This window comes from Grimontia celer, assembly GCF_900055185.1.
In the GTDB taxonomy this organism is placed as follows: domain Bacteria; phylum Pseudomonadota; class Gammaproteobacteria; order Enterobacterales; family Vibrionaceae; genus Enterovibrio; species Enterovibrio celer.
In genome coordinates, this window is record NZ_FIZX01000011.1 from 1 (window position 1) to 47,214 (window position 47,214).

Here is a 47,214-nt window from a genome sequence, read left to right on the forward strand (position 1 = left end):
AACATCGATAAATCTTTTGTCTATCAATCACGAGTGCCCACACAGATTGCATAGGTCAAATTGTTAAAGAACGTTGACTTGAAGAAGCGTCGCTTCTCACCGTCAGGGCTGCGAATTTTACGCTGCCAGGCGATGAAGTCAAGAAGAAATTTTGAGATTTTTCAACGTTGCTTTCGCAACCCTCAAAACACCTTGTTGACTCACCTCTTCACCGCACTTTTCAATGCTTTGATGATGAGGTTTTCGCGTTTCGACTTGGTAGGCATTTCCTTGTTGGGAGCCGCTTGCCGTGTCGATGGGGCGCATTATAGGGAGGTCTCGAATTCTGGCAAGCGATTTTTGCGAAAAAAGTCACAAAAACCGGCTAACCGTTCACTAATCCAGCAGATTGGTGAATTTAGACACAGAAACAGGAAGGATTAGGTTTTGCTCTATACCATTTCTATCAATCCACGTTGCTTGGTACTCTAAAACTACTGCGAACGGAACCTCCTCGCCAGACTCATTTTCGTACTCAATAGGTGTTGCCTGAGTTACTTCAACGACAAAAGGTGCAGTATCACCTAAATGACAAGATTGGATATCTTCAAAGGTCTTATCTTTGCAAGCACCGTCAATTGTGTTGACCGTATGAATCAATGCAATCTGATTCTCTAGTAATTGTTTCGCTTCCACAAACATAAGTGCGTTTGCCTTTTCAACTTCGAGGTAGCTATATAGCTTTAACGTTCCAACACCTGACAAAACGACAACCAATATAGCGATAAGCGTCTCGACAAGAGAAAAGCCTTTATCAGAAGTCATGGATACTTCCTTTAACAAGCTTAGGCGCCCCCCCTGAGCTTGGGTTTTCCGAGTCCCCATTATACTTGGGTTTAAAAGAACCTCTGACACGAGATACTGAATCTGGTACATCTAAAAGATACTGACCAGCACTTTCAAAAGAACCATGAAAGTAAAAAGGTAGTTTTCCCCATTTAGAAGCGTCATCCTCATAGAGATGTTTTAACTCATCACACAAAGACTTCATTGCGCCGTCATTACACATAATATGGTTGGTTCCGTCAGTCTTTTTATACGCCCCCCAAGAGTGCGCAACATTGGATTCACTATGACCAATCGAAAACTGCAAAATTGATCCATTAAACGTGAATGCTGTTTTTGCACCAACAACACCGTTTTTGACAACAATTAGTGCCGGTTTGTTAGCATCTCCGCCACCAGACAATCCTTGAAGGTAACAGTCTCCTTCAACCCAAACAGAATTGGCATCGTTGCTTTCCAATAATGTTTTAATATCCGCACCACATTCTGAAACTTTGTCTTTGTCCGTCTGTGCAGACCCGGTCACCAATACTTTATCGAACGTTTTTTTAACATTTTCCCATTCAGCTCTTGGGACATCAAAAAACTCTTCGAATACATTGATGTTCTCCTGACCATGTAAAATGTCCAACTCAAAGTTATTTGTTATTGGGTTCGAGTTTTCGGGGATGTATGTACTAAACGAGTCACCACACTTTTCTTTTTCGCCCTGCAAATCAGAAGTGAACTTTGCCGCACCTACATCTATTGTCACATCACCACCGGCAATAATTGCAATGCACTCGTAAGTATCTACACCACCAACTGCTCCAATCTTGTTACCTTTCGCCGGAGCCCAATCGTTACCTCCCTCTACAACCAAGCTACCTGATGTCTTAAACGCCGCAGCTGTTGCACCTCCAGCCTGTATGACAATTTTGGAAGATGCATAGCCTACTGAAGAAGAAAGTAGCCAAGGACTTTCAGAACCAATAACAGTAATTAAACTGCCACTAGAGCCTTCGCATTCATCAAATTCTGAGTCTGAAAAATCTGCATCATTAGGATTTAATTCATTTTGCTCAAACACCGCAATCGCACAGTCCAACCCTGCTTTTGCACTAGCTCTCTGCTTTGCATCCAAAATCTGGTTTTGCGTCTTCTTAACGTCGGCCAGCCCGGAGTTCGCAACCGAAACCGCGAACAAAGCAACAATGAGCAAAATGCCGCTGACTACAGCGAGGGTTGCCATTCCTTTTTGACTGTTCATGCTTGTTAGCCATCCACATTAGGGACTGTCACCGTGAAATTCACAGTGTCTGAGATTGAACTGTCACTTTTCAGTGACGCTGTAATAGTGACTTCAACTGTTTGGGCTTTATTGGTGGAGCCAACACTTTGCAGGAGAGAACGCTTGAAACTTAGAGATTCTATGGATAGGCGATCAAACGTCATATCTTTCCAATGGGAGCTGTCACAACTCCAATTTCCCAACCCTCTCCAATTTTCATAAATTTCAATAACATTATCCCCATTTGCATCTGTACCTTTACGATATCCTTTTGCATCATCTTTACCATAAGTAGAAGCACCAGCTCGTTTATCGTGGTTATATAGAAAGCGAATGCAACTACCTTCTGTCTCAGTTGCACCATCACTGATGAGAATTGATGAGAAATCCCCTAGCTTTCCCTCTGCTCGGAAAGGATTTACAGAAGTACAGTCATAGCAAAACCCTGCACGTGCTATCTCATTTTTCATCGTGTCTGCGATGATGTTTAATTGGGTTCTAAGAAAATCGTTTTGAAGTTGCTTGGTCCCAAATTCGGTATTAATGGTAAAAAGCGCCAAAGATGATGCGATGACAATTAAGCTGACGGTCATTCCCACCATCATTTCTACCAGTGTATAACCGCGGGCACGTCTCATGATGGACACGATTCCCAACCGGTCACAGCGGTATTGCTACACCCTTTCAACCCAACATACCTACGGATCATAATCCCTGATTCTTTGCCTGTTTCTTCTCCATGCGCTAGCTTCACCGTTTTGTCATTTGAAGGCATGCCGGATATAGGAGAGAAATAGAAAAGTTTTGCTGGATCTGTGAGTGCAGGCTCTTGAACATTAACCATCGCCCCTTTCTCCAAAATGACCTTCTGCAGACCTTCACTATCAGAACAGCTGAAGTTTGCAACTTCGGATTTTTCACTGAGCCCAATACAGCCGTTATCCGTTTCACTTGAAGGCACATAATGCACATAGATATTGCGATGGCGTCGCAGGGATTCCGATTGTCCAACTTCCAGGACCGAAAGTAATTGGGATGCCTTATTTTCTACAACAGCCGCTTTATGAGAAGACACATAGGTTGGCACAGCTACCGCTGTGACGACTGCCAATACAGACACCGTCGTTATCATTTCAATTAAGCTAAATCCGCGCTGTAGATTCCAATATCTCACAACAAATTCCTTTAGCGTCTGCTGTACCTTGTTTCCATACTATCAACGGCGATACCGTAGGTCTCTGGAATTAAAACGAATTTTACGTATAGCGAACCAAAAAATGACGCTGAGAACTAAGACATTACATTTAGGTATGACGTTGCTCGAAATCTTGATAGCAATTGCGATTATCGGTGCCATTGCAACGATTGCTGTACCAGCGGTAGGGGAATACCTAATCAAATCAGAACGTAGCCGAGTCCAAGTGGATTTGTACCAATTACAGACACATGCGGAGCAAACATTTACCGCAACAGGTAGCTACCCAACTGATACAACCCTTGTTTGTACAAAGTGCCAAGTCTCAGATGAATACAATTTTTCTATCACCACAGGCGGCTCAGGTAGTGATGTGTATAAAATCAAAGCCACTCCAAAGACGACTTCAAGACAAGACAAAGATACTGACTGCCACACCATGGTTATCAATGCCGCTTCAGAGCAGTACAACTTCAAAAAAGATGGAAGTACCATAGCTAACAACGGTGATTGCTGGACATAAAAAAACCGGCGGATTCGCCGGTTTTTCGTTTTTCTCTGACTGACTGTTAGCTGGTCAGATCGTCAAAGAATTTCTTCACGCCATCGAAGAAGCCTTCTGATTTAGGCTTGTGCTTTTTCGCGGCACTGCCCCCCAGAGATTCTTCGAATTCGCGCAGCAGCTCTTTCTGTTTGCTGCTGAGGTTAACTGGAGTTTCTACTACCAGTTTACAGATCAGGTCGCCTAGGCCACCGCCACGCACTGACTGTACACCTTTACCGCGCATTCGGAACATGCGGCCAGTTTGGGTTTCAGTTGGTACTTTTAGGCTTACACGACCGTCCAGCGTTGGCACTTCTACTTCACCGCCCAATGCTGCCATCGTAAAGCTAACTGGCACTTCACAGTACAAGTTGTTGCCATCACGGGTGAAGATGTGGTGGTCACGTACATGTACCTGTACGTAAAGATCGCCTGCTGGCGCACCAAATTCACCGGCTTCGCCTTCACCTGTCAGACGGATACGGTCGCCTGTGTCTACACCTGCTGGGATTTTAACGCTGAGGGTCTTGGTTTTCTGAACACGGCCCTGGCCATGGCAGCTGTCACAAGGGTCTTTGATAATCTTGCCGCGACCATGACAGGTTGGACAGGTTTGCTGTACCGCAAAGAAACCCTGACGCATTTGTACCTGACCGGCACCATGACAGGTTCCACATGTTTGTGGAGATGAACCTGGTTTAGCACCACTGCCACCACACGGATCACAGCTTACGTAAGTTGGAACATCAATCTCTTTGGTCACACCACGGACTGCTTCTTCCAGAGAAAGCTCCATGTTGTAGCGAAGGTCTGCACCACGCTGGGCACGTGAATGACCGCCACGACGACCACCACCAAAGATGTCGCCAAACACGTCACCAAAGATATCGCTGAAGTCTGCGCCGCCACCGAAGCCGCCACCACCGCCCATTCCACCTTGTTCAAAGGCTGCATGGCCGTATTGGTCATAAGCTGCGCGTTTTTGATCGTCTGTGAGGATTTCGTACGCCAGCTTCACTTCTTTAAATTTCTCGGCTGCCGTTTCATCACCTGGGTTTTTGTCCGGGTGATACTTCATCGCAAGACGCTTGTACGCCTTTTTGATGTCACGCTCACTGGCGTCGCGGCTTACGCCAAGCACTTCATAAAAATCACGATTTGACATGTTTTGCTTGTCACCTGCTTCTATACCGGGCAAAAAAGTTAGCCCCGTATCATACAACTACGGGCGAAGGAGAAAATCCTCCTGCGCCCGTGCGAAATAAAACGGTTAAATCTTTCGATTCAGGTTTTGCCGCTTTTCAGTCACAAAACCTGTTTCAAGATGTTGCCCGGTCTTATTTTTTGTCGTCTTTTACTTCTTCAAACTCAGCATCAACAACATCGTCGTCTTGCTTAGTTTGCTCTGCACCGGCGTCTTGAGCTTGCGAAGCTTGTGCTTGCTGCTGAGCCACTTCCATCAGCTTCTGAGATGCTGCAATCAGTGCCTGCACTTTTGCGTCGATAGCTTCTTTATCTTCGCCTTTACGTGCTTCTTCCAGCTCGCTGATTGCCGCTTCGATCTTCTCTTTCTCGTCAGCTGGCAGTGCGTCGCCCGCTTCTTCGATTTGCTTGCGAGTGCCGTGAACCATTTGGTCAGCTTGGTTGCGCGCAGTCGCCAGTTCTTCGAACTTCTTGTCGGCTTCTTTGTTCGCTTCCGCTTCCTGAACCATTTTATCGATTTCGTCGTCGCTCAGACCGCCAGATGCCTGGATAGTGATCTTCTGCTCTTTACCTGTGCTCTTGTCTTTTGCAGACACGTGCAGGATACCGTCAGCATCCAGGTCGAAGATTACTTCGATTTGTGGCATGCCACGTGGTGCTGCGTTGATGCCTTCCAGGTTGAACTGACCCAGAGACTTGTTGTACGTCGCCTGCTTACGCTCACCTTGCAGTACGTGAATCGTTACTGCACTTTGGTTGTCTTCAGCAGTAGAGAACACTTGGTTCGCCTTAGTAGGGATGGTGGTGTTCTTCTCGATGAGCTTAGTCATCACGCCGCCCATGGTTTCGATACCCAGAGACAGTGGCGTTACGTCCAGCAGCAGAACGTCCTTCACGTCACCTGCCAGTACACCGCCCTGAACCGCTGCACCTACTGCAACTGCTTCATCAGGGTTCACGTCTTTACGTGCTTCTTTACCAAAGAATTCAGCAACTTTCGCTTGAACCATTGGCATACGAGTCTGACCACCAACCAAGATTACGTCGTTAATGTCGTTAACAGACAGGTCTGCGTCAGCCAGTGCTACTTTCAGTGGTTCCAGTGAACGTTGAACCAGATCTTCTACGAGTGATTCCAGTTTCGCACGGGTCACTTTAACGTTCATGTGCTTAGGACCTGTCGCATCTGCAGTGATGTATGGCAGGTTTACGTCAGTTTGCTGCGCAGAAGACAGTTCAATCTTTGCTTTCTCAGCTGCTTCTTTCAGACGCTGCATTGCCAGTGGATCTTTACGCAGGTCGATGCCTTGGTCTTTTTTGAACTCGTCAACCAAGTAGTTGATCATGCGGTTGTCGAAGTCTTCACCACCCAAGTGGGTGTCACCATTGGTTGCCAGTACTTCGAACGTCTTCTCGCCATCAACTTCGTCAATCTCGATGATAGAGATATCGAAAGTACCACCACCCAGGTCGTAAACTGCGATAGTGCGGTCACCACCTTGCTTGTCCAGGCCGTAAGCCAGCGCAGCAGCAGTTGGTTCGTTGATGATACGTTTAACTTCCAGACCCGCGATGCGGCCAGCGTCTTTAGTCGCTTGGCGTTGTGCGTCGTTGAAGTACGCAGGTACTGTGATAACTGCGCCAGTGACTTCCTCACCGAGGAAATCTTCTGCAGTTTTCTTCATTTTCTTCAGAACTTCAGCTGAGACCTGAGGAGCTGCCATTTTCTGGCCTTTAGCTTCTACCCATGCATCGCCGTTGTCAGCCTTAACGATTTTATAAGGCATGATTTCAATATCACGCTGAACTTCTTCGTCTTCGAAGCGACGACCGATCAGTCGTTTGATTGCAAACAGCGTGTTTTCTGGGTTGGTCACTGCCTGGCGTTTTGCTGGCTGACCTACCAGAGTTTCACCGTCCTGGGTGTACGCGATGATTGATGGCGTTGTGCGATCGCCCTCTGCGTTTTCGATTACGCGTGGCTTGTCACCGTCCAGTACTGCTACACATGAGTTGGTAGTACCCAAGTCGATACCAATGATCTTACCCATTTGGTTTTCTCCGAAAATTCGTCTTACGTCTATGTTGCGTTAACCCATATATGGGGGTCGCGGTTTAGGGTTCAACCCTGCACAAGAAAAATTTTTAAATTTTCTTTTTGATGCACCTTAAATAAGGGCGACTTATTGGCTTTCAAGGCCTGAAATGAAAAAAACCCGCAAAAAGCGGGTTTTTCCTTAAATTCGGTCTTATGCCTGCTCGTTCACGTTACCAGCAGCGGCTTTTGAAACCATTACCATGGCTGGGCGAACAACACGACCATTCAGTTCATAGCCTTTCTGCATCACGAACATCACGGTATTTGGCTCGTGATCTGCGCTTTCCTGGATAGACATTGCCTGATGGAATTCTGGGTTGAACGCTTCGCCGTGTGGGTTCAGCTCTTTCAGGCCGAATTTTTCCACTGCATCTTTCATGGTCTTCAGCGTTAGCTCTACGCCTTCGATCATCGGCTTGAGGGCATCATTTTCTTTATCCGCCATCTCTACCGCGCGTTCCATGTTGTCGATAACAGGAAGCAGTTCGTTCGCGAAACGCTCCAGAGCAAATTTACGCGCTTTGTCGATTTCCTGCTCGGTACGACGACGCATATTTTCAATATCTGCGCGAGCGCGCAGTACGCTGTCTTGTTGCTCTTTCACTGTCGCTTCACTTGCTTCAAGTGCAGCTTCAAGCTCAGTGATCCGGCTAATCATTGCATCAGTTTCAGCATCAAGGGCATTTTCTTCAGCCTGTGCTTCCACTGCTTCGTTTTGCAATTCTTCTTCCTGGATCTTGTTTTCTTCTTTGCTCATGCTCTCTCCGACACAATACACTGTGTTGAACCCCAAAAATCTCAAGGATTGGGGCATCAATCTCGACGGTTTTGCTTATTATGGGGATGAATGGTCACGTTTCAAGGTGTCTCTTGCCGCAATGCACGACAAGTGTAGGGCAATCACTTATACTCAAGCCACTAAACTGTGCAGGATCAATAAGATGTCAAAGCGTTTTAACACTATAGCTTTGGTAGGAAAACCGCGAAATCCAGAAGCGGTAGCAACCCATGAAAGCCTGTATCACTGGCTGACCCAACAGGGTTATCGCACATTAGTCGACAATCGTCTCGATAATTACCTCGATATTCCCGCGGATGATTTCCATGATTTGCTCTCATTGGGCGCAAAAGCCGATTTGGCTATTGTGATTGGTGGTGATGGCAACATGCTGGGCGCAGCCCGTGTTCTTTCACGTTTTGATATTTCAGTTATTGGTGTCAACCGTGGCAATCTCGGCTTTTTGACCGATCTCGATCCCGATGAATACGAAGACGCTCTAATATCAGTATTATCTGGTGAATACATCGAAGATCATCGCTTCCTGCTTGAAGCAGAAGTGCACCGTCATGGGCAGGTAAAAAGTCACAATGCGGCGCTTAACGAAGCAGTGCTTCACCCGGGGCAAGTTGCCCACATGATCGAATTTGAAGTCTATATCGACGACAACTTCGCCTTTTCTCAGCGTTCTGACGGCATCATCATTTCGACACCAACAGGTTCGACTGCTTACAGTCTTTCCGGTGGCGGCCCTATACTGTCGCCGAGCATTGATGCGATTTCACTCGTTCCTATGTTCCCGCATACGCTGTCGAGCCGTCCTTTGGTCGTCGACGCTAAGCGCCATATTAAGCTTGTAGTTTCACCGGATAACGGCAGCACCTTGGAAGTCAGTTGTGACAGTCAGGTCTCTTTGCCTGTTAATCCTGGTGATGAAGTACACATCTATAGAAGCCCTTCACTGTTGAAACTTATCCATCCTAAAAATTACAGCTACTACAAAACGTTGCGAACTAAATTGGGCTGGTCGAGCAAACTCTTCTAGTAACGCAGGCTCAGAACATTGTTCATGAAAAGAGTGGCTTAGGCCGCTCTTTTTATCTTCATCGCTCTCATTGTTCGTTTTTTAACCCGCTTCACAATTTCAGCTCGAATTCATACCTGATCATCTTTACTGTATACAAACACAGTATATACTGTATATAACAACAGGTGATTATAAGCACAGGTATAAGGTCATGCTGGCACACATCACAATCCAAAACTTTGCCATTGTTAAAGCACTCGAACTCGATTTCCAACAAGGAATGACGACCATTACCGGCGAAACAGGCGCAGGTAAATCCATTGCTATTGATGCTCTTGGATTGTGTCTGGGCGATCGCGCGGATGCCTCTATGGTTCGTCCCGGAGAGGAAAAAGCCGAAATCGTGGTGCTATTCCAATTACAGAACAATCCTGCCGCGAGACGCTGGCTGGAAGACAATGAATTGGTCGATGGTGATGAATGCATTCTGCGACGTGTGATCACCAAAGAAGGCCGTTCGCGCGCCTTTATTAATGGCAGCCCTGTTCCAGCCTCCCAGCAAAAAGCATTGGGGCAGCACCTTATTAACATACATGGTCAGCACGCCCATCAGCTTTTGATGAAGAACGATTATCAACTGACGTTGCTCGACCAATATGCTGGTCACCAAAACCTGCTCGCTACAATGCGCCAACGCTATCAAGACTGGCGTGCTGCTCGAAACGAGCTCAAACAGTTAGAAAAGAACAAAGAAGCGTTCGAAGCGCAACGCCAGCTATTGGAATATCAGGTTAATGAGCTCAATGAATTAGCGTTAGGTGAAACTGAATATCCAGAACTGGAAGCGGAGCATAAGCGTCTCTCCAACTGTGGCGACATTGCGATTTGTAGCCAAAGCGTCCTGCAGGCATTAAGTGAAGATGATGAAAACAATGCGATGCAGTTGCTGCAGTTTGCCCAGCAAAAACTTGCCGAGTTAGCCGCAATGGACAGCCGTTTTAACGATCTAACACAGATGCTGGACGAAGCTTGTATTCAAGTTCAGGAAACCAGCCATGAGATCTCAAGCTATATGGACAGTTTGGATATGGATCCTGCGCGACTGAGCTATCTGGATGAGCGCATGGCGACCATAATGCGTCTTTCCCGTAAACATCAGGTTTCTCCTGAAGCGCTGTTCACCTCCCATCAGTCTCTGGTGAATGAGCTTGAAAACCTCAATGATAGCGATAACCAGATTGAACAGCTTGCCGCTCAAGTCGAACTGAAGCACCAAGCATGTCTAGCAGCTGCGGAAAAACTCAGTAAGAGTCGTAAGCGTTACGCCAAAGAGCTGGATAAACTGATTTCTGCCAGCATGCATGAACTCAGCATGCAAAACGGAAAGTTCCGTATTGCACTGGACAGCCAGCCAGAAAGTCATTTGTCACCGCTGGGCTTCGACAGTATCGAGCTTTTGGTTTCCACCAACCCAGGCCAGCCAATGCAAGCGTTGGGGCGCGTGGCATCCGGTGGTGAGCTTTCCCGTATCTCTCTTGCGATTCAGGTTATTACTGCGCAGAAAGTCGATACCCCAAGCCTTATTTTCGATGAAGTGGATGTAGGTATCAGTGGTCCAACGGCTGCCATAGTAGGTAAACTGCTTCGCAGGCTAGGTGAATCAACCCAAGTGATGTGTGTAACGCACTTGCCGCAAGTTGCTGGCTGTGGTCATCAGCAAATGTTCGTGGCTAAAGCCAGCGACAAAGGAAAAACCACTACCAGCATGATCCCGCTGGATAACCAGTCCCGCGTTCAGGAATTGGCGCGACTGTTGGGTGGTAGCGAAATTACTGAGCACACACTCGCAAACGCCAAAGAGCTATTGATTGCCGCGTAAGAGAAAGAAACTTTTCCCTAATAGCACGGTCGAACAAGCAAGTTGAGACAAGAGTTTTTTACTTCTCTCACTTGCTTGTTTATCATCGTCCCCTATTTTGGAAATGAAGTAAGAAGTCATGCGTTGGAAACACATCGTTGCGGCATCCCTTGTTCTGGCTAGCCTCTCAGGCTGTTCTTGGGTTAACAAGCTGGTTTATCGCATAGATATTAATCAGGGAAATTACATCGACCAAACCGCGGTCGAAGAGCTCAAATTTGGCATGACCAAAGAGCAGGTTAAGTTCTTACTTGGTCCACCTATGCTGGTAGAGTCTGGCTATCCGAATACTTGGTATTTTGTTCAATACCTGAAGCCTGGGCATGATGCTCCAGAGCAAAAAGAACTGATCCTTTCTTTTGATAACAGTGGTCAGTTGGTGGGTATGAAAGGTGACTACCAGCCGGGCTCTGGCTTTTTCGAAGCCGTTCGTTAAACCAAAAGCTTAAACGCCAGAATCAAAAAACCCGCTAACAGCGGGTTTTTTTATTGGTTTGTACGATGCCAATACGAAAGCGCTATTTCAGCATTTTTTCCAACTGTTCTTTATTGGTATGGCGGATATCTTTACCTTTCACAAAGTAAATGATGTATTCGCAGATGTTCTGGCATCTGTCACCCACTCGCTCAATCGCACGAGCAGACCACATCACTTTGAGGACATTAGGAATAGAGCGCGGATCTTCCATCATGTAGGTCATCAACTGACGTATTATCGCTTCGTATTCTTTATCCAAATGGTCATCGCTGTGGTAAACCTTCATTGCCGCATCAACATCCATTCGCGCAAAAGCATCCAACACATCATGCAGCATACGTGCAGCTTTGTGGCCCAGATTTTCCAGTGACACTAAAAACGGTTGTTGATGATTGGAAAAGTTATCTAGCGCCATCTTCGCAATACTGTCCGCGACATCACCAATACGCTCAAGGTCGGTAATGGTTTTGATGATAGCTATCACCAAGCGTAAATCACCCGCTGTAGGTTGGCGTTTTGCAATAATTCGCGTGCAGGCTTCATCGATAGCAACTTCCATTGAGTTGACCTTATGGTCTTCGCGGATCACCTGTTTTGCCAGCTCTACATCCTGATAATGCATCGCACGCAAAGCGTCAGTCAGCTGTCGCTCTACCAATCCACCCATCGCGAGCACATGGGTGCGGATAGCTTCCAGTTCAGCATTAAACTGACCTGAAATATGGCGACTGATATTTTGGTTGTCCATCATTTGCGTGCAATTCCTTAGGGTCTGTTGACCTTTGGTGGTTGAATTTTGTTCTAGCAAAAAGCGTTTTAGGCGCGGCGAGGTGTTTGCCGCCTAGTGATTCTAAGCAAATACACCTTAACAAAGCATAAAACGCTTTTGGCACGGGGCGCGAAGTCGAACCCACAGGGCAGCGTTTGTGGGGACTTTCTTCTGCGTTATCGGCTTCTCATGTAAGCCAGCTACACATCAAAGCCTCTGCCTTGTATAAAGCCCCACAAACTGCTGCAAAAACCATCACCAAAGGCCAACAGACCCTAACCGTATCGGCCAGTAATATAGTCTTCAGTTTGCTTGTTTTTCGGTGTGGTAAACAGCGTATCTGTATCGGCGTATTCTACCAGTTTACCTAGGTTGATAAAGGCAGTTTGATCAGACACACGTGCAGCCTGCTGCATGTTGTGCGTCACGATAACGACCGTGTAGCGACGCTTGAGATCGTTGATTAGCTCCTCAATCGTGAGTGTCGAAATCGGATCCAGTGCCGACGTCGGTTCATCAAGCAATAAGACTTCAGGTTCAATAGCGATAGCGCGGGCAATCACCAAACGCTGTTGCTGGCCGCCAGACAAACCAAACGCGTTATCGTGAAGGCGATCTTTCACCTCATCCCATAACGCTGCTGCTCGAAGCGAACGTTCAACTGCGTCGTCTAACGTGCGAACGTTTTTCACACCTTGAAGTCGCAGGCCATAGATAACGTTTTCATAGATAGATTTGGGGAAAGGGTTCGGACGCTGGAACACCATGCCTACCTGTCGGCGCAATGCTGGTACGTCGATTTTTTCATCATAAACATTGGTGCCATGGAGGAGAATTTCACCATCAACCTTACAGCCATCCACCAAGTCATTCATGCGGTTGATGCAGCGCAATAAAGTGGATTTACCACAACCAGATGGACCGATAAATGCCGTCACCTTGCCTTTGGGAATGCGCATATTGATATCGAACAATGCCTGAGTATTGCCGTAATACAGATTCAAATTTCGGATAACCAGCGCCGTCTGATCATCAGGAAGTGATGACAAATCGACTGGGCCTGGTAATCCAATGTTCGCATTGATAGATATCATTTCGTTGCGATGTCCTCTTAACGCTTAAATTTCTTGTTCCAGCGCGCGGTACTTTTCACGCAGGTGGTTACGAATGGTGATAGCCGCCAAGTTCAGGCTGACAATGACAGTCACCAACAGCAAAGATGTGGCATAAACCAGTGGTCTTGCCGCTTCAATATTCGGGCTTTGGAAGCCGACATCGTAAACATGGTAACCAAGGTGCATGAACTTTCTGTCTAGATGCAGAAAAGGAAAATTACCATCCAGTGGCAAGCTCGGCGCCACCTTGACGACCCCCACCAGCATCAACGGCGCCACTTCTCCTGCTGCCCGCGCAATTGCAAGTATCAATCCCGTCATAATAGCAGGGCTCGCCATTGGCAAAACAATACGCCAGAGGGTTTCTGCCTGTGTTGCACCCAAAGCCATCGAACCATGACGGACTGAGGTAGGAATGCGTGTCAGACCCTCTTCGGTTGACACAATCACCACTGGCAATGTCAGGATTGCTAAGGTGAGCGAAGACCATAAGATGCCCGGTGTACCGAATGTCGGATTCGGCAAAGTTTCCGAATAAAACAACGAGTCGATACTGCCGCCCACGAAATAAACAAAAAAGCCCAGACCAAATACGCCATATACGATAGAAGGCACGCCCGCCAGATTCACCACCGCAATGCGGATAATACGCGTGAAAGCATTCTTCCCTGCATATTCATGAAGGTAGACAGCAGCCAGAACGCCAAGTGGAGTCACCATGATGGACATCAGCAGAACCATCAACACGGTGCCAAAGATAGCAGGAAAAACACCACCTTCAGAGTTGGCTTCACGGGGGTTGTCAGTGACAAAGCTAGCTATCTGTCCTGCCCAGTGCGCGACCTTCTCTGGCCAGCTCATGTCATTGGGATACCATAGCCCCAACACATCATTCAACGCGATACGGACGTTGTCGCCATAGCGGTCTTTAACAATAAGGCTATCCAAAGAGAAATCCGCACGACGCTGCAAAAGCACTTCTTCAAGTGATTGGTAACGCAACTCCAAGGTGCCGATGGCATCCTGTATTTTTGCAGGAACCGTTTTTCCTTCACTCAGATAGGACGCTCTCTCTGTTTTCAAAGCTTTGAGCTGATAGTTAACTTTTTCAATTTCTCGCTGCTCGATTGATGCAATCTCAGCACGTCGCATCTCAGCTTGGATAATCTTCTGTTGGAAAAACTCGTGGCTAAGTGCGGAAGTGGTGACCTTTCCATTATCCAAATAGCCCTTCGGAATACCGAAGAATGCACCATTTTTAGTGCGTTCAATGACTGCGAGGTCAGGATTAGCAACCTGAGATAGAATATTTTGTTCCAGCACCGAAATGAAATCATGCGCTTCACGCTCACGATTCGCCACTTTAATAAGCAGCCTCTGATGCTCTTCAAGCTGCTTGTCTTTGAGCTCAACACCAGCTTCTTTCAATTGACGGGAATGAATAGACTCCACGCCGTAGATTTGTCCAAAAGCAGTTTCCTCACCATGCGGCGTTTCAATTCTGAATTCATAAACAGGCGCTGGCCAGAAATACGCCAAGCCTTTCCAGCCGATCAGAAGCATGACACCAAGCACTGCCACCAGACAAAGACTCACCATGCCGCCTGTCATCCACACCCATGGAGAGCTGCTGTTTAATCGCTTAAACATGAGCAAGCTCCAAGCAGGATTGTTGAGTGGCTAAAGCATTACAACGCACGGTATTTCTCTCGTAGCTGTTGGCGAACAAATTCCGCCACGGTGTTAAACAGGAACGTAAATGAAAACAGAATAAAGGCTGTCAGGAACAACACACGATAATGGGAACTGCCTACTTCAGACTCTGGCATTTCCACCGCAATGTTAGCCGACAAGGTTCGAAGCCCTTCAAATGGGTTCCATTCCATTAATGGCGTGTTACCTGTTGCCATCAATACAATCATGGTCTCACCCACAGCGCGACCAAGTCCCATCATCACCGCAGAGAAAATACCGGGGCTTGCAGTCAGTAGAACAACACGAGTCAGCGTCTGCCAATGAGTCGCACCTAGCGCCAATGACCCATTCGTCAGGTGACTGGGCACCGAGAAAATCGCGTCTTCCGCAATGGTAAAGATGGTTGGGATTACAGCAAATCCCATCGCCAGACCTACTACGATGGCATTGCGCTGATCGAAGTTCACTCCCAGCACATCAGTGACAAACACTCGGCTGTCACCGCCCATAAAGGCACTTTCTACCCAAGGGCCAAGTTGGAAAGCTAGATACCCCAGCACCAAAATGAGTGGCACCAGCACAAACAAGTGCCCACCCGGAGGCAGCATTTTACGGATTGAACGTGGTAACGCAGTCCAAACAAAAGCGGTCAGTAGGAAGGAAACCGGCATAGCTACGAAAATCAAAAACACGGCAGGTAAGTGCGTTTCAACTATCGGAGCCAACCATAAACCAGCAAGGAACCCCAGAATGACGGTCGGTAAGGCTTCCATGATTTCGATGGTTGGTTTCACCACCTTACGTAGGCCTGATGGCATGAAATAGGCGGTGTAAATGGCACCACCAACGGCCAACGGAATAGCAAAAAGCAGCGCATACGCGGCTACTTTAACGGTACCAAAAACGACGGGAACAACACTGAGTTTCCCCTCGAAAGATTCGCTACCAGAGGTGGACTGCCAAACGAAATCTGGTTCGCCATACCCTTCATACCAAATGCGGTTCCAAAGCGAACGAACGTTGACATCAGGATGCTGATTGTCAACACGCAGCAGTGTGAGTGTATTGCCTTTTTCCACCAGCAAACGATCTGCGCGTGGCGAGAAGCCAAGCGTATCAATTTGACCGGCAATAGCGGGCAACTCAAAGTTGTCCCTTGTTTCACTTGGTGCATGCCACAATGTTAAGGCGCCACTCGGTGTCAGATTGGCGAAAACATTACGATGCGGCTCAACGGCGAGATATCCATCCTTAGTGTCAAACTCACGTACCATGGTCAGAGACCGCTCACCAGACTTCACCACGTCAAACCATTGCGTTAGTCTGCCATCGTCCAGGCGAACCATCAGCGAATGCCCACCCGCAAGCAAAGACATCGATTCCGGCATCGCGCCGGTTATGAGTTCAATGTCCACTGACTCGCGCAAATCGATTCTCCGATCTGACACCGAATAGACATTGAGCTCATTACCAACCATCTCAAATAACTTTTGCCCACGAGGCGCGATCAGTACGCTGGCTTCCGTACTCGTCGGTACCGCCGCATGTAGGATTTCATCGCCATCGCGCTCAATGACAATGTTTAGCCAATCCCCCGCAATCCCTGCAATAACGCGATCATTCTGGCGCTGAGCAAAAGAAAGGCTAGAAACGGGCAAGCCATTGCTCAGTTTTACCGTATCAAGGCGCTGTATATCTGGCGTGAAGGTTCTTTTCCCGTCGGCATAATGGGACAAAAAGCGCAGGCGCTGGAAGCTGACCGTACCATCTTCGAGTCCGTAAGCACTCACTCCTGCGTAGGGGTGAGCGGCATAGAAACTGGTTGGTGACGCCGCAAGCTGCTCTCTGACCACCATTTTCCCTTTTCCACTCAGAGAGAAAACAGAGAGGTATCCCTCTTCGGAATAACGGAACCCAAGTTGGTTGTTGTCATCCATCCCAAGTTGGACAGCAGGGCTCTCAAAGCCAAGGTCGAAGGTGCCATCGAGCTCTACAGATGGGCTTTTAAACAGGGGAAGAACCACATAAGCGAGGTAGAAAAAGATCAACAGCAATGCCAACAAAACAGCGATGCCACCTCCCGTCACGGAAAGGCGCGCAAGTCTGTCTTTGAAACGCCGCCGGGTATCTCCCTGTGTCAGCGCATGTGTGGCGTTTGCCATTGGTACCTCATTTTTTGGTTAAGCGGCTCATAATATTTCTTTTTGATGACATAAATGTGACAGCCAGAAATTCTGGACAAGTTAAGCCCATGAAATAAAAGTGTAATAAAACATGTTTAGCCTCCAGTAACGTTGATGTGAGGCACAGTTCGGAAGTGCCTGCTTCTGAGAGGGGTAGACACGGTTTTAAAACCGACTTAATAATGACCATTCCCCTCCGCTGTTGACGCAAAGGATCGACCATGAAGCAGTTAGTAATCACCCTCATCGGCACGGATCGCCCAGGTCTGGTAGAAACACTTTCCGACACCGTATTCCAGCATCACGGAAGCTGGCAGGCCAGTAGCCTGAGCAAACTTGCGGGCAAGTTCGCTGGTATTGTTCAAATTGATATTAAAGAAGAAAATGTGAACGCGCTGACTGATGCGCTAAATAGCATTCCTGATCTCAACGTTCTTATCGCTGAAGCTGCACACCAAGCAGAGACTGATACAACAACGCATACCCTGTCTGTTACAGGCAACGATCGTCCTGGCATCGTTCAGGAGGTGACAAGGGAAATCGCTAAGTTTGGTATCAACATCAACAATCTGGAAACCGATGCAGAAAGCGCTGCCAACTTTGGTGGCGTGATATTTAAAGCTGAGTTTGATCTCGACATCGCCAACAACATCTCGCTGGATGACCTTGGTGCAGCTCTTGAAGGGCTGTCAGATGACCTGATCGTGGAGTTTGACGAAAGCGACATTTAATTAAGGAAAGGGGAAAAATGAGCGCGGATACGCTTTACGTAGACAAAGAGTTAAGTTGGCTGTCTTTTAACGAAAGGGTACTTCAGGAAGCTGCAGACAAAAACGTTCCTATCATCGAACGTGTGCGATTTCTCGGTATTTTTTCCAGCAATCTGGATGAGTTCTACCAAGTCCGATTTGCTGACGTAAAGCGCCGTATCCTGATCAACGAGGAGCAAGGTGGCGACAGTAAAGCCAAGGAGCTCCTCAGCAAAATTCAGGATAAAGTCCTCAAACTCAACCAGGATTTCGACCACCTTTATAACGACATTCTTCTCGAGATGGCACGCCGCCATATCTTTCTGGTTAATGAGCGACAATTAACGGAATACCAGCAAAACTGGCTGAAAAGACATTTCGTCAGTAATCTGCTTCCGCACATCACCCCTATCATTCTCACTGACGACATGGACGTGCTCTCTTTCCTTAAAGATGCGTACTCTTACCTTGCCGTCGAAATGAAAAAAGAGGGACAACCATCACGTTACGCTCTTATCGAGATCCCAACGGATGAAATAGAGCGCTTTATCAAGGTGCCGGAGCCGAAAGGCAAACGCCGCCGCAAGACCATCATTCTGCTCGATAACATCATCCGCTTGTGTCTTGACGAGATTTTTAGTGGCTTCTTTGATTACGACAGTGTCGAAGCCTATGCCATGAAAATGACCCGTGACGCGGAATATGACCTTACTAACGAGGTTGACCACAGCCTGTTAGAGAATATGTCCGACAGTCTGGACCAGCGTTTAACGGCTCTGCCAGTGCGTTTCGTATACCAACGCGACATGCCGCAGGATATGGTGAAACATATCCTAGATATGCTGAAAATTTCGGATTACGACAGTGTGCTGCCAGGGGCGCGTTACCATAACTTCAAAGACTTTATCGGTTTCCCGAATGTCGGGATGAAGTACTTGGAAAACCCTCAACTGCCGCCGATTGAATCGGCTGACTTCACCACTAACGCCAATGCATTTGATGCCATTCGGCAGCGAGATGTGTTGCTCTACTATCCATACCACACCTTCCGGCACATGACGGAACTGGTGCGTCAGGCTTCCTTTGACCCAAAAGTTCGCAGCATTCGCATCAATATTTACCGCGTGGCGAAAAATAGCCGCATCATCAACTCCATGATTGATGCCGCAAACAACGGCAAACGCGTCACCGTCGTGGTTGAGCTTCAAGCTCGCTTTGATGAAGAAGCTAATATCGAATGGGCACGTGTGCTGACTGATGCGGGCGTAAAAGTGGTCTTTGGTACACCGGGCCTCAAAATTCACTCCAAGCTTTGCCTCATCACCCGCCGTGAAGAAGACGGATTACGTGAATACGCACACATAGGTACCGGTAATTTCCACGAAAAAACGGCGCGCATCTATACCGACTTTTCCTTGTTTACCGCAGATAAATCCATCACGTCAGAAGTACGTAAGGTATTCAATTTTATTGAGAACCCATACAAGCCAGTGAAGTTCTCACACCTGATTGTGTCGCCACGCAACTCGCGCTCACGAATTTATCGCCTGATTGAGCGTGAAATCGAGCATGCCAAGAATCGCCGTAAAGCGGGCATCACTCTTAAGGTCAACAATCTGGTCGACAAAGGATTGGTGGACTTGCTCTATAAAGCGAGCAATGAAGGCGTGAAAATTCGCATCATCGTGCGTGGTATGTGTTCGCTTATCCCGGGTGTGAGAGGTCTTAGCCACAACATCAAAGCCATCAGTATTGTTGACCGATTCCTCGAACATCCCCGCGTTTTCACCTTTGAAAATGGCGGTGATCGAGATGTCTATATTTCATCAGCAGATTGGATGACCCGTAACATCGATAACCGTATCGAGGTGGGTGCGCCTATCAAAGATGAGCGCCTGAAACAGCGCATAATGGATATCCTTGAGCTTCAATTTGCAGACCGCGCAAAAGCACGGGTTATTGATAAAGAAATGTCCAACGCTTACGTGAAACGCGGAAATCGCAAAAAAGTACGTTCACAAATCGAGATTTATGATTACCTTAAACAAGTAGAACGTGCAGAAAAACGGCAAGCGAGCAAACAAAAGAATGAATGACACTACCCCGGCTGAGAAGCCAAGGGAAATTGCAGCAATAGATTTAGGTTCCAACAGCTTCCATATGGTCGTTGCCCGCGTCGTCGGGCAAGGCCTTCAAATCATCAGCCGCCACAAACAACGTGTGCGGCTTGCATCTGGACTCGACGACTACCTCAACCTCGATAACGCCGCCATCAATCGTGGTGTGGAATGTTTGGCCATGTTTGCCGAGCGCCTTCAAGGTTTCGACGAAGCCAACGTCCGCGTTGCAGCCACTTTCACCTTGCGTGAAGCAAGAAACAGCCACATCTTTGTGCAGCGTGCTCGCAATGTCTTCCCCTACCCGATTGAGATCATTCCTGGCGTGGAGGAAGCGCGGTTAATTTACCTTGGCGTCAGCCACACCCAACCGGGAGATGGTCGCAAGTTGGTGGTAGACATTGGTGGCGGCAGTACCGAGCTTGTAATAGGTAAAGGTTTTAGCCCTGCACTCACCAACAGTAAGCACATGGGTTGTGTCAGTTACAACCAACGCTTTTTCAAAGACGGGCAGATCTCCATCAAACGCTTTGCTCAGGCACAATTAGCCGCTGAGCTCAAACTGGAAAGCATCGCAAAGCAATACAAAGACTGTGGTTGGGAAGAAGCCGTAGGCTCATCTGGCACTATCAAAGCCATTCGCGAAGTTTTGATAGCCAGCGGGCATGACGATGGCATCATCACACGTAAACGTCTGGATAGTTTGATTGAGCAAGTTTTGTTGGTGAAATCGGCCAGCGAGCTTAAGCTGCCCGGGTTAACGGAAGACAGACAACCTGTGTTTGCAGCAGGCCTGGCAATTCTCTCTGGCGTATTTCACGCCCTGCACATAGAGAAGATGGTTTATTCAGGCGGCGCGCTCCGTGAAGGGCTTCTGTATGAAATGGAAGACCGCTTCCAACAAAGCGATATTAGAAGTCGCACTGCCGCAGACCTCGCTGAGCGGTACCATATCGACAGGCGACATGCAGATAATGTTCAGCAAACCGCTGAGCACTTTTACCTGCAGGCTGAACCAAAGTTGGGGACGAAAAAAGCGGAGCTGGCCATATTGCTAAGCTGGGCAGCGTTGTTGCATGAAGTCGGCTTGAGTATCTCGCACTCGGGCTTCCACAAGCATTCGGCCTACATTCTGCAAAACACCAACTTACCGGGCTTTAACCAAGAGCAACAAACTGTATTGGCTACTCTGACCCGTTTTCATCGTAAAGCTTTGAAGCTTGAGGAAATGCCAGAGTTCACTCTGTTCAAGGTTAAACAGATTCATCCACTCATCCGTTCTTTGCGCCTCGCCTGCGTTCTCAATGTGCAACGCAGCGGCGAGCCGATACCAGAGGTGAAGCTCGACGCCAAGGACGATTGCTGGTCACTAACTTTCCCTGAAAACTGGCTTATTCAGAACACCTTGTTGGCGGCCGATCTGGAAGCTGAACAGGCCTACTGGGATTCGGTAGGTTGGAAGCTCAACGTGAGTGCTTAGGCTCAGTTGACACTGAAAGCATGCAAAGAAAAACGGTGCTCATCGCACCGTTTTTTATAAACCCAGAGCTTTGAGTTGTTGTCCAATCAAATCATCAGGCAGTGGAACGAATCCTTCAGCCCCGACTAGCGCTTGCCCCTGGCGGGAAAGGATAAGTTTGATGAACTCTGCTTCCATTCTTGGTAACGGCTTATCCGGCACTTTGTTGACATAGACAAACAGGTAACGCGAAAGCGGATAAACACCAGAAATCACACTATCAACGGTGGCATAAACCTGCTCGCCCTCGACATCCAATGGCAGCATCTTCGCCCCCGCTGTGCGATATCCAACGCCCGCATATCCAATCGCATTGAGCGATGAACTGACCGACTGAACAACCGACGCAGAGCCCGGTTGCTCATTCACATCCGGACGAAAATCGCCATCGCAAAGCGCCTGATCTTTGAAAAAGCCGTAAGTGCCCGACACCGAGTTGCGGCCAAACAGTTGAATATTTCGCTTTTCCCAGCTTCCCGGAAGACCCAGCTGTCCCCATTTATCAATCCGCTCGTTGGAGCCACAACGCAGCGTTTTGGAAAACAAGGCATCAACCTGCGTCATGTTCAGTACATCAATTGGGTTGTCTTGATGAACAAATATCGCCATCGCATCAATCGCGACTTTAATCGCCGTTGGCGGATAGCCATACTTTCGTTCAAACAGTTCAATTTCACGTGGGCGCATTTCCCGGCTCATGGTGCCAAACTGCGCCGTTGCTTCAATCAACGCTGGAACCGCAGTAGAAGAGCCCGACGTCTGGATTTGGACATTCACACTCGGGTAATGTTTTTTGAAAAGCACGCCCCATTGAGTGACCAAATTAGCCAGAGTGTCTGAACCGACCGTTGACAGGTTACCCGAGATATTATCTACACGGTGATACAGAGGGAGGTGATCGTCAGCGGCAGCGGGTGCCGCCACTAACAGGAATCCAATCAGGGTCAAAGCCCGTTTTAACATGCCAGACGCTCCGGAAGGGTGAACGAGAACGTACTACCCTGTCCCACCTTACTTTTGATTTCAAGCTCCGACTCGTGATGATTCAGCGCATGCTTCACAATGGCCAAGCCAAGACCACTGCCGCCCGTTTCACGTGATCTCGCTTTATCGACGCGATAAAAGCGCTCGGTCAGTCTATCGATATGTTGAGGCGCAATACCTTCACCACTATCAATCACTTCCAGTCTTGGCCCTTTGCGGGACTTAAACCAGCGAACTTTGATTTTAGCGCTGGCTGGCGTGTGTTTCACCGCGTTGTACACCAGGTTAGAAATAGCGCTGCGAAGCTGATCTTCATCGCCCAACACTTTGAGCGAATGATCGATTTCAAACTCAAAGTCATGCGCCTGATCGCCACTGAGTGTCTGCGCTTCTTTTTCCAACACATCAAGCATTGCTGGCACGTCTACTTTCTGATCCAGCGCGATCTTTACACTCGCCTCAATTTTCGACAGGGTCAGAAGCTGTTCCACCAAACCTTCCATTCGGGTCAACTGCTCTGTCATCACGCCGTGGGCTTTACCCCACATTGGCCCCACCAGCATCTCTGGATCTTCAGACATTTCCAAATAACCACGCAGCACCGTCATCGGCGTGCGAAGTTCATGGGAAACGTTTGCAAAGAAGTTACGGCGCATACCTTCAAGTTGCTTGAGCTGGGTAATGTCACGCACCACCATCAGGTATTCGCCTTCTGCATAAGGCATAGTACGGAATTCGAGGGTTTTCGAAGCGTGCAAGGTCGAACGCATTTCAAATGGTTCACCCAGTTCCGCGCGGCTCAGGTACTCAATAAACTCCGGCGTACGGATCAGGTTGGCAATGTATTGACCGGCATCGTCAGGCATACGGAAGCCCAGTAGCTCCTGCGCCAGCTTGTTACACCAGACGATCGAGCCATCGTGCTCAAACACTACTACTGCATCGGGTAATGATTCCGCACCATTGCGGAAACGGCGGATAAGATTGGCAAGCTCTTTACGACGACGACGGTTACGCTTTTGTAGACGGTAGATACCGTTAAACAACGGCGTCCAGCTTCCTGAACCGGTTGGTGGTGTCAGGCTGCGCTCTTTCCAAAGCCAGTCAGAGAGCTTGAGTTGGTGGTAGAAGTTCCACAGCAACACCAAAACCGTTGCCAATAGCAACAGCCAAGGCAGACCGCCAAAGAACCAGCCTATGAGAAACCAAGGTAGATAAAAAAAAGCCAGCTCAAGAGCCAGCTTTTTCCAGGTAAGTCTTTCGACCATCAATGTCTCCAAGATGCCACCCGGTGGCCTTCGGATGACCTATGACAATAATGCGTTATCAGGTGCGCGTTGAGAAACGGTAGCCTGCGCCACGAACCGTTTGTACCAGTTTGTCGTGACCGTCTTCTTCCAGCGCCTTTCTTAAACGACGAATATGCACGTCAACGGTACGATCTTCAACATAAACGTTAGTGCCCCAAACGTTATTAAGAAGTTGCTCACGACTATAAACACGCTCTTGGTGGGTCATGAAAAAGTGCAACATCTTAAATTCGGTTGGACCCATTTCCAGCGGTTTTTCGTTTGAAGTGACGCGGTGTGATACAGGATCAAGCTTCAGACCATGCACATCAATCACATCATCCAGCGACGTTGGTGATACTCGGCGCATCACGGCCTTCAGGCGCGCCATCAGCTCTTTTGGTGAGAAAGGCTTGGTGATGTAATCATCCGCACCGACTTCCAAGCCGCGGACTTTATCTTCTTCCTCGCCACGCGCTGTGAGCATCACAACTGGGATTTGGCGGGTCAGTTCATCACGCTTGAGATGTTTGATCAGGTTGATCCCCGAGCCGCCTGGCAGCATCCAGTCCATCAGGATCAGTTCAGGGTAAGGCTCGCAGATTTTTTCCAGAGCACTGTCATAATCTTCTGCTTCTACAGCCTGATAACCTTTTTGTTCCAGTACGAAACACAACATCTCGCGAATAGGTGCTTCATCTTCGACAACAAGTATCCGTCTTACCATTTTTCCATACCCAGTTAGAGTGGTTTATTTGTATTTCTTGGACGCCATTATGTGATTCTATTATGACAGTTTTGTGACCTTTCGCGAGGTTTGGCGCGGGAGGCAACCAGATACTGCCTTTTAATCCAGATATTTACTGACTATTTTTCACCCGCCCAACCTACTGGACACGGCATAAGCCGTCGCCTCTAGCTAAGGCACTTTTCTTGGTCAAGAAACGCGAAATTTGTTGTCCAGCTCACTGACGCCCAGGCCAGTTTTTTTCGAAACATGGAGCTGGGTAGGAATGCGTTCTTTCATCGCTTCAATGTGACTGATCACCCCGATCATCTTGCCGGAGGCATTAAGATTATCCAGCGCATCCAGCGCCACATCCAAGGTCTCGCTATCGAGCGTACCAAAGCCTTCATCGAGGAACAGCGAGTCGATGCTGGTCTTGTGGCTGACAAGATCAGAAAGCGCCAGCGCGAGTGCCAGACTGACTAGGAAGCTTTCCCCACCTGATAAGGTTTTGGTGTCACGCTCAATATCACCCTGCCAGGTATCCAGCACGCTAAGTTCCAAGCCTTCACCTTGCTTGCGGTTCAGTTGGTAACGTCCATGGATTCGGTCGAGTTGTTTGTTCGCCAGATACACCAGATTATCCAGCGTCAGCCCCTGAGCAAACTTACGGAATTTATCGCCTTTTTGTGAGCCAATCAGGGAATGCAGATACTGGATATCATCGTATTCCGCACGCAGGCGTTCGATCTCAGCAAACAGCGCCCGTTGGTTCTCTCGTCTTTGATGATCAGATGCCAAGGCATGGCTCAGCTCACCACTTCGGCGCACAAGCGTTTCCACGGCCTCTGATTTTCCCGTTAGCGCAGATTCCACCTCATCATGCGGAGTTTGCACCCAAACTTCTGCCCGGTCATGGGCTAGCACTTCAACCACATGCTGACAGGCTTTCTCCAGCAGTACCTTGGCACCCTCAAGGGCATTTTCCAGCACGCGTTTATCTGCAAGTAACTGTTGTTTTTCTTCCTCCGGAAGCAATGCAGTTTGGAACATTTCCAGAGAATCAAAAGGCGAAGCCCCAAGGCTTTCTTCCCATTGGGATGCATAACTCTGTGCCTCGACATTCAGCGATGTCAGCGACTGAGTTTGACTTGTCACTTCTGCCTGAATCGCGCGCAGATCGCCAAGACATTGCTGCGCAAAGGCTTGTGCTGCTTGATGGGAGGCTTCCCCTTGCTCCGTTTGAACGGCAGCGCGGCGCTTTTCATCTTCCACCCGCTTGTCACCAAAGAGCTCAGCGCGTTTTGCTTTAGCAGCTTCAAGCTCGCCGGTTAGCGAATCAATTTCGGATTGAAGCACGCCCAGCTGCTCAGCCAGTGCCTGACTCTCTTTCATGCAATTTGAAAGCTCAACCTCAAGCAACGCCATCTCTTTCGCCAAGACTTCTTTTTGCTGCTGGTTTTGCTCCCACTTTTCGGCGTCTTGCTTTCTCGACGCCAACCAGACTTGAAGCTCATCATGCTCAGGGGATTGGTAACCACTGTCTGCGATTTGCTGGCTCAGCACGTTTTCGAGGGTCTCAAGGTAATCCAGCTTCTGGCGCTTATCAGCAGCCAGTTTCTGCGCTTCCTGTTTTTTGCTTTCAATAGTCACCGACAGAATGGAGAAGTGTTTCTCGGTGCTATCCAATGTACGGGTAGCCTCATCCCAATGCAGTTTTGCCTGCTGCAGGGTTTTCTCTTGCGCTTTGAGTGCATTCAAGGTTTGGGTCAGTGCGTCACGTTGCTGGGTTTGCTGCTCGTTGAATGCAACAAAGGCGTTGCGCTGATCGATAGTCAGGACCAAGTTGAGTGGCACTGCCGCCTGTGTCCACTGCTCACCAAGCGCCATTTGTTGCTGCTGACAACGCAGGAGATGCTTATCCAGCTCTTCGATGTAACGCTTCGCCGCTTCAAGCTTCATACTGGTTTCTTTGCCAGTGTGCCCCAGCTCTTCTAACGCCACCTCTGCCGCTGACTTTTGCTGCAGGGTTTCAGAGACATTGAGGACAGCTCCAGACAAGGCTGGATGCTCGGTGGAGCCACAAAGCGGGCAGGCTTCATGTGGCTGCAATGCCGCACGATATTGTGCAAGATGTTCTTCCTGACTGACAAGCTTGGACAGTGCCTCAATCAGTTGCTTTTTGTCTTTGTAATGCTGTCGAAGCGAAGTGACTTCAAGCTCTAAGTTTTTGGCTTGCTGAGTCTGTTCTGTCAGTGTCTGGCGCTTTTCCACGCTCTCTTTATCCAGTTCCAGCCATTGCTGCTGCCATTGGTCTAACTGGAGGTAAGTGGAAAGTTGCGCACTTAACTGCTCGCGCTGTTTATCCAGAGCGTCAACATCACCACTTGAGGTTGCTTGCTTAAACGCTTCTTGCTGTGCTTCCCATGCTTGTCTGGCTTGTTCGCTTTGGCTTAGTGCCGCCTGTTTTTCTTTCTCGGCATTTTCCGCCTTCGCGATCTCTACCTGCAGTTGGGCGCTAAGCTCGGTTTCGTATTGAGCCAGTTTGCCAATCGCATTTTGTTCTTGCGCGATCTGTTGGCCCATCTGCGCCCATTGGCCAAGGTGTTGTTTAAGCTGGCCTGCAAACTGATGGGTGGTCAGGTAGGTGGATACGTCTTCCAGAGCCCGTTTTTTGGTCTCAAGGTTCTCTGCGGTTTTTTCCTGTGATGAAGTCAGATCAGCTTGCTTGGCTTTCAGGCCCGTCTGTTGCTGCAAAAACTCCTGCAGCCGCAGAGATTGGTGTTTGATGTCGGTATCGAGCGGCAAAACCTGCTCACTGATAAGCTCTTCCAGCTTGCTTTGCTGGGTTTTCGCCAGTGTGAGCGCCTCTGAAGCTTTCAGTAACGCCTCGTCAGACTGCACGCTCTTTTCTGTGTTGGCTTTCAATGCTTCCTGTTTGGTAGCCAGCAAAGCAGTCGTTGATTCCACGCTTTTCAACGATGACTGCCAACGCTCATAAGGCATGCGCAGCTTTTCCGCTGGCTCACTGTGGGTGAGTTTATCCAGTTGTGGTTTGGCTGCCTTCCAGTTTTCTTCAGCAGTTGTTAGCTGTGCTTCGGCCTGACTTTTCTCTTGATGGCTTTTTTGGTGCGCTTTCCACCATGTCAGGTGCGCCGTGAGATCGGTCTGTTTTTCGCGCTCACTCTTGAGCAAGGCATCTGTTTCTTTCTGCTCCTTTTCGAGCGCTTCAAGCTCCTCGCTACTCAGCAACTGTACGCCTTTCGCTTCGGCCTCTTTCTGGCTCAAGGCCTGCTTTGCTGCGGCAAAATGCTCATGCACTTTTTCAGAAATCCGGCCGTAAATCTCTGTTCCGGTCAGTTCTTCCAAAAGCTCCGCACGCTCGTTTTCCTTGGCATTCAGGAAAGCGGCAAATTCCCCCTGAGAAAGCATCATGGATTTGGTAAAACGGGCAAAGTCGAGACCAGTAACACGCTCTACCAATTCATTTTTCTGCTTCACCTGTGTGGCCAGTACCTTGTCGGTTTTCGCATCCACCAGCTCCACATCCGCTTGCTGTAAATTACCGTCCGCTTTTCCACGGGAGCGGCGCATGCTCCAAAACGCGCGGTACGGGTGGCCTTTTACTTCGAATTCCACTTCGGCAGAACACTCCGCCGTGCCACGGGTCATGATTTCGTTGCTGGAAGTGGAGATCAGCCCTAATCGCGGCGTCTGGTGATAGAGCGCCAGACAAATCGCATCAAGCAATGTGGTTTTACCTGCGCCCGTTGCGCCGGTAATGGCGAACAGGCCATTGTCAGAAAATGGGGTTTGGGTGAAGTCAATCTTCCACTCGCCTTTCAGCGAGTTCAGATTCTTAAAGCGAAGACTAAGGATTTTCATTCTTCGCCCTCCGCATGCTCAACTTCCGCCACAATTTTGGTGAACTGGGTTTGAATCCGTTCTTTACGCGCAAGCTCGTCCTCTCCCTCAAAAACCTCGAGAGCCAGTCGCTTTTGGAAAACATCATTCGGTGTCAGCTCAGAAAGGGTTTCTTTTGCTTCTTGCGTCAGCGCCTGAGCTTTTGGCCCACGGGTGCGCTGAAGCTGTAACACCTCTACATTGAGCCCTTCAGTCATCAGTTGAATACGTTGTTGTAAATCAGACAGATAGTCCTGCACTGAAACCTCAATGTGCAGCCAGACAGTTTTTGGATCATCATGTTCCAAATACTCTGAAAGCTGTACTTCTATCTCTTCGAGTGACCCTTTAAGGACACCCATAGGCTGAAAGCTCGGAACGCTGATCGGCTCGATACGCACGCGCAGGTCCCCGTCGAATTCCACCAGCACCACCTGCTTGTTGAATTTGAGTTCATCAAAGCTTAAAGGGATCGGAGAGCCGCTGTATCGGATATGCTCTGACTTAGCGACAATCTGCGGGCGGTGGATGTGCCCAAGGGCAATGTAGTCGGCAGGCGGAAAGCCATCTGCCGCAAAGCCATCGAGCGTACCAATGTAAATATCACGCACGGATTTAGATGGGCTCACGCCAAGTGCGGTTAAATGGCCCGTCGCGATAATTGGTACTTGCCAGCCGTTATCATCGCGCAGCTTCACTGCAGCGAGATACAAGTCGTGGTAGTGGGATTTAATGGCATCACCCAGCGCTTGGCGCTTTTCAGTACCGGATTCGCCGGCTTGACTGGTCAGTACATCGCGCGGGCGCACAAAAGGCACCGCACACACAATCGCCCCGATGTCGCCATCGTGGTTTTTCAGGGTAATGAGTTGGTCTTGCAGATCGTCGCTGGTGTTTGCCACCACATGGGTATGCAGGCAAGCCAGCAGGGATTTGGATTCTCTGAGCGTGGAAACCGAGTCATGGTTACCGCCCAGCACCACCAAAGAACAGTTGCGCTGACTGATGGAAACCACAAACTGGTTATACATTTCACGGGCGTAACTTGGCGGCGAACCTGTGTCGAAAACATCTCCAGCCACGATGACGGCATCAATCTGATTTTTATCTATTTCCTGTAAAAGCCAATCCAGAAAAGCCTGGTGTTCTTGCTTGCGGCTTTTGGTGAAAAAGTTTTGCCCTAAATGCCAGTCTGACGTGTGGAGTATTTTCATTGAAAGGTGTGCGCCTGTTCTTGTGCTCAGTGCCTGATTGTACCGTATTTGAAGCGACATTCTCTGCCTGATGCAATACCATGTGGCCTTTGTCATTACCGGATGGATAAAGCCTCGCCATGATTTGGTTCAAGAATATTTTCACCTACCGCCTGACCCGAGACATCGACCTCGACCCGGAGCATATCGAAAAACAACTGTCTGAATTCCGCTTCACGCCTTGTGGCAGTCAGGACATGCAAAAGTTCGGCTGGACCACCGCGCTGGGTAAACACGGCGACATGATGACGCACGTCAGTGATGGCAACATTCTTATCTGTGCCCGAAAAGAAGAGAAAATGCTGCCAGCCTCAGTGATCAAAGATTCACTGACCGCCAAAGTGGACGCGATGGAAAAAGAACAAGGCCGTCCGCTGAAGAAGAAAGAAAAAGACAGCATCAAAGATGACATCGTGATGGATTTGCTGCCACGTGCGTTCAGCCGTATGAGCCAAACCTACGCGCTGATTATGCCAAAAGCGGGTCTGGTGCTGGTTGATGCAGGTAGTTCTAAGAAAGCAGAAGACATTCTCGCGCTGCTGCGCAAATCTCTCGGCAGCTTGCCAGTGGTACCTGTTGAAACCAACAAGCCGGTTGAGCTGGCAATGACTGAGTGGGTTCGCTCTGGCAACGCACCAAAAGGCTTCGAAATCGGTGAAGAAGCCGAGCTGAAAGCCATTCTGGAACAAGGTGGCGTAATCCGTTGTAAGCAGCAGGATCTATCGAGCGATGAAATTCTGGCTCACATCGAAGCAGAAAAGTTAGTGACTAAGCTGGCGATGAACTGGCAAGACCGCATTGAGCTGATGCTGTGTGATGACATGTCCATCAAACGCATCAAGTTCTCGGAAGAACTTCGCGACCAGAACGCAGACATCGACCGCGAAGATATAGCGCAGCGTTTGGATGCGGACCTGTCACTAATGTGTGGTGAGCTGGGTGCTTTCCTGCCAAATCTTTATGAAGAACTTGGCGGTGTCGACAAAGGCGAGTAATCGTCTCTTGTTTATCCAGAAACTGAAACGGGGCGCAAAGCCCCGTTTTTTTATTCCTTTGACTCTTGCTTACTTGAACTGTGCTTTCAGCATCTTCTTGTCGTAAGCGGCAACAGATTTCTTAAAGTCGGTCATTTCTGCACGCGCGACAGACGTTGCCATTGGGATCTTCGCCGTCATCGGGTTCACCGCGCGGCCACGGATCAACAACTCGTAGTGAATGTGCGGGCCAGTAACCCGGCCACTTCGACCAGACAGCGCAATGCGTTGACCGCGGGTCACGCGCTGGCCCTTGCGCACCAGAATCTTACTGTTGTGCAAGTAGCGGGTTTTGTACTGATTGCCGTGGTCAACAACCACATATTTCCCCGCGTAAGGGTGGTTACGCACCATCACCACTACACCATCGCCAGTTGAAAGCACTGGCGTACCCGTTCTTACCGCGAAATCAGTCCCATTATGCGGCGAAACTCGGCCCGTCACCGGGTGTTTGCGGCGTGGGTTGAAGTGCGAACTGATACGCTCTTTACGATTAGTCGGATAACGCTGGAAGGCACGTTGCAGACTCTGACCGTCTTTGTCGTAGTAGTTGCCATCAGTATGTAGGTAGGCAGTAATAGGTCGGCCGCGACGCTCAATGCGGATCGCTTTAATTTCACGCGATCCACTCGCCTGCCCATCAACAAATTGTTCTGCACGAACCACTTCAAACTTATCCCCGGCACGAAGGTCGCGGGAGAAGTTCATCTTGTCCTTAAGCAGATTTGTAATGACTTCGACATCGTTATAGCTCAGGCCTGCACGACGTGCAGAAACCGAGAAGCTGCCTTCAATATCACCGACCGTGACAGTTTCGACCCAAGTCCCGGGAATCGAAACTTCATTGAATTCAAAGCTACCATCATCAAGCTGCACATATTGCGCCTTGGAAGCGATGTTGAATTCCAGTTCGAGTTTTTGCAAATGCTTCCCTGCTGGATCCACCCAGAATCGCAGGATGTCATCAGGTCGCAGGGTATCGATGCGAAGATGGTTAAGATCGGCTTCCATCAGCTTCAACAAATCGCTGTAAGGAATGCCAAGCTTCATGAAAATTTCGCTCAGGCTATCACCAGTTTGAATGGTGTATTCATAAGCTGGGAGGTCAACGGCGCTATCCGCCTTCACTGCTTCTTCTTTCTGGATAAAAGAAGGCACGACAGATTCTGGCAGATTGAGAGGGACAATTCGGATCGGCTCTTTTTGTAGCGTATTGATTGATACTGCTACCGTCACGAGCGACAAGCCCATCAGGCCAAGCATCGATTTAGACAGCAGGCTAAATCTCTTGGTTTTCTTTTCGTACATCAGTCCACTTCTCAATGTTGCAAGGTTCACCACGGTAACGCCGAGAATACCCTTACAACGTACATATCTTTTCAAACTACTGTCAAATCATTCACTAAAAAGGAATAAAGACATTAACCTTCCAAAAGACAATGTTTTCTGCAATTGGTTTCCCGATCCGAACTGGCTATGTTAACAAGATCACAGTAAAATCGCCCGCTCCTCCGCACCAATTTTTGATGCGGCCTGACTTATACTCAGAATTAGTAGAAGCAAAGACTATGTTTGTACCAGAACTTTTGTCCCCAGCCGGTAGCCTGAAAAACATGCGCTACGCCTTTGCCTATGGCGCTGACGCGGTATATGCCGGCCAACCTCGTTACAGCCTGCGTGTGCGTAACAATGAGTTCAACCACGAGAACCTGCAAATCGGTATCGATGAAGCGCATGCGCTTGGCAAAAAGTTCTATGTGGTATGTAACATCCAGCCGCACAACTCTAAGCTGAAAACCTTTATCCGCGACTTGAAGCCAGTGGTTGATATGGGCCCAGATGCGCTGATCATGTCTGATCCAGGCCTAATCATGATGGTACGTGAAGCATTCCCTGAGATGGCAATTCACCTCTCTGTGCAGGCGAACGCGGTGAACTGGGCAACGGTTAAGTTCTGGCAAACCCAAGGCGTTGAGCGTGTGATTCTTTCGCGCGAACTTTCGCTGGAAGAAATCGAAGAAATCCGCAAAGAAGTGCCTGAAATGGAGCTGGAAATCTTCGTTCACGGTGCACTTTGCATGGCTTACTCTGGCCGTTGTCTGTTGTCTGGCTACATCAACAAACGTGACCCTAACCAAGGCACCTGTACCAATGCATGCCGCTGGGAATACAAAACAGAGAAAGCGACGGAAGACGAAACAGGCCAAATCGTTGAGATCCAGCCTGCAGCATCAGTTCAAATCCAAGAAGCTGAAGAGCGTCCAGACAACACCATTGGTCTCGGCAAGCCTACTGATGAAGTGGTTCTCTTGAGCGAAGCACATCGCCCAGACGAAAAAATGGCGGCGTTTGAAGACGAGCACGGCACTTACATCATGAACTCGAAAGATCTGCGTGCAATTCAGCATGTAGACCGTCTGACTAAGATGGGTGTTCACTCGCTGAAAATCGAAGGCCGTACCAAGTCTTTCTACTACTGTGCACGTACCGCACAGGTTTATCGTAAAGCCATTGATGATGCCGTTGCAGGCAAACCGTTCGATGAAACCCTGATGACCACGCTGGAAAGCTTGGCTCACCGTGGTTACACCGAAGGCTTCCTGCGCCGTCACACTCACAGCGAATACCAAAACTACGACTACGGCTATTCAGTGTCTGACAGCCAGCAGTTTGTGGGCGAATTCACCGGTAAGCGCCGCGAAGGCATGGCGGAAGTGGAAGTGAAGAACAAGTTCATCACTGGCGATTCGCTGGAGCTGATGACGCCGAAAGGCAATGTAGTCTTTAAACTGGACGCGATGGAAAACCGCAAAGGTGAAACGATTGACGATGCGAAAGGTAATGGTCACTTCGTTTACATTCCAGTGCCGGAAGACATGGATCTGGAATTTGCGCTGCTAATGCGTAACCTGACCGACGGTGCGAACACCCGTAACCCAAATGCTCCACAAGCGGCGAGTGCGTAATCGATGGCACTGCTGATCACCGAGAAGTGCATTAACTGCGACATGTGTGATCCTGAATGTCCGAATGAAGCGATTACATTCGGCGCAGAGATCTACGAAATTGATCCGGACAAATGCACGGAATGCGTGGGTCACTATGAAAAGCCAACCTGTCAGTCGGTGTGCCCTATCACCAACTGCATCATCATTGATCCTGAGCATCAGGAAACCAATGATGAGTTACTGGAAAAGTTCGTCAAACTCCAGGGTTTGGTTTAAGCGTTATTGGTTTAATGAAGAAAAGCGCCTGTCGGCGCTTTTCTTGTATCTTGGCATTCTTTTTCGTCTGAATAAGAAGGCTTACTGGGTCAATACCACCTCGCACTGCCCCGGTTTTATCTTCACCCGCTTTTTCTTTGTGGTGGTCGCTACTGTTTTTGTATCGTCGACAGGTTTCGGGCGCCAACTAATAAGCTCAGCACCACACCCATCACCCGCTGGCGGTGCATTTTGGGAAATACAGTTTAAGCTTCCTTCAGGACATTGAAGCCTGACATGCATGTGATAGTGATGCCCCCACCAAGGTCGAACTTTACGTAGCCAGTTTCTGTCTTCCCATGCCATTTCACACAAGGTCTCTTTAATCACAGGGTGGACAAAAATACGCGCCACTTCTGGCTCAGAAGCCGCCACCTGAAACAAAATGGCATGTTCTTTCAGCCAGTTGTCTCGCTTCAGTGCATAGTTCTGTAAATCCACCATGCTGACGGCTGTCGGACTTTCCAAAGAATCTTTGGTTAATGATTCAGGCGCAAAACTCAGCCATATATCGGCGTCTAATCCCGTCTGGTGGCTGGAATGCCCTTTGGTGAAATTACCACCACGCGGCATTGAAATATCAGCAATCATCAAATCGTCCAAGCCAAAACCTTTGGTTTTCTTGGCCAGCTTGGTGAGATAGGCAATCATGTTCGGGTGGCCGTAATAACGGTTCCTTGAAGGGCGAATAACCTGATACCCCTCACCTTTCAGTGGCAAGGCTTCACCGCCACTCAAACATCCATTGGCATAACTACCAATCGACTGCTCAAGGCCGAGATACGGCTCTTGTACCTTCTCCCAAGGATTTGCACCTGCTGGTGACATGGCCATCCAGAATCCGAGAAGAAACATACAGATAAAAAGGATCATCAAAAGGTCTTTTTTCATGGTGTCATCGCCACTGAAGTTATCTATTGAAGCTTAGCAGTCAGGACTTAGGACAATCAGGGAAGGTTACGGGAAGAGAATAATTCTGCCGGGAAGATCAAAAACACACAGTAATCTAGAAGAGAAAAAAGGGGAGCCACGCTCCCCTTGTATAGGCTTAGAAGCCCCAGTTCAGACCTAGACGGATATTACGACCCGCCTCTAAAGGACCGTTGTAGTCTTCACCCAAGCTCGCCTGATCGCGGTAAGCTTTATCAAAGACGTTCTTCACAGACGCTGTCAGCGTCAGATCTTCACCAGAAATTGGCATCCACTGTGCGTAGAGGTCATGCACGCCGTATCCTGGTTTTTCATCTGTGCCATCTGGAACATCAGTCAGACGATCTACAAAACGACCTGTCCAGCCAAACTCAAGATCTTCGTTAGCATAGTAGCTTAGTGAGGTCACCAGCGTGTCACCGATTGAAGTACCAATATTCATACTGCCATCGTTCAGCGGCTCGCCATTCAGCTTAGGTTGTGCTCGGCTAAAGCCAATTGTCGCAGTCAGGCTATCCAGCTGATAGGCTGCAGTGATGTTGAAGCCTTTGTTGTCCAGTGTGCCGCTGTTCTCGTAAACGCTACTGTCGCGATCTATCACATCTTCAATTTTGCTATCAAAGACCTGCGCAGACACATAACCATTATCGAAGCTCCAGTTCACGGAAAACTCGGTATTTTTCGCGGTTTCGCCTTTACGATCCTGAGAGCTGTAAACGTAGTCCAGCAGCCAAAGTTCGCCCACTTGAGGACCACGGAACGCTTCTGCGTAACCCAGCACTACATTCAGATCTTTGGTGATGTAGTAAGTCACTGCGGCATTCGGGCTGAAACCGTTGTCTGAAATATCCGTGCCTTCAGAGCGGGTGTCACCATCACGCAGATCTTCGTCCAGTGAGTAACGGTCGTAGCGAGCACCCGCACTCAGAACCAGTGACTCTGTTGCGTTGTAATCACCCTGAACATAGACACCAAACTGATCGCCCTTATCTTCAAACGTTTGGCTACTGCCGCTGAACGTCGATGTGTCCTGACGGAAATCCGTACCGTAAATCACTGTCAGCTTTTCAAACGAAGAGGTATTACGGATGTCACCACCAATGGTTTCCGTGTTACCCACATAAGTGCCCCAACGAGGGTCGTTCAGTCGCTCGAGCTCAAGGTCGGTGTAGTAGAAAGTGGTATCGAGGTTCAGCCAGTTGCTGTTTGGCGCCAGAACATAATTCAGTGTCGCAGTGTCACGATAGGTTTTTTGCTCAAGCGGGTAGTTTCGCGAGAAGTCACCCATATGAGGGCGAGCATAACGTGTGGCTTTATCTTCTTTGCGCTCATAGCTGACGATAAGTGTTTGGTCTTCAGTCAACTCACCAACGACTTTAGCGAATCCAGAGCCATTTCGGAACCCAGTGTGCTCAGCCGTGTCACCGTTACCGTCTTTATAGTCATCTTGGTCGTTATAACCCAGAGAAGCTAAAACGCTAACACTGTCCGTTATTGCACCATAACCACTGGCTGTGGTTTTAAAACCATCAGTATTGTCGTTGAAAACGGTCTTCACACGCCCACCGAAGTTTTCACCTGCGGCTAAAAGTGCACGTGGGTCTTTGGTCTTCATTCGAATAGCACCACCCAACGCACCGGCACCATCAGTCGCGCGGCCAGCGCCTGCAGAAACCTCAACCTGTTCAAGCAGTTCTGGCTCGACAAACAGGCTACCTTGGTGGTGGAACAGAGAGCCAGATTGAACAGCACCGTCGATGGTGACATTCAGCATGGTGTCTTCAAGACCTCGGACATAGACTTTCTGTGCGTAATCGGTGCTACCACCCACAGACACTTCTGCGCTTGAACGGAAGATATCATTCAGGTCGTTTGCCTGAATAGCGTCCAACTGATCAGAATCGACAACAACTTCCGGTGCCGCCTGGGTGTTTCCGGTGACGACGATAGTTTCGTGGTCATCAGTATTGGCAATGGCAGATTGAGAAAACAGAGCAGCGATAACAGCGGCACTGAGTGGAGAGATTTTAAAAGAGCTTCCTTGAAACATTACAACGTCCTGCAACTACAATGATAATGATTCGCATTATTATTCATTGATACGTTGTGCTGTAAACGCCTTTTACAACTGTTACAAAGTAAGCCTAATGAAACTAATTTATTGATAAATAACATACCCAAACAGCCTGAAGATGCTCGCATTCAGAGGTCATCAATGCGTTCAATTCGAGGCAAATTTCGCGAGGAATAGTGGTTCTATTGCTGTGGAATTTAACGAAGAAGTGGGCGCATTGATGGCCTCCCTTCGGGCGAGTTGACTGGCGCCGTGCTCTTTGTTGTCCCTTTTTGATGGAGGTGACTACACCTGCAAAGGGACGCCGCGATCACACCACCAGTCAATCTCGCTGAATCCTGCATCTTCAGGTTATTTGGGTATAAATATATAAAAATAGCGCCATCTGGCGCTATTCAAGAGAAGCAATATCCTTTGCCATGAGCGGTCTGTAGTCGCTCTGCAGCCATCCCGACCCCCACCAGCTTCTTACGCACTCTGCTCAAATGCATATCAAGACTGCGATCGTACTTTTGGAAGTCCCTCGCCAATACCTGCCTGTAGAGAAAGTCTTTGGATAACACCTGATGTTGCTGGAACACCAATGTCCAGAGCAATTTGAACTGAATGGGTGTGACAGAGACTTCCTCTCCATCATAGAAAACAGTCTGATATTTTCTGTCCAGTACCAACTCGTCCACCACCAATTGGGTTTTGTTCTCCTTGGTAGGAATCTGGGCGCTTCGCCTTAGCACGGCAGCAGCACGCCAAACGATTTCATCCAGAGGCTGCTGCCTCGTTATATAGTCATCAGCGCCAAACAAAAAGCAGTTCATGCAATCATGATGATTATAAGTATCATCCAACATCAGAATCGGTGTTGTCGCCTCCTGTCGGTAACGTTTCAACAATCGAAAACCTTCCATTTCAGGTAGGTCAGCGGCAAAAATGACCAAGTCAAGGTTGGTGGTTCGATAGATGTCTGAAGCCTGCGAATCTGAGACACAACGCCTGATGGCAAAGCCTTTCTCATTGAAGCGATGTATCAGCTTTTCGCAATACGTCCGGTTTCTGTCAACAATCAGGATTTGCCCTGCCGATGGCGCACTGTGTAGGGACATTCCGTTACCTAAAGGTTATTAACTCATAAACGATAATGATTTCGATTATCAATATCATCATTTAAAGTTAAAGCACAAACCTGCTTTAGGGAGATCGAGATCACACAATCAGGTTAAATAATCTGGGCAGCCAACAATTCTTGATGAGTTCTCTCTCAATAAGCTCAGTTTCATTTCATCCAATGCCGCTTTGTCATCCAACAATGTCTGTTTCACATTATGTCCAAACCATTCTAACGATGCCGTCGCGTTGGGTTTACCCAGCACCTGTGGCAAAAACTGTTGATAGTCCATTGCCCCTTCCAGCAACGGCACCATACCGTATCGACTCCCAGCAGGTGAGTAGACGTTTTCCGGAGCGAAAACGGTTAACAGTTCCCGCGACAGCACATTCTTGAGGTGATAATGACCAACGTGCTCTTCTACCTGCTGGTGAAATTGAGCCGGATCCTCACCGGACTCCCACACATGCAAGGTGTCGTAATTAAGCTTCAGTGCTGGGTGGTCAACTTCTTCAATCAGCTGCACGATTGACGATGAGGTATCAGCCAGCGTGCCGGGATGAGTTTCTACCAGCACATCTAAACCCTGATCAGCGGCGTACTCACAGATCCCTTTTAGGCGCTGAGTCATTTCTTTGCGCGCTATGGCCCCAACATCTCTGCTCGCTTGGTGGCCGGCAAAAGTTCGTACCTTTTTGGTATCCCACTGTTTTGCCAAACGACAGATATGTCGGCATTTTTGCCAAGCATTACGCTTATCGCCCGCAATGGGCAAATAGTCACTCAACATAGAAATCGATAGTCCCATGTCGTTGAGCCATTTGGCATCATATTGTGGCTGTGCCTCCAGGCTCAGGGCATGAGCTCCCCAAAGCTCAATACCCTGAAACCCGTGGCAACAAGCCCATTCCGCCAGATTGTCCATAGAAACAAGCTGGTGTCGGAATGAAATGGTACAGATTGAAAGCTGCATATCAGGCAACCTCTACTGCCGCTTCAAGCGGTAAATCGTTCAGTTCGCACCAATCACGATAGACTTCGTTGAGGCGTTTTTTGATGCGAAACTCTGTACGATCCTGCTTGTTCAACAAGGCATAGATCTCGACCTGCAGATCCAGATCGCCGGTTTCTGCCAGCTTCATGATTTGGTATTGGATCCGACTATAGGTTTGGATGAGCTCTTCAATCACATCACACCAGATCTCAAAATCATCATCAGGCAGACCAAGCGCGCGCCAGAAGAAAGCGAAGCCGTGCTCGTAGGCATATTTGCGCACTGCGATCACCCGAATTTCGCGCAATGCCAATGACAGGTCCGTGAGTTTTATCCCTGCATAGCCGCGGACATGAGCGTCCAGAATACGTCGAATGGCACTCGTCAGTGGGTTGCCGTCAGCAATAAAGCACGCCTCAAAGTAAGCTTGAACATCGCGGTCATCCGCATGCTTTAAACCGGTTTCATCCAACAGGTAGCCACCTGCCACACTCGGTTGGGAAATTGCATTGAAGATACGTGCGCTTTCGAGCTCTCCTTCCCAACGGAAATCCGGATCGGACATAAACAGGGTTTTAGGATCATGGGTGTTCTCAAGCATCACGTAGTGTGGAAAAGGATTCTGATTGAACTTATTCTCACGCTCCGGCAATTGATACATATCCAGCATCACCATCAGGTGTGAGGTTTCTGCTTTGGTTGCCAACAGACGCTGCATTTCTTCAATGTTGTCTTGTTTGGTTTTGCCTTCGTCATACCAAGGATCCAGTGCCACACCATATAGGCGGTGATACCAATCCAGGAAACTTCCATGGTTTATCTCGTCGGAGTGATATTGAAGCTGGTAGTTCTCACTGATGGTGAAGGTCGCATCCCAAACACCAAAGTAGAATGGACGGTGATCAATACCTTTTCGCTTTAAAGACTCACAGACGCAACTGACAAAGCAATGCACTTTGACGTCTTCAAATTCTTCCTCCTGCGCCTTCTGCGCGGGCTCATTACGTTCAATGCGACATAGGAAGTCCGCCAGACTGGACACTGTCGCGTAGTCTGCCGCGGTAATATTTTCCTCCGGCACGGTCAAGCCCAGATCCAGCTCAAGGTGCAGGATTAGCTGAAGGATCAGCACCGAATCCAGATAAAGGTCTTCATTCAGCCTTGCACTCTCACTGAATTTTTCCATGTGGGCATTTTGCATGTTGTCGCTCAATACCTGGCGAATGGATGCAATTAATTGTTCGCGTTCCATGGGTGCTCCTTAACCTATCGCTGGAATGGAAATTTTGCTTTGAGACAGCGCGTTACGGTTGATCTTTCCGTTGGCCATCTTTTCAATCACTGTGCATTGTTCGATATCGACAGGCAGTTGATAGGATGCCAGCCGTGTCGAACACCATTTTCGGATCCGGCTTGGTTCAAGTGCATTGCTTGCCACAAACTGCAGACAGACCCGTTCACCTGACAGCGGATCCGAGCGTTTGAAGACCACAGCTTCGGAGATCTCTGCGATCTCAAGCACCACGTTCTCGACGTCCTGTGGGTACACATTCAGGCCAGAGACATTAATCATGTCGTCTGCACGGGAAACGAAGATCAACTGACCCTGCTCATCGAAATAGCCCAGATCTTTGGTGAAGATGATGTCATCCCCTTTTTGCACCACGATCTCCCCCGGTCTTGAAGTGTCGATACCGGCATTGACCTTGAGATGTCCAAGCGGAGTACCGATGTGATTCGCCGCTTTTGTATCCGAATTAATGGCAATACAACCAGCTTCTGAGCAGCCATATTGCTGGAAGACGTGTTTGGCTTTTGCACGAAGCGCCTCAAACCAGGCTTTGGGTAACACAGTGCCCGAGGTCATCACGGCATTCAGTTGTTGGCCTTTCGGGTAAAGCTGCACCACTGAGTGAATCAAAGCAGGGGACGAATACAGCAAATGGTCTGGCGTCGTCATCAGCTTTTTCAGCAGGAATTTCGGGTTAATGTTGTTAATGATGACTGGTGATTGACCACGCTTCAGTGCCACAAATACGCCAGCAATCAAGCCATAGGAATGGGTGATCGGGCAGGCAATCAGTGGAGTCATCTTGTTCGGCTTTTTGAACTTCGCGACGTAGCTTTCTACTTCTTCATCGATTGAAGACCAGCTTCGAGTGATCACCTTTGGTTCACCGGTGGTACCGGAACTGGTTTGCACAAGCACAGCCACGTCATCATCACGTTCCTGCTGAAGCGACATCGCAGGCTGCCCTTGTTCAAATAGCAGGACGTGGCACTGAGCACGTGTCGCTAATCGTTTGGCAGCAAGACGGGGAGTGGGTGCGAAAATGGGGTAAAAAGAGCCGCCATTGGCTTTCAGGTACAAACACACCGCCAGCAGATAAGCTGGGTCTTCTGTGCATACAGCAAAACGCTTCCCTGCGCAGCTGCCAAGTTCAGGGTGTGAGCGGAATGCTTCGTTACTGCGCTCAAAGAATTCATGACTGAAAAAGTCATCATTTACGTAAATCATAACGTCCCTATTTTTGAGAATATTTATGAAATGGGTTGGGCACCATATGGTGACACTCAGCGTGACTTCCTCTGAACTTTCGGGTCATCAGAGATTCCGTCAGAACTTGCGCGTTTGTGTAACCAAGTTGCTGCAAGCGACTATCAAGTTCTGGGTGGTCATCGGCATAGTCTTCGAGCTTTTGGCCTACCATGTTCCAAAAGCTTTGTTCACTCATGCCATAGCTTTTTTCTATGAGGAAAGAGACCTCTGTCAGGCTGTAAATAAAGAGGGTGTCCATCACCAATTCACGCAATAACTCCACCGAGCTCATGCCGTAGTAGTCATCGATAGGAGCATCTGCGAGGAAAGGTTCAATGGAAGCAAAATCTGGTAACCATTCTGGATTGGCCAGAAATGGCAGGTGATATTCCACGCTTTCGTGGAAATCCCGCACTATGACTCGTTCCGGCCAGCCATCACGATGAACCAACACCATGTTCTGACCATGAGGTTCAATACCAATGCCGTGTTTGACCAGCAAGTGCCATACAGGCAGCACCACGACATCGATTAAGCGGCTCAACCAGATATTCAAGCCATAGGTTTCTACCCAACCAGCAATGAAAGGTAAGCCGTCATCTTCAAGTATCATCAATGCATTGAAGGGAATCGCTGACTCCCCCTCACGCAATTTTGGCTGCACACTTTCGCGGAAAATAACCGCTACTTCTGAAGCGAGCGGAGACGTTTCAGATGTCATCCCGGGCACATGGAAACGGGCACCTGCGTACTCTTCCAAAATAGAGAGCGCCGACAGTTCGAAGTCACTTTCAATAATCCGGTTAAGCCAAGAAGAAACCACAGGCGCCAGACAAATAGAGTGCGGTGCCAATGTGCGCTTCGATGAGGTATTCACCATGCTCAAAGGCAATTTGATATTGGCTCTATCGGAATAGCTTGCATTCATTAAGGTGCGAACAGATTGCGATGCGGTGTATTGATCCGCCCCCAAGCCCAGAAATATGAGGGTTTGATCCGAAAGTGGCTCAAGCAACTGTTCTTGCTTCAACTGTTGCCATTGCCATGGATGCATGGGCAACAGCGAATATTCATCCCAACTTTTGTCCTGCGCACTCAATGCCCCAGAGAGTCTTAACCACTGTGTACGACCAAGCTCTTTGAGCCAGAAAGCGTCATGGGGTTGTGGTAAATTTTGTTTGATGTGGGTGCGCTTAACGGCGAGCCAACAAAGGTAAAAAGGCTTGGAAGATTCAGGACCGTAAGCCTCGTGATCTGCTGAACTGAATCCGGTACGAGCCTTGAAGGAAGGATGGTAAGGATGTCCTTCATCAAGCGAGCCTTCCAAGATTTCAAAATCCTGGTAGCGACGGGATTCAGGCTTACTAACATGTCGGCGGTTCCATTCGCAAAGGGCAGCTGTTTGTGAGAACTCTTCGGCAAGCGCGTATTTGGTTTTCTCTGTTGCAGGCAAATCTTCAACGATCTGCTGCCAATGCGCAGCAACATTGGCGCGAACACCATCGATACAGAGCGACTGAATATCGAGTCGATAACGACCAAATGCGCCTCGCTGACCTGAGATGAGATATTCTCTTCCCCCAAGCTTCCAAGCAAACTTCCCTTCTTTGTCAGAGACTTCAACGCAATTTTCAAACAGTACCGCTTCTAACAGTTGCTTGATGACTCTTTCAATCGCTGACAAGTTCTGGCTATTAGGCAGAGGCATAACTCACCTCCATCGGTTCTTCCAGACAAGTCATCACAAGCGGGTTGGAAATCGTGCAGTAGATAGCTTGTTCGTTATCTGCCAGCAGTTCATCGACATCATGAACACGGGTTAACAAGTTGGCTTTTACCGGGATAGCTGACTCTGAAAGCAGCCTTTCGACAAACAGTTTTCCCGCACCGGAAAGGTTGTTTCTAAGCGCATAGAGCCTCTGCTGAACGAAGCTGATAAGAATTCGCTCTTCAACCAGGCCATCTGCTCCCATGCGGCCAATGACGGAGAACAGATGGTTGATGAACAGGTAATAAGCAAAACGATCGCAGATAACATCGTCATCGAAATAGAGAGAGTCTACGGTGACAGAATCCGGCTCCATGGTTTCCAGATATCCACGATACGCTTTGGAAAGATAGAAGCCTTGGTTATCACGGAAGTAATAAACCGAGGGAAGCCCCTCTTTCATCTCAATCACACTGTTTTGCTGGTGAGCTTCAAGCGCAATTCCATGTTCGTCATAAAGCGCAATCATTGGCTCTATGGCGCATTCCCAGTATTTGGCGAACCACTTGATGGCAATGCGCAGGTAATCTGCTTCATTTCGGTTCGCAAGCTTGCTGATGACGTCATAAAGCATTGAGCTTTCACCTGGCATTGGAGACTGAGTCAATGCCGCGATGGTAACGACATCTTGATCATTGCCTTCAGGGAAAGGATTCTCGCGTATGATGACTTCAAAACCACTTTCTTCCTGACCAGGCAAATCGACTGTGATGTATGCGGGATCAGTAATGACCTTGAAGCAAGCATGGCGCTCACTGAAACCCGTTTTTCGATATAAGGTCGCCATGACCACACCAGCATCCAGCTCATGGCGCTTGTTAACACGCAGTGAGTTGGTGATTTTTACTGGCAGGGAGAATTTGTACATCCAATCCAGATTCGGGTGATAGAGAGAGCGCACAGAAGATGTAGCAGTAAACTCTGGGCCATAACTTCCCAAATCCTTAATATCGCCTGCCTTTATCAACTCTCGAATATCATTTTGATGAAGAAGCCACTGCGCTTGAAGGGGATGCATGGGAACCACAATATGGGTTTCTGGTTTATCCGCCGCTGCAGGCAAAGATTCAGTGATCACTTCTTCTGCGGTCAACGGGATCGCTGACCGTTGCTTGATCAGAGCATGATCAATACTGAAGTAGTGAAGGGGAAAGCGCCCTTTTGTTTCAGGTGCATAGAATGCATGGTGATATTCCAGCATTCCCTGACGACTTTTCGGTGTGGGGTGTTGCCAGTGACCAAAAAGCAATGATTGTTCAGCGTCAATGAAATTTGGCTTGCTGAGCGATGGATCACCACGACGCTCTTCAATGTATTGCGTCATTAATCTCTGGCTTTCAATCACACGGAGCATGAGCTCTTGCTTGCATTCAAAAGCAGCTGACTTGGCGTGGAAGATCCCTTCGATCAGTTGTTGTAAAGCATGCGTCTCTGAGACCACTTTCCAAGAGAACTTATCAACTTGAATCAGTACTTTGCCAAATCGGTGATTCCCCACCAATGAGCGGTATTCAACGTTTACGGCAAGCTTTCCTGCCAAGTGTGGCAGTGAAATCTCGACAATCCACTTGTCTTTTGCCACATCCCCCAATCGACCCACCGACATCTGCCAGCGTGAAGCGGGAGACCAATCTCCAGCATCGACCTCTTTCAGGTAACAGTTAAAGAATGCTTGAAAGGATGCTTTCTCTGCGATGTTGCTGGCTATCTGACTCACGTTTCCCTCGCCTTATACCAAGCGCGCCTGAATGGCGTTTAATCTGATAAGGCCAAGGATCCTAATTGATATTAATTCTCATTACACTAAAAGTTACCATTGTTACAACACGTCATAAGGTAAGTCCCACATCACCTTTATTGCACGTGAAGATGGTTTTCTCTTCACGCATCATGACCATCCATTATTCTCTCTATACAAAGATTATGACTTCCAAGAACCGTGTGTTGGACGCACCGATAGTCCCGACCTTCTTCTATTTCGCCATCCCTTCATTCATTGGTCTCGTTGCTATATCAAGCGCCAGTATTGTTGATGGGATGTTCGTCGGCAGATTTCTGGGTGCCGACGCACTGGCGGCCATCAATCTGCTCATTCCTTACATCACGTTTGTTTTCGCCGTGTCTTTGATGATTGCAATTGGCGGAACTGTTCAAGCTGGGGAACATATAGGCAAGGACGAACTTGATAAAGCCAATGCAGCCTTTACGCAGTCTATGTTAGGCGCATTTGGGTTCAGTGCGTCGATGGCGATTATCAGCTCCATATTCAGCACAGAACTCTTTTACTTTCTAGGCGCACCGGTTTCACTTCATCCGCTCATGGAGCGTTATTTCAGTGTTCTCACCGTCTGTATGATTGTCCAGCTGACTACCATGGTGCTCTATTATTTTGTACGCGCTGATGGTTTCCCAATGCTAGCAACCGCCGCGCTTATGGTAGGCGCAGCGACCAACATCACTCTTGATTACGTTTTCCTGGGAATACTGGGACTCGGGATAGAGTGGGCTGCGTGGGCGACAACCTTTGCTCAGTTACTTCAGTTATCGGTGCTTATTTTCTATTTCGCGAAACCTTCGAGAACCTTGTCGCTCTCTAAAGCGGGATTGGAGATACGGAAGTTTGTGAGCGCGCTTATCAACGGCGCTTCGGAATTCATTAATGAAATTTCCGTAGGTATCGTTATCTTCACCGTACATTGGTTACTGATGAAAAATGGCGGTCAGGAAGCAGTCGCGGGATTTTCAATTGCTAACTACATTTTGTTCGTCAGCATGATGATGTTCTACGGCGTGGTCGATGCTATCCATATTTTAGTCAGTCAAAACAAAGGGGCGGGTAACCTATACCGCATCAATCGTTTCATGGCACTCGCTGCAACCACCATTGTGTTTATTAGCAGTGCCTTGGTTTATCTTTGCCTTGTAAAGCCCGATACAGTTACCGAGCTTTTCCTGACAGATTTGGATGAGAAAGCATCTTCACATGCTCTCAGTTACATCGCCATCATTTGGCCATGCCTGATGCTAAGCGGAATTAACGTTCTTATTTCCGCTTACTTCACCGCAATGCAACTGCCAAAACAATCAGCAGCCATCGCGTTGAGTCGAGGGTTGGTACTGCCTGTTTCACTGATCTTCGGTTTGGTTATTTTCTTTAAAGACCAACACTTCCTGACTGCGCTTCCTCTCGCCGAATTCTTTACTCTCCTCATAGCCTGCGCTCTGTTTATAAGGCAGCAAAAGCACATGAATGTAAAAAGGCCTCTAGCGACCAACAATGCTTAAACGACAAAGCCCTGCTGAACCAGCAGGGCTTTAAATAATATCGAGTCATCTTCCCGCCTGTCCTTCCACAATCAACATCAACATGCCCAGTTGAATCACGAATTCATGCTCATCCGTTAAAGAAGACTCAAACCATAAAGAAGAGAAGCTTAGAGTGGGCTGCAAAAAGGATTTCTAGTCGCACACAGTAAGTGGTATTTACTTCTGGCACGGCGGCTCAAAGTGAGCAGAATTATGCTGGATCGCAGATAGCAAAAAACCTAAGCCTTTCGACAGGGAAGTACAGTTTGAGGTTTCTTGTGACGAATAAATTTGCTTTATCGTAAACGAAAGAAAGCCCCGCTATTTCTAGCGGGGCTTCTTAAGAAGTGGCGGAGCGGACGGGACTCGAACCCGCGACCCCCGGCGTGACAGGCCGGTATTCTAACCAACTGAACTACCGCTCCACACTTAAATTGGAAGCCTGGCGATGTCCTACTCTCACATGGGGAGACCCCACACTACCATCGGCGCTGTTACGTTTCACTACTGAGTTCGGCATGGAGTCAGGTGGGTCCATAACGCTATGGTCGCCAAGCAAATTCTG

The 47,214-nt window shown here is 48.5% G+C and carries 36 protein-coding genes, 1 tRNA gene and 1 rRNA gene; 11 read left to right on the top strand and 27 right to left on the bottom strand.

The genetic code is table 11. From position 1 onward, the window contains the following. Nucleotides 1-375: 375 nt before the first annotated feature. Genes GCE9029_RS24640 through GCE9029_RS24655 form a run of 4 tightly spaced genes read right to left on the bottom strand, consistent with a single transcriptional unit; the run spans nt 376 to nt 3,269 of the window. Nucleotides 376-804, bottom strand: coding sequence for a type IV pilus modification PilV family protein (locus GCE9029_RS24640; RefSeq protein WP_062667874.1), 429 nt, complete (start codon nt 802-804; stop codon nt 376-378). Beyond that, the gene (locus GCE9029_RS24645) at nt 794-2,074 is read right to left on the bottom strand and encodes a hypothetical protein (RefSeq protein WP_062667876.1); all 1,281 of its coding nucleotides are present in this window, start codon (nt 2,072-2,074) and stop codon (nt 794-796) included. Before GCE9029_RS24645 ends, GCE9029_RS24640 begins: the two co-directional genes overlap by 11 nt. A 5-nt stretch (nt 2,075-2,079) precedes the next feature. After that, entirely contained in the window at nt 2,080-2,733 is a 654-nt protein-coding gene (locus GCE9029_RS24650; protein WP_062667878.1) for a prepilin-type N-terminal cleavage/methylation domain-containing protein, read from the bottom strand. Further along, on the bottom strand, nt 2,730-3,269 hold the full coding sequence (locus GCE9029_RS24655) for a pilus assembly FimT family protein (protein WP_231870197.1): 540 nt from the start codon (nt 3,267-3,269) through the stop codon (nt 2,730-2,732). The genes GCE9029_RS24650 and GCE9029_RS24655 overlap by 4 nt, the downstream gene beginning before the upstream one ends. A 103-nt stretch (nt 3,270-3,372) precedes the next feature. Between GCE9029_RS24655 and GCE9029_RS24660 the strand changes: the two genes are divergently transcribed. Continuing rightward, nucleotides 3,373-3,813 (top strand): type IV pilin protein, encoded by a 441-nt coding sequence (locus tag GCE9029_RS24660; RefSeq protein WP_062667882.1) that lies wholly within the window; start codon nt 3,373-3,375, stop codon nt 3,811-3,813. A gap of 46 nt (nt 3,814-3,859) precedes the next feature. Here GCE9029_RS24660 and dnaJ read toward each other — a convergent pair whose 3' ends face one another. The 3 genes from dnaJ to grpE form a co-directional block, all read right to left on the bottom strand. Further along, nucleotides 3,860-4,999 (bottom strand): molecular chaperone DnaJ, encoded by a 1,140-nt coding sequence (dnaJ, locus tag GCE9029_RS24665; protein ID WP_062667930.1) that lies wholly within the window; start codon nt 4,997-4,999, stop codon nt 3,860-3,862. Nucleotides 5,000-5,171: 172 nt separating this feature from the next. Next, entirely contained in the window at nt 5,172-7,088 is a 1,917-nt protein-coding gene (dnaK, locus tag GCE9029_RS24670; RefSeq protein WP_062667885.1) for a molecular chaperone DnaK, read from the bottom strand. A gap of 198 nt (nt 7,089-7,286) precedes the next feature. Beyond that, nucleotides 7,287-7,892 (bottom strand): nucleotide exchange factor GrpE, encoded by a 606-nt coding sequence (gene grpE, locus GCE9029_RS24675; RefSeq protein ID WP_062667886.1) that lies wholly within the window; start codon nt 7,890-7,892, stop codon nt 7,287-7,289. A gap of 184 nt (nt 7,893-8,076) precedes the next feature. Between grpE and nadK the strand changes: the two genes are divergently transcribed. The 3 genes from nadK (at nt 8,077) to bamE (ending at nt 11,294) form a co-directional block, all read left to right on the top strand. Further along, entirely contained in the window at nt 8,077-8,958 is an 882-nt protein-coding gene (gene nadK, locus GCE9029_RS24680) for an NAD(+) kinase (protein ID WP_062667888.1), read from the top strand. Nucleotides 8,959-9,151: 193 nt separating this feature from the next. Beyond that, nucleotides 9,152-10,819, top strand: a complete 1,668-nt coding sequence (gene recN / locus GCE9029_RS24685; protein WP_062667890.1) for a DNA repair protein RecN — start codon at nt 9,152-9,154, stop codon at nt 10,817-10,819. 118 nt (nt 10,820-10,937) lie between these two features. Beyond that, entirely contained in the window at nt 10,938-11,294 is a 357-nt protein-coding gene (gene bamE / locus GCE9029_RS24690) for an outer membrane protein assembly factor BamE (RefSeq protein ID WP_062667892.1), read from the top strand. An 82-nt stretch (nt 11,295-11,376) separates the two neighbouring features. Here bamE and phoU read toward each other — a convergent pair whose 3' ends face one another. From phoU to GCE9029_RS24710, 4 genes are all read right to left on the bottom strand, one after another. Then, complete coding sequence (phoU, locus tag GCE9029_RS24695) at nt 11,377-12,084, bottom strand: phosphate signaling complex protein PhoU (RefSeq protein ID WP_039849517.1); 708 nt, start codon at nt 12,082-12,084, stop codon at nt 11,377-11,379. A gap of 296 nt (nt 12,085-12,380) precedes the next feature. Further along, nucleotides 12,381-13,199, bottom strand: coding sequence for a phosphate ABC transporter ATP-binding protein PstB (pstB, locus tag GCE9029_RS24700; protein WP_062667893.1), 819 nt, complete (start codon nt 13,197-13,199; stop codon nt 12,381-12,383). Nucleotides 13,200-13,223: 24 nt separating this feature from the next. After that, complete coding sequence (gene pstA, locus GCE9029_RS24705; RefSeq protein WP_062667895.1) at nt 13,224-14,870, bottom strand: phosphate ABC transporter permease PstA; 1,647 nt, start codon at nt 14,868-14,870, stop codon at nt 13,224-13,226. A gap of 38 nt (nt 14,871-14,908) precedes the next feature. Continuing rightward, complete coding sequence (locus GCE9029_RS24710) at nt 14,909-17,077, bottom strand: ABC transporter permease subunit (RefSeq protein ID WP_062667897.1); 2,169 nt, start codon at nt 17,075-17,077, stop codon at nt 14,909-14,911. A gap of 242 nt (nt 17,078-17,319) precedes the next feature. Between GCE9029_RS24710 and GCE9029_RS24715 the strand changes: the two genes are divergently transcribed. Genes GCE9029_RS24715 through ppx form a run of 3 tightly spaced genes read left to right on the top strand, consistent with a single transcriptional unit; the run spans nt 17,320 to nt 21,444 of the window. Continuing rightward, on the top strand, nt 17,320-17,829 hold the full coding sequence (locus GCE9029_RS24715) for a glycine cleavage system transcriptional repressor (protein WP_062667899.1): 510 nt from the start codon (nt 17,320-17,322) through the stop codon (nt 17,827-17,829). A 17-nt stretch (nt 17,830-17,846) separates the two neighbouring features. Continuing rightward, nucleotides 17,847-19,943: a polyphosphate kinase 1 gene (gene ppk1, locus GCE9029_RS24720; RefSeq protein ID WP_062667902.1), complete on the top strand. Its 2,097-nt coding sequence runs from the start codon at nt 17,847-17,849 to the stop codon at nt 19,941-19,943. After that, the gene (gene ppx / locus GCE9029_RS24725; RefSeq protein WP_062667904.1) at nt 19,936-21,444 is read left to right on the top strand and encodes an exopolyphosphatase; all 1,509 of its coding nucleotides are present in this window, start codon (nt 19,936-19,938) and stop codon (nt 21,442-21,444) included. The genes ppk1 and ppx overlap by 8 nt, the downstream gene beginning before the upstream one ends. Before the next feature lie 54 nt (nt 21,445-21,498). On the opposite strand, the gene GCE9029_RS24730 is transcribed toward ppx, so the two are convergent. From GCE9029_RS24730 to sbcD, 5 genes are all read right to left on the bottom strand, one after another. Then, the gene (locus tag GCE9029_RS24730) at nt 21,499-22,446 is read right to left on the bottom strand and encodes a PstS family phosphate ABC transporter substrate-binding protein (protein ID WP_062667906.1); all 948 of its coding nucleotides are present in this window, start codon (nt 22,444-22,446) and stop codon (nt 21,499-21,501) included. After that, nucleotides 22,440-23,735: a phosphate regulon sensor histidine kinase PhoR gene (gene phoR, locus GCE9029_RS24735; protein ID WP_002535665.1), complete on the bottom strand. Its 1,296-nt coding sequence runs from the start codon at nt 23,733-23,735 to the stop codon at nt 22,440-22,442. Before phoR ends, GCE9029_RS24730 begins: the two co-directional genes overlap by 7 nt. Before the next feature lie 58 nt (nt 23,736-23,793). Then, nucleotides 23,794-24,483 carry a phosphate regulon transcriptional regulator PhoB gene (phoB, locus tag GCE9029_RS24740; protein ID WP_002535663.1) on the bottom strand — a complete coding sequence of 230 codons (690 nt, stop codon included), beginning with the start codon at nt 24,481-24,483 and terminating at the stop codon, nt 23,794-23,796. A 210-nt stretch (nt 24,484-24,693) separates the two neighbouring features. Further along, nucleotides 24,694-28,368 carry an AAA family ATPase gene (locus tag GCE9029_RS24745; protein WP_062667908.1) on the bottom strand — a complete coding sequence of 1,225 codons (3,675 nt, stop codon included), beginning with the start codon at nt 28,366-28,368 and terminating at the stop codon, nt 24,694-24,696. Continuing rightward, nucleotides 28,365-29,600, bottom strand: coding sequence for an exonuclease subunit SbcD (sbcD, locus tag GCE9029_RS24750; RefSeq protein ID WP_062667910.1), 1,236 nt, complete (start codon nt 29,598-29,600; stop codon nt 28,365-28,367). Before sbcD ends, GCE9029_RS24745 begins: the two co-directional genes overlap by 4 nt. 122 nt (nt 29,601-29,722) lie before the next feature. On the opposite strand from sbcD, the gene rdgC reads away from it, so the two are divergent. Further along, nucleotides 29,723-30,634, top strand: a complete 912-nt coding sequence (gene rdgC, locus GCE9029_RS24755; protein WP_197475424.1) for a recombination-associated protein RdgC — start codon at nt 29,723-29,725, stop codon at nt 30,632-30,634. 69 nt (nt 30,635-30,703) lie between these two features. Here the strand turns inward: rdgC and GCE9029_RS24760 are convergent, their stop codons facing one another. Then, the gene (locus tag GCE9029_RS24760; protein WP_062667914.1) at nt 30,704-31,981 is read right to left on the bottom strand and encodes a peptidoglycan DD-metalloendopeptidase family protein; all 1,278 of its coding nucleotides are present in this window, start codon (nt 31,979-31,981) and stop codon (nt 30,704-30,706) included. A 260-nt stretch (nt 31,982-32,241) separates the two neighbouring features. Between GCE9029_RS24760 and trhP the strand changes: the two genes are divergently transcribed. Next, nucleotides 32,242-33,639, top strand: a complete 1,398-nt coding sequence (gene trhP / locus GCE9029_RS24765) for a prephenate-dependent tRNA uridine(34) hydroxylase TrhP (RefSeq protein WP_062667932.1) — start codon at nt 32,242-32,244, stop codon at nt 33,637-33,639. 3 nt (nt 33,640-33,642) lie between these two features. Next, complete coding sequence (locus tag GCE9029_RS24770) at nt 33,643-33,897, top strand: YfhL family 4Fe-4S dicluster ferredoxin (RefSeq protein ID WP_046307415.1); 255 nt, start codon at nt 33,643-33,645, stop codon at nt 33,895-33,897. 81 nt (nt 33,898-33,978) lie between these two features. On the opposite strand, the gene mepA is transcribed toward GCE9029_RS24770, so the two are convergent. The 8 genes from mepA to GCE9029_RS24810 all read right to left on the bottom strand — a co-directional run bounded on the left by mepA (nt 33,979) and on the right by GCE9029_RS24810 (nt 45,060). Beyond that, nucleotides 33,979-34,827, bottom strand: a complete 849-nt coding sequence (gene mepA / locus GCE9029_RS24775; protein WP_082804430.1) for a penicillin-insensitive murein endopeptidase — start codon at nt 34,825-34,827, stop codon at nt 33,979-33,981. A 157-nt stretch (nt 34,828-34,984) separates the two neighbouring features. Then, the gene (locus GCE9029_RS24780) at nt 34,985-36,916 is read right to left on the bottom strand and encodes a TonB-dependent receptor domain-containing protein (RefSeq protein WP_062667916.1); all 1,932 of its coding nucleotides are present in this window, start codon (nt 36,914-36,916) and stop codon (nt 34,985-34,987) included. A 419-nt stretch (nt 36,917-37,335) separates the two neighbouring features. Further along, nucleotides 37,336-38,040, bottom strand: coding sequence for a response regulator transcription factor (locus tag GCE9029_RS24785; protein WP_062667918.1), 705 nt, complete (start codon nt 38,038-38,040; stop codon nt 37,336-37,338). Between the two features lie 108 nt (nt 38,041-38,148). Beyond that, on the bottom strand, nt 38,149-39,015 hold the full coding sequence (locus tag GCE9029_RS24790; protein ID WP_062667920.1) for a sugar phosphate isomerase/epimerase family protein: 867 nt from the start codon (nt 39,013-39,015) through the stop codon (nt 38,149-38,151). A gap of 1 nt (nt 39,016) precedes the next feature. Beyond that, on the bottom strand, nt 39,017-40,288 hold the full coding sequence (locus GCE9029_RS24795; RefSeq protein ID WP_062667922.1) for a DUF6005 family protein: 1,272 nt from the start codon (nt 40,286-40,288) through the stop codon (nt 39,017-39,019). A 9-nt stretch (nt 40,289-40,297) separates the two neighbouring features. Beyond that, nucleotides 40,298-41,554, bottom strand: a complete 1,257-nt coding sequence (locus GCE9029_RS24800) for an AMP-binding protein (RefSeq protein ID WP_062667924.1) — start codon at nt 41,552-41,554, stop codon at nt 40,298-40,300. Nucleotides 41,555-41,561: 7 nt separating this feature from the next. Beyond that, nucleotides 41,562-43,283, bottom strand: a complete 1,722-nt coding sequence (locus GCE9029_RS24805; RefSeq protein WP_062667926.1) for an IucA/IucC family protein — start codon at nt 43,281-43,283, stop codon at nt 41,562-41,564. Next, entirely contained in the window at nt 43,270-45,060 is a 1,791-nt protein-coding gene (locus GCE9029_RS24810) for an IucA/IucC family protein (protein WP_062667928.1), read from the bottom strand. Before GCE9029_RS24810 ends, GCE9029_RS24805 begins: the two co-directional genes overlap by 14 nt. Before the next feature lie 206 nt (nt 45,061-45,266). On the opposite strand from GCE9029_RS24810, the gene GCE9029_RS24815 reads away from it, so the two are divergent. After that, entirely contained in the window at nt 45,267-46,628 is a 1,362-nt protein-coding gene (locus GCE9029_RS24815) for an MATE family efflux transporter (protein WP_062667938.1), read from the top strand. A gap of 369 nt (nt 46,629-46,997) precedes the next feature. Here the strand turns inward: GCE9029_RS24815 and GCE9029_RS24820 are convergent. Then, nucleotides 46,998-47,074, bottom strand: a tRNA-Asp gene (locus GCE9029_RS24820). A gap of 15 nt (nt 47,075-47,089) precedes the next feature. Further along, nucleotides 47,090-47,205: ribosomal RNA gene (rrf, locus tag GCE9029_RS24825) — 5S ribosomal RNA — on the bottom strand. Nucleotides 47,206-47,214: the final 9 nt, after the last annotated feature.

What these genes read in the sequence shown, in the direction of transcription:
- GCE9029_RS24640 (WP_062667874.1), bottom strand. Translation starts at nt 804, where the DNA reads ATGACTTCTGATAAAGGCTTTTCTCTTGTCGAGACGCTTATCGCTATA.
- GCE9029_RS24645 (WP_062667876.1), bottom strand. Translation starts at nt 2,074, where the DNA reads ATGAACAGTCAAAAAGGAATGGCAACCCTCGCTGTAGTCAGCGGCATT.
- GCE9029_RS24650 (WP_062667878.1), bottom strand. Translation starts at nt 2,733, where the DNA reads ATGAGACGTGCCCGCGGTTATACACTGGTAGAAATGATGGTGGGAATG.
- GCE9029_RS24660 (WP_062667882.1), top strand. Translation starts at nt 3,373, where the DNA reads ATGACGCTGAGAACTAAGACATTACATTTAGGTATGACGTTGCTCGAA.
- dnaJ (WP_062667930.1), bottom strand. Translation starts at nt 4,999, where the DNA reads ATGTCAAATCGTGATTTTTATGAAGTGCTTGGCGTAAGCCGCGACGCC.
- dnaK (WP_062667885.1), bottom strand. Translation starts at nt 7,088, where the DNA reads ATGGGTAAGATCATTGGTATCGACTTGGGTACTACCAACTCATGTGTA.
- grpE (WP_062667886.1), bottom strand. Translation starts at nt 7,892, where the DNA reads ATGAGCAAAGAAGAAAACAAGATCCAGGAAGAAGAATTGCAAAACGAA.
- nadK (WP_062667888.1), top strand. Translation starts at nt 8,077, where the DNA reads ATGTCAAAGCGTTTTAACACTATAGCTTTGGTAGGAAAACCGCGAAAT.
- recN (WP_062667890.1), top strand. Translation starts at nt 9,152, where the DNA reads ATGCTGGCACACATCACAATCCAAAACTTTGCCATTGTTAAAGCACTC.
- bamE (WP_062667892.1), top strand. Translation starts at nt 10,938, where the DNA reads ATGCGTTGGAAACACATCGTTGCGGCATCCCTTGTTCTGGCTAGCCTC.
- phoU (WP_039849517.1), bottom strand. Translation starts at nt 12,084, where the DNA reads ATGGACAACCAAAATATCAGTCGCCATATTTCAGGTCAGTTTAATGCT.
- pstB (WP_062667893.1), bottom strand. Translation starts at nt 13,199, where the DNA reads ATGATATCTATCAATGCGAACATTGGATTACCAGGCCCAGTCGATTTG.
- pstA (WP_062667895.1), bottom strand. Translation starts at nt 14,870, where the DNA reads ATGTTTAAGCGATTAAACAGCAGCTCTCCATGGGTGTGGATGACAGGC.
- GCE9029_RS24710 (WP_062667897.1), bottom strand. Translation starts at nt 17,077, where the DNA reads ATGGCAAACGCCACACATGCGCTGACACAGGGAGATACCCGGCGGCGT.
- GCE9029_RS24715 (WP_062667899.1), top strand. Translation starts at nt 17,320, where the DNA reads ATGAAGCAGTTAGTAATCACCCTCATCGGCACGGATCGCCCAGGTCTG.
- ppk1 (WP_062667902.1), top strand. Translation starts at nt 17,847, where the DNA reads ATGAGCGCGGATACGCTTTACGTAGACAAAGAGTTAAGTTGGCTGTCT.
- ppx (WP_062667904.1), top strand. Translation starts at nt 19,936, where the DNA reads ATGAATGACACTACCCCGGCTGAGAAGCCAAGGGAAATTGCAGCAATA.
- GCE9029_RS24730 (WP_062667906.1), bottom strand. Translation starts at nt 22,446, where the DNA reads ATGTTAAAACGGGCTTTGACCCTGATTGGATTCCTGTTAGTGGCGGCA.
- phoR (WP_002535665.1), bottom strand. Translation starts at nt 23,735, where the DNA reads ATGGTCGAAAGACTTACCTGGAAAAAGCTGGCTCTTGAGCTGGCTTTT.
- phoB (WP_002535663.1), bottom strand. Translation starts at nt 24,483, where the DNA reads ATGGTAAGACGGATACTTGTTGTCGAAGATGAAGCACCTATTCGCGAG.
- GCE9029_RS24745 (WP_062667908.1), bottom strand. Translation starts at nt 28,368, where the DNA reads ATGAAAATCCTTAGTCTTCGCTTTAAGAATCTGAACTCGCTGAAAGGC.
- sbcD (WP_062667910.1), bottom strand. Translation starts at nt 29,600, where the DNA reads ATGAAAATACTCCACACGTCAGACTGGCATTTAGGGCAAAACTTTTTC.
- GCE9029_RS24760 (WP_062667914.1), bottom strand. Translation starts at nt 31,981, where the DNA reads ATGTACGAAAAGAAAACCAAGAGATTTAGCCTGCTGTCTAAATCGATG.
- trhP (WP_062667932.1), top strand. Translation starts at nt 32,242, where the DNA reads ATGTTTGTACCAGAACTTTTGTCCCCAGCCGGTAGCCTGAAAAACATG.
- GCE9029_RS24770 (WP_046307415.1), top strand. Translation starts at nt 33,643, where the DNA reads ATGGCACTGCTGATCACCGAGAAGTGCATTAACTGCGACATGTGTGAT.
- mepA (WP_082804430.1), bottom strand. Translation starts at nt 34,827, where the DNA reads ATGAAAAAAGACCTTTTGATGATCCTTTTTATCTGTATGTTTCTTCTC.
- GCE9029_RS24780 (WP_062667916.1), bottom strand. Translation starts at nt 36,916, where the DNA reads ATGTTTCAAGGAAGCTCTTTTAAAATCTCTCCACTCAGTGCCGCTGTT.
- GCE9029_RS24785 (WP_062667918.1), bottom strand. Translation starts at nt 38,040, where the DNA reads ATGTCCCTACACAGTGCGCCATCGGCAGGGCAAATCCTGATTGTTGAC.
- GCE9029_RS24790 (WP_062667920.1), bottom strand. Translation starts at nt 39,015, where the DNA reads ATGCAGCTTTCAATCTGTACCATTTCATTCCGACACCAGCTTGTTTCT.
- GCE9029_RS24795 (WP_062667922.1), bottom strand. Translation starts at nt 40,288, where the DNA reads ATGGAACGCGAACAATTAATTGCATCCATTCGCCAGGTATTGAGCGAC.
- GCE9029_RS24800 (WP_062667924.1), bottom strand. Translation starts at nt 41,554, where the DNA reads ATGATTTACGTAAATGATGACTTTTTCAGTCATGAATTCTTTGAGCGC.
- GCE9029_RS24805 (WP_062667926.1), bottom strand. Translation starts at nt 43,283, where the DNA reads ATGCCTCTGCCTAATAGCCAGAACTTGTCAGCGATTGAAAGAGTCATC.
- GCE9029_RS24815 (WP_062667938.1), top strand. Translation starts at nt 45,267, where the DNA reads ATGACTTCCAAGAACCGTGTGTTGGACGCACCGATAGTCCCGACCTTC.